This is a genomic window from Myroides sp. LJL116 (assembly GCF_054871685.1).
Genome location: NZ_JBTXLR010000016.1, coordinates 1 through 57,671, shown reverse-complemented (window position 1 = coordinate 57,671; position 57,671 = coordinate 1). Strand labels below are relative to the sequence as shown.

Genomic DNA, 57,671 nt, shown 5'->3' with positions numbered 1-57,671 from the left:
AATTTGTCTTATCGCCGTGTCTTCTGCAATATCTAAATAAGCCGAAACCAAACGTTGTAATTGTTGCATTTCGTTATCAGACAAATAATTTTTAGCCACACTAACATCAAATTTCTGAATTTTACCTTTTGGAGCATCTTGCCAAGTAGTTAATCCCATATTTTCCTTTTGATGATCGGCTCTATTTACAATAACTTCTGGTGCAGTTTGACCGTGTATTGCCCAGTGCAATTTGTTTTGAACTGTAGCAAAAAAGCGTTTCGTAGCTTGAGCAGTTACATCATAATCTATGGCAGTTGCATAAATATCAGTTATTTTTTGATAGAATTTACGTTCACTCAATCGAATTTCCCGTATGCGTTGAAGTTGTTCTTCAAAGTATTTTTTTCCCAGAATCGTACCGTCTTTTTTAAGGCGCTCATCATCCATTGTAAAACCTTTGATCGTAAACTCTTGCACAATTTGCGTTGCCCATTTACGAAATTGTACTGCACGTTCGGAATTCACTTTGTAACCAACGGCAATAATAGCAGAAAGATTGTAGTGTTGTGTGTTATAATTTTTTCCATCTTTAGCAGTTATTCGAAATTTTCGAATAACTGAACTTTCTTCCAACTCATTATCTGAAAATATTTTTTTGATATGATAATTGACAGTATGTGTTTCTATATTGTATAGCGCGCCCATCATTTTTTGCGTCAGCCAAATATTTTCGTCTGCATAAATCGCATCAACACCACCTTGGCCTGTTGCAGCAATAAAAGTTAAGTATTCTGCCGATGAGGAGCGAACTAAAGACTTTTTATTGTTTGTATCTTTCATTTTGTTGATGGTATTAAATTTAGCTGTTTTCTTTGAAAACGATAAGCTCGTATTTACAAAAGGTTAATAGTGAACCAAAATTACTTTTGTAATACCAAAGGTAACATTGTTTTCTCAAATAGCCACAAAACTTGATGGTTCAAAATTAAGGGAAATAGTAAAAGGTAAGTGGACCGATAAGCTTAATTAAGGTTGGATTCAGCATAATCAAAACCGCTTAAATCGAATCGGTTTTTTATTGCTGAATCATTGCTTGTAAATTATCTTTCATTTTTTTTATTTGTGAGGGTGAGGTCAATCACTTCTAGTATTCCCTGTTACTCATAATCAGTAAGTCTGGTACAGTGTGCTGTTCTTTTAGTTTTGGCATATCAAGAATTTTATTATATAAGGTCCATCTATTATCTAATTATTACAAATTCTTCACTTGCTTGTGGAAGATATAGTAGCACAGGGTAATCTGCAGCTCCAGAAGCTTTTCCTTCCCTTATTAATGGACTCCAATTATAAATATCCAGCCCATTGGCATTATTAAACACTGTTGTGTGTGTGTTTATTTTTAATGTAGCAAGTTTTCCATTTGCATAGATCTTTAACTCATAATTGTCTAATGGAATCATTGTATTTCTACAGTTGTTTTGGATATCTGTTTTATTTATCTCCTTAATACTCTGTAGTTTGCTTTGTGTAATGTAATCATACACAATTGTTTCTTCCAGCCTTTTTGCTGTGATTTTATTCCAAGATGCTCCATCACCACTATCTAGTATTTTGTGTAATTTTTCATGAAAAGTAATTACTTTTTTTTCCAATTCTTTTTTGTCCATCTGGGATAAATCTTGCCCATTATTCCATCCTTCTAGTTCGTAGGGAAGATCTGTTATATTTATTTCCCATTCTTGCTCAAAATAGGGTATATCCTGCTTTGGAGTTTCTAAAAGTAATGGGACAGTAGTATATTTCTTTATTTCACCAGTATTTCTGTCTTTGTTATAGTAGCCAAAAGATACTTTAGAGTTACTAATGTTTTCTAATTTAATATTTGTTTGGTCTAATTGCCAAAATGGGAAAAGCTTTAATTTTACTTTATATTTTCCATTTTTTAAAACATAGGGGTTAACTTCTATTGCAGCATTAGATCCTCTAGATTTTGATGAGGCTAAAATGTCATTAATATATAGTTCATAAGGAAGTTTTAATGCTAAATCAATAATGTAGTTGGTAGGATATTCCCCTTTTGTTTCTTGACTATTTTCTATCATAGATTTTCTTTGCGCTGCATTTTTTTCTGTACATGACAGCAGTAAGGAACTAAATAGCAAGAGGTATAGTAGTTGTTTCATTTTCTAATGTTAATTAATGACATAGTAAAATTCCTTTTGTGAATCTTTCTTGTTTGGTGTTATATAGCAGCTTTTTGATTTAAAGTATAAAACATAAAGCATGTCTTGTTCATTGTATACTCTTGTAAGTAACAAGCCTAGTTTTGCTTTAAGGGTACATTGACTTAACAAGGTTATTAAACCAAACTATTTCATATTTTCCTTTTGTGGGAGAATAGAAAATAATATCGTCCACTTGTACCATTTCTTTAGGTCCCTTTTTGTAGGTCCTTCTAAGTATACCTTCTCTAGAATTATAGCCATCTATGCGTCTTAAGGAAAGTAATTTTCCGTTTGTAGATATTTCTAGCCTATAGTCTTCCAAATTTAAAAGTTCTCTTGTTTTGCTATTTATAAAAGCCTCTTTATGTTTCAAATGCTTTAAAGCTTGTTCTTGTGAAAGATAACTGGATTGATATAGATTATACAGCCCTAATGAAAGATCGTTGATATATTTACTGCCTTGTTGATTTTCAAAGCTGTATTTTAAATTTTTATACCTTTGTAGTAGTTCTGCTTTAATAGCAACACTATCTCTTACATCTACAGTATTTCCAATTCTCCAGTCGGTTAATAAATAGGGTACTTTGGCTTTAAAATCACCAGAATAACTAATTTGTTTGACTTGTGAGTAATCCTTAGTAGGCAATTCATATTGAAAAACAACTTCAGGTTCTGTTAGTAGTCCATTTTGCCAATTGGTTTTTTCAATCGATAGGATAAAGGGAACATCCTTTTCCATGAAATTATTTTGTTTATTGTCCACTGTGTATCTAGGATAAATGAAAATTTCAATAGATTGCTTACCTGAATTGGGAATACAATTATTAATTTGGACTATATAATCCGAAGGATAAGCAGCATTTTTATTGGCAATTGGAATGCCATTTATCAAAATAGAAAAAGCATATGGTGATTCTACATGCACTTGATAGATAGGTTCATGATCGTAATTTTGTAGGTCTTGAATTTTTCTTTCTATACTACTATTTGCATCTTGTTGTCCCAAAGTTGGAAAGGCTATGCATAAGAGTAGTAAGAGTAAAATATTATGCATCATTTATTATGTTTTTTCTATACTGCCTAAAATTAGAAACTTTCTTTGAATAGTACGCTACAATAGGAGTTAGTATTTGTAAAAAAGGCTAAATTGCATAACTGTATCCAACTTTTTGGACTCCGTCCATGCGGATAGGAATCTTTTATTTTGAGGGCTAATCACATTTGAGCAAAGTACCTAATATTTATAGGTTGCAGATAGCTTTAGATATATGTTTTTCGGCTATAATTAACCTTCTATACCTAAGGCAGTATACTAAAGTAAAAAAAGAGAAGTTAGTAGATAAGAATAATAAATGATTTAAAATGCTAAGATATATTCTAGTTGTGTTTTCGGTTTTGTTTTGCTCTGTTTTTACTTCGTGTGATAGAAAACTAGAAGTGGTTAAATCTAATGTGACTACTAATTTATATCTGATAAAAAACACGAATGAGAATAATATCGAAGAAGTGAGAAATATGGTACAAACTATTGTAGATTCAACTCCTAAAAGAGATAGAATGGTAATTAGTTTTTATAAATACACCTCTGATTTTGGGCCATTTTTTAGAGGAACTTCTTATTTTATAAACAATAAAGAAGTGGAAGCAGGATTCGAAATTGAAAAATTAAGTGATCATTCACAGCAAAGAATAGCTAGATATATCCATATTACTAATGAAGATGGCGTATATAAAGATTTTTACTTCAGTAATGAATATGAATAGGAAATCATACAAATCATATAGGATAAAGGTTTGATTCCCTATAGAATTTTCAGTGAAAAGCTTTCTAAGTAATCGAAATCGATTTAAGATCTATACAGTGGTAGTGAATCAGGAAAACAGTTAGCTTAATTAAATCAGAAAATAAACAGACTATGAATAAGAATATTAAGGTCTCAATGCCTATTGAAATTCCAGATCTTAGGGATGATGTTGATATAGAGTCTATTGAAAAAGATTTAAATGCCTATTTAAAAACTCTCGTTCAAGATGTTAATATACAAGATTTGAATGATTGGCGACTTTTAATATCGGTAGTTTCTCGCTCAACGGATAAAATTGGAGTTTTTAAACGTGCAAAGCGATTTCCTTCCGATAAAGAGTTTGAGATTTCCATTTCTATTCCAATTCCTAATTGTGATCAGGCAAATTACGGTCTACAGCAAGTTAAGGATTGTTATTATATGCCAATAAACGATAAAAATTTTCATTCTTTAAATCCAAACTTTGAGCAGTATAGTAGTTTGTATGACTATATTCTTACAAGCTCAAGGAAAGCGATAAATTTGGCATTTACTCAAGGATTCACTTGTAATGGGAAAAAGATTATTTTGAAAAAGTAAAAGGATAGAAATGTTATTATCTAGAGTAGGGACGTTTTTAAATGATGAAAGACAAAGATAACAGACAAGCTAAGGAAGCATGAGAATCAGTGTATACTTTTTTATTGCTAACTATAGGCCTCTGCTTGTCTTGATTTGACAGGGATTTATATAGGCTTTGGAAATGGATTAGCAATAAATAGTTTAATAAAATGGAAACAGTAAAAAATATAATTGATTCAAGTAATTATCAAAACTTACTTAACAGTATAAATAAAAGGACAAAGATTAAAATTTATGAACACTATCGAGATACAGTTGCTGCTCGTGACCAAGAAAAGCTGAAAATGGCGCATTTGTCAGGGGATCAGGCAGTAAGCTTACTTGGAAGTGATGAAGATATTTTTACCGAGTTTGTTTTATTAAAACTACAAAAGTTTGAAAATGCTATAATTGATCAGCAGTATCCACTTGGGGAAGAACCCGAACAAGAAAATGATAATGAAACAGTGCTGGGATATTCTAAAGGTTTTTTACTACTATATCTAATAGAATATTTTTTGCTTAAAACGAATCCCTCTGAATTAGGACCTTATCTGAAAGCTATTCGCGTTGGCAATGCTAAGAAATATGAAAGAGAATTAAAAGAAATTTATAGTAAGATTTAAAACCCAAACCATATCTGTAGAACTGATTTATTTTAGTTTTATAGTGGGTACTTTGAAAAGGGGTAATTAAGGTTCTTGAAGGGCTATTTTTACTTCACTATAACTATTTACTGAAAGAATGGAACAACAAAAATTTAAAAGGTCCAGTAAAATACGTAGGAAAGCCGCTTTTTTAATAGATCACTTTATTATAGTATTTCCAATACTTGTAGTTTTATTGATACTTTTTTGGAACGAATTAATCGATGTAAATAATTTAACTGAGGTCTTACGAACGCTAGTTTATGGCTTAATAATTGGCATGGTCCTTTATTTTTTTAAAGATTTATATAAGGGAGTAAGTTTAGGAAAGTGGATTATGGGTATTATGGTTCGTGATGAAAGCAACCCTAATAAAGTACCTTCTTTACCTAGGCTCTTTTTGCGTAATCTATTTCTTATTTTAGGTCCAATAGAGTACTTGATATGGATTAGTAGTCAACAAAATAAGAGGTTAGGAGATAGGGTTACAAATGTGGCAGTGTTAAACAATCCTATTAAAGCTCCACTAACTTCTCGTATTATTACCTTAGTTAGTATTGTAGTAGTATTTTTTGCTTTTTTATTTTTTACAACTAGTATTTCCATGAAGCAAACGGATGCTTACTTATTGGCAATCGATGAAATACAAAGTAATGAGCAATTAAACAAGGAAATAGGAACAATAGTTGGTTATGGTAAAGTTCCTTTAGGATATATTACAGCTGAAAAGGAACAGGGTACAGCTCTATTGGTAATCAAAGCCGTTGGAGAAAAAACAAGTCGAACTATTATTGTGTCATTAGAAAAGCATCCCTCTGGTCAATGGCGATTAATTGAGATGCATAGAGTAGATGGAACTATTCTATATCCTGTAAAGGATTAGTTACCTAGGGGGGATCTATGCATTTTTAATTATTATCATACACTATGTAGATATTTGGTTTATTTTTAACTATCTGAGTTGTACTTACTTGTATTGAATATGAGAAGTTCGTTTGGGTGCTACCTTATTTGTAAGCCAAGTCGCAGTGACTTTCTACTATATGATTTAGAATTATATTTCTATTTTTCTTGTATAGTTGATTGTTCAATAGTAGATTTAAAAATAACAGATTATAAGTAAGAAGATGAATAAGATAAAGTATATAGAAACAGAGCGATTAATTCTAAGGCATTTTACAAAACAAGATGCTCACGCTTTGCTCTTAATTTTAGGGGATAAGGAAGTGAATAGATTTTTGCCTATGTTTCTATTAGAAAGTATCCAGGATGCTAAAGAATACCTACAAGAAAAATATCTTGATCAGTATGATAAGCAACAGGGGTTACACTTAGCTATATGTTTGAAGGGGGATAATATTCCCATTGGATATATCAATATAAGCCCTGAAGATAGTCACGATTTAGGATATGGACTTCGAAAAGATTATTGGGGCAAGGGTATTTGTACCGAAGCATGCTTAGCAGTACTGGATAGGTTAAAACAAACCGATATTGCTTATATTACAGCTACACATGATGTACATAATGCAGCAAGTGCAAAAGTAATGCAGAATATAGGTATGCACTACCAATACACTTATCAAGAATTGTGGCAACCTAAAAACATTCAGGTTATTTTTAGAATGTATCAGCTTAACTTCGATGATCAAAAAGATAGAGTTTATCAGAAATATTGGGAGTTATATCCCAATCATTACATAGAGTCACTTTAATAAGACAATTGAAAAGTTAGTTGTTATCTGGGTCTAGTGTAGGATAGTTGTAACTTTTAATTCCGATTTTGACAGGAATTCAGACAATTGGCCTTTATTGTAAGTCAACACTTTGTTTTAAAAGCATCTTCCGTTTTTAAGACAAGGCAGCTATATAGATGATAATCTAAAGGCATTTTGGGGATGTGGAGAGTATGGAAGTGTATGGATGAACCAGAAAGAAATAGGGATATTCAAATGAAATAATCACATAAAGGCTTTAGTAAGTACAAAATTCATAATCAATTAGTAAGTGTGACTTTCGCAAAGCATAAATGAAATATCAAAATAATATAAATGAAATTTGCCGCTCATATAAAGACTATAGTAGTACTCTTATCTGTGTTATGTTTTTCATGTAATTCCGTGAAGTACTATGAATATTATGTTCAAGGAGACTCAATTATAGATTTTTCTAGTTACTGTACTTTAGAGGTAACTGGTAAAAAAATCATTTATAGGTCTTCAACTTTTAATATTCCAAATTCTAATAAAGAATGGCTTCCTTTTCTGTATATAGAATTGGATAATAAATATGAAACAAATACTTTTAAAATAGGTGATTTTAACAAACTGATATTTTATGAATCTATTGTTAATATTGACGATATTACGGATGTAAAATATAGTAAATGTGAATTTTTTCAAGACTCCATTACTAGTGTTGATGGTAGTGAATGGTTTGGTCCCCTTGATGAAAAGGATAAAAATGAATTCCCTGGATATTATAAGAAAGGAAATTCTTATAGATTAAATGCAGAAGAGAAAGCAGACTGGGAATATCAGTTTGAAAATGGCTTTTTAAATGCAGTAGGACTATGGTTTCCTAAAGAGCTTAAAAGAACTAGAAAAATAGATTATTCTAAATTTAGTATAGATAAAGATTTAATTGATACAGTAGCAGATAGTATTAAAAATAGTAAGGTAGATAGAGTAGATACTTTTACTAAAATTAGATTAAAAAAATAAAATTTATTGAGTTATTGGTTTAGTTCCCGTTAATCCTATTTAAAGGGGCTGATTTTGCTTTAACCATCTTTACAATTGTAAATTATTATTAGATGAATTAAGGAGTAATACCTTATATGTTAAGTGAAAGGGGAATATATTATTGCTATCCCATATATAGATGTACTATAAAATATAGAAGAAATAAGTTGAGAAGTTTCACATCTTATTTTTTGTTCCATTTTTTTAAAGAATTATGAGTAAAAAGTTTCAAGAGGTCACGGATTATTTAGATAATTTACTGAGTCAAAATCCCCATTATGGTGGGCTCGCTTTTATAGTAGTTGGTGTTGTACTTTTATTTGCTTCCATTAAGGGGTACGGGTGGATGTATGAAGGTTCAGCAGCAAACGTATTTCATATCGCCTGGATTCGAAATGAATTCGGTGAATCTGCGGCAAAAGCAATTAATATATTTTTATCGGTTGTTATTATAATCGTTGGATTAGCCTTCTATTTTTTATGGCAATGATTTTTTAATATAATAAGCTGCAGTTAGTTATTCAGACCATTAAGACACGACACTGTATAGCTTTATAAGTATTTAAATTATTTAAAAATGTTAAAATAGTTCGTAAATTAGCCTCTTCACTCACAAATTTAAAAAATGAGAATCCCTCGTATCGCTATTATAATGGCGCTTTTACTACTGGGTACAGTAGTTACTGCTTGTACTTTGTTTGACCGGTCTAATTCCGCTTCAGATAAACTTACTACCTTAGATAAGCTCACTACTTTAGAAAGTTACCAAAAAGCATATCATGCGAATGAATTTGATCTTATTGTAGAGGATTATAGAAAAAATGATCATGGCACATGGAATGGTTTTCCATTAAATGGTGTTTATTTTTATGAAAAGTACTTTTACGGCAAACTGGATGTTTCAAGAAAAAATGCTGCGAAAGAACTAGTTGCCTATTTAGAGGAAAACTTTGGAGATGATCTGTTTATAAAACAGGACTACAGTGAGAGAGAGTATGAAGTAGTTACCCGCGATTTTGATCTTATTTTTAGTGTAGACGTAGAAGAAGAAGAAGAGATCGATGAAGATGCAAAAGGTGAATTAAGGATCAGATTTTACGAAGTGGTAGATAATCCTTTTGCGAATATATCGGATGAATTACCAGTAAATAAAAATGGAATTATATGTGTTTTGGAAGTTGAATCCTTTAATACGGTTGCAACAGTATCGATAGATGGTATCCCAATACTACCTAAAAATAAAGAAGGTAAATATTCTACGTATGAGACAATTCTACTTAATAAATACATTTTAAATCCACAGACGCCTATTGACCTTACTTTCTTACTAACTCCTGGTATTGATGATCAAGGCAATGTTATGGCAAAGATTCCTAAAAATTCTCACGCAAGTTTTTCGATTAAATATCTAGATAGTAATTGGAAAGAGCTAGAAACAATTGATTTATTTGATAATGGAGCTTGGGTGACCGATACCATTGTAGAAAATGGGCAAACACAATATTCTTCCTATTCTGGTACCAATGATTACACAAAAAAAGACATTCAATTTAACTATCAATTAGAAGTGCCAGTATCCTATGAGGTAACTGGATGGACTAATGGGAAAGATTTGCGTGAACAAAAAGATATAGAAAACCAAATCAAGCAGTTCTATAAAGAATATGCTGATTTAATTTTAGACAAAAATATCGACCAAATAACGGCGCTTTTGTATGATTCTACTTTAGAAAAGTACACCTATAATAATAATAGTAGCAATTTTAGGTCCTACCATGAATATGCTAATTTGCAAAATATGCTAGAAAGATCATTTAAAGTGGTAACGGCTAATCAAACCAAACTTCACTTGAGTAATAATGGGCAATTAGCTTACCTAGAAGCTCTAGATAAAACCTCTTATCTAAAGGCTGTTGGCTTAAAGTATGCAGAAAATATTTCTTTTCTGTTTTATATAGATAGTAATACAAACGAACTTAAAATTATCCGATGAGAATATATTTTCCAACCCTGGTATTTCTTTTAATTAGCCTATTTGCACAAGGACAGGTGGCATTAGAGGATTATAACAGCGCTAGTAGCAATGAAGAGTACATTGAAGTGCTGCAGAGTGACTTTGACTCCTTTAAAACCCTTGTTCGAATGTTTGAACGCAATGAGCAAGGATCTACGGGTTCTAAAGTGATGCCTTTGAAACTGAGCTTTAATCCTGAGGAATATCAAGCCTATATAGATGAAATCACGGAGCCAAATATTCGATTTACTGATGGTGTCTATAAAGGCTTTTTCACTATAGATCTACAAGATGATCCTTTTATTGATGGCTCACTAAAAGAGATCAAAGAGCCTATTTATTTGAAAAAGGTGTATTATTACGATGGTAGTGTACAAAACATAGAGGATCAAACCAACATTAATAGTCGCTTTAATTTAGAGTTGGGATTGCGAAAAGCGGTATCTAAAATAGACCTTGAGATAGATTTTTCAGCAATATCTAAAATAGACAGTCTTGTACTTCCTGCCAAATTACATCAAAAAGCAACCTATAATGGTGTAAATATAGAAGTGGTCGAAGTAAGCGATAAAAGCATATTGCTTAAAACATCCAACAAAAAATTGGATATTGATCAGGTGCAAGGGCAATTAAAAAATAAAGAACGACTAAGTAGCTATCAATCACAACGAACTGGTATGCATCCTGATCAATTTGAGGCTTTTTTAAAGCAATACTTAAAAGATGTTGAACAAGTTTTAGCTTTTGCAAAGAAAAATAGCAAACTTGAGTATACCGAGTTTAAAAAGGTCGTAGAAAATAAAATAAGTCAATTAGAGAAGAAATGGGACGATCAAGATAATAAGTCACAAGAAGCACGTTATTTGTATTATGCCTTTGGAGAACCTATTGATCAACTTGTGATGTATTTTAATAGTGAAATCTATGAGAAAAAGGTAACAAAGACCCTAGTAAATTACGATCCTAAAGATAGATTTATTGGCTACGATAAAGGCAAGGTAGTTGTCTATAATAAAGATTTAAAAGCCCTTAAAGAATTAACAAAAGAATACGCATCTATAAATAGCTATTTCTTTTCTAATGATCACCAATATTTTTATTTGGATGTTCATTTTGAAATGCAACCACTTACGTACTATAGTATAGAAGAGTTATTGAATGATTTTGTGCTAATACAAGAGGATGATGAGTCACCACAAGAGTTAGTGGATAGAAACAATACTAAAATAATGAAGGTAGATGACTATGAAGTAAGTGAGCAGTTTAATAATGCCTTAATTCGATCAGGTGACTCCTATTATGTACTTAGTAACAAGAGTGTTAAGCCTAAACACATTTCTAATGTAGATAAAGTTACTGTAGCTAACAAAGGATATTTTATTGTACAGAAAAAAGATAAATATGGCTTTGCAGATGCAGAAGGGAAAATCATTGTTCCTATTATGTATCAAGAAGTCATTGCTTTTTATGATAATGCGGATTTATCTCCTGCAGATGTGCTGTTTGGCGTAAAGCATAACAACAAATGGGGCTTTGTTGATGCCAATAATAAAACAGTTATTCCCTTTATATATAGTGAGATAGTGGGACCTTTTTCTTATGGAATTGCTCCAGTATCTTTAGATGATGTTGTAGGTCTTATTAACTTAAAAAATCAAAAAATATCCGAGTTCATTGACAGTGAATATTATAAATTGACACGTTTTGGAAAAAGAGAGATGAGTTTTAGTGATGGTACCTTTAACTATAAAGGAGAAAGAAAATAATTATCAACTTAGTAAACATTACATTGGTTACTAGGTAGATTTATTACTTTGAGATAATTATTAAATAATTCTACAAAGGATAATCATTGTAAGATGTTATAAGTAAAGAATTGATCCTAGTGGTACTTCCACTAGGGTGAAATTCTACTAGAGCAATGTAACAATGAATTTGTTCTTCATATAAAAAGTAACCATTATAGACATGCCCCAAAAAGTGCCTAACTTTTTGGGGCATGTCTATTTTATCCATCAAGTACAATATGATTTAGATGTAGCTTGTATCAAAGAAAAAATTGAGATTAGGAACGTCATTAAAACTTAAGTCTTCTCTTAAGTCTCTAGCATTTTTATTGGAAGATAAAATAAAATATTTAGGAAAGTTCCCAAATTGGGAAAACATTGATATGTTTGTGTAAACTGTTTTAATTGAGAGTAATAGCAATAAAAATAACACGTAGCTTTTGGGAAAAACACGCTGATAGTGAGCAGCAGTTAAAAGCATGGTTCCAAGAGTCAGAAAGAGCCACTTGGAAAGATGTTAATGAATTAAAAAGCGACTATCCAAGCGCAAGTATATTAAAAGACAATAGAATTTGTTTTAATATAAAAGGCAATCATTTTCGATGGATAGCTAAGATAAATTTTGTTCATGGGGTGATATGGATTCGTTTTATAGGAACCTACTCACAATATGATAGAATTAGTGCTAATACTATTTAAATTATGAAAGTGAAACCTATAAAATCAGAACAAGATTACGAACTAGCTTTAGGTAGGCTAGAGATTATTTTTGAGGCACTTCCTGGGACAGAAGAGAGTGATGAGTTGGAAATTTTAGCCATATTAATTGAAAAGTATGAAAAAGAAAACTTTCCTATTGATTTACCAGATCCTATTGAGTCCATTAAGTTTAGAATGGAGCAAATGGGATATACATAAAGTGATTTAGCAGAGATGATTGGTTTAAAAAGTAGAGCAAGTGAGATCTTAAGTAAAAAACGAAAATTACCTTTAGATATGATTCGCACCCTAAGCCAAAAGTTACATATTTCATCTGAAGTCTTGATTCAAGCATATTAAGTTATTTCCTTTTATAAAGTGATCTTCATTCAATTCTTGATAAATTGAACCGAATAGGGGGAGGTTCTCCCTAAAACATTAGAACCGATAAAGATTTTTAGATTTAGAGATATTCTACTACTTTTTTTAAAAACAATTATACTTATAATGCTTTTTAAGCTACATAAGAGATTCATCTAACTGTTGTATAAGCCTTTTGGCTGGTACTATTACTAATTTACGCTCTCGTTATAAGCCATTTTAGAACTTGCTATTTCTTACTTTTTTCCTTATTCCATCATCAAAAACAAAAAATTGATGCGTATTTTCAAGGATTTTGATTTGGTAGAGCAATTAGTTCAGGAATTCCAAGGATTTTACAGGCTTATGAACAAGATAGTTTACATTTTTCAGAAAACTTTTTAAGAGTTACATTGCCTTCAATGGAATTTTTAACTAGAAGCGAACAAGTTACCGAACAAGTTACCGAACAAGCTACCGAACAAGCTACCGAACAAGCTACCGAACAAGCTACAGTATTAATTTCACTAAGGATTGATAAGAAATATAGTACTGCTGAATTAATGGAACTTGTAGGTATAAAGCATCGTCCTACATTTTTATATAATTATTTACAACCAGCAATAGATGCAAGTTAATAGCTTTGTCTGTTCCTGATAAACCAACAAGTCCTAATCAAAGATATTATTTGAAAAAGAAGGAATAGCAGATGTCTTGTCCTTCTAGCTTAGTTTTCTGAGTATCTTCTCGTGCTATTATGGTATTTATAACAAAGCAAAAGACTATATAAGTTGTTAAAACACTAAAAGAGTTTTGAAGATCACTCCTTAATCTAGTGTTTATATTACAGTTAGGTAGATATTTTAGAGTAATAATGTGTGAGCAAAAATGTAACTTAAATTTTCGGATAGATAGAATAGTCTAATGTGCAATAATAAAATTTCAAAGTTTTGCACAAGGTCTTTTAATAGATATTAGTTTTGAATATTCTAATTTAATAGGCAGATTTAGTTCAGCAGCTTTTTTAAATTGTATTTTTTGCCTAAATTCATCTATAGTTAGGTAATTTAAGTCAGAATGCTCACGTTTTATATTGTACCAAGTTTCAATTTTTTGAAAAATTTCTTCTTCCATTTGTGTATTAATAAGAACTAAATTACCAAAAAATATTCTCCATTTTAAAGGATTTAATGAAGTTTTTAGCTAAGATATTATCCTAATTATTGGTTTTCTACTCCTGCTTCTAACCGAATCATATTACTCTAAATAGTTAGCATATTTATATTTTGCCTATTGTACCCCTTGATCAGAATGAAAGGTTATACTCCTTTTAAAAGACCTATTTTTATTAGCCATTGTAAATGTTGCTAGGGTTGGTTTTTCTGTTGACATACCTTTACTCAAACTCCACTTTATTACTTTTCTATATAGCAGATAGTCATTTTTTATTTATCTGTAACCGTTAGCGTTTTTGTTATTGTCTCTTTATTTTCCCTAAGTATTCTAGATGTTGAAAACTAGCTGATTATGCTTATATTTGATTTATTGAGTAAATTTTACTCAATAAATGTTGGAGCATAAAAATAAAGTATTATATTTGTTGAGTAATAAATACTCAGTGTTTCATTTTAAACGAAATCATTATGATTATATTAAACAACCAACCTATAATAACCCAGGAGTTTCCCAATAAAGAAACCAAAGTAAAAGACTTTGATGCGTTAATTCAGAAGGAGAATTTACTAGAGTTCACTTATACTTGTGACGGGGATCTAATTGAATTACTTTTTGTAAAGAAAAGGCTAGATCAAGATAACGTAAGTTGTAAGTTATGGATTAACTATATGCCATATAGTCGTATGGATCGTAAAATTGAAGGAGATTTATTCACCCTAAAATATATTTGCGAGTTTATAAATAGCTTGAATTTTCAAACCGTTTATGTTGTAGAGCCGCACTCTAGTATTACAATGGAGTTATTAAACAATAGCATTGCTATTTACCCGGCGCTTTCTTGGCTTCCAGAAGTGATGCAAAACCTTGGTTTTACAAAAGACGATCGTATTGTGTTCCCAGATAAAGGGGCAGCTACTCGCTACCAAGATGCAGGCTACCAGAACTATTGTGTTTTTGATAAAACGCGTAATCCTCAAACAGGGCGTATAGAAAATATGGTACTTAAAAAAGGAGATATTCCACAAGGAGCAAAGTGTATTATCGTAGATGACTTATGTTCTGCAGGTGGAACTTTTTTAAAGGCTGCACAGATCTTAAAACAAATGGGAGCAGGTCAAATTTTTCTTCTTGTAACTCATTGTGAGCCTAGGGTATTTAGCTCAAAACTATTAGAGGCAGATAGTGTTATAGAAAAAGTATTTACTAGTACTTCTATGATAAATACAGAACATCCAAAAATAGAGTATATACACATAAATCCGAAAAGCTATGTTTAAACCAGTAAGTAAAAACCCAATTCTTTGGACAGATGGTTACAAACTATGTCACAAAGATCAATACCCGGATAAAACAAGCTGGGTATACGAAACTTGGACACCAAGAATGTCTCGTATAAAAGATATTAAGCACGTTGTTTTTTATGGACTTCAAGGAGCATTAGCAGAAATGACTCACGCCTTTGACAGCTATTTCTTTAAACAGCCACTTGATAAGGTATTAGAAGAATACCAAGAAGCAATCCATGAAGTTTTTGCAGTGTCTAACCCTGAGTTTGCTAGAACACATTCTAGCAATCACATTGCAGCATTACATAAGTTAGGATATTTACCTATTAAAATTAAAGCATTGCCTGAAGGCTCAATGGTACCAATAGGAGTACCCATGTTTACCATAGAAAATACACATCCTGATTTTTTCTGGTTACCAGGATATTTAGAGACCCAACTATCTTCTTACATCTGGTTGCCAATGACCTCAGCTACTATTGCAGATCAGTATAAAAGGCTCTTGACTCAATTCGCAAAACTAACAGGTGATACTAGTAAGGTAATCCACCAGTGTGGGGATTTTTCTATGAGAGGTATGGGATCTCCAGAGGCAGCCTACAGAAGTGCAGGGGGACATTTACTTAGTTTTTCTGGTTCGGCAACTTTAAGTGTTAGGGAATATCTAAAAGCATACTATGGGGCTAATAAAGATGTGATGGGTTATACTCCTTCCACAGAGCACAGTGTAATGTGTTCCTATGGGCAGCAGGAAATAGAGGCCTTCAAACACCTCATTACAAAGGTATATCCTAGTGGTAATATTTCTATTGTATCGGATACCTATGATCTATGGCAGGTAGTAGATAATGTTTTGCCTGCTTTAAAAGAGCTTATTGTAAATCGAGATGGAAAAGTGATTATACGTCCTGATAGTGGTGATCCAATTTTAATTTTATGTGGAGATGTAAAGGCTGAATCAACTACTGTGCAAAAGGGAATAGTAGAGCGTTTATATGAGATTTTTGGAGGAAGCAAAAATGAAAAAGGTTTTATTGAACTAGATCCTCATATTGGTGTTGTTTACGGGGATTCCATTACGGTGGATCGTGCAAATAGTATCTGTCAAGGTTTAATGCAAAAAGGTTTTGCTACCACTAATGTTATTTTGGGAATCGGTTCCTATACTTATCAATATGTAACACGCGACACCTTTGGCTTTGCTTTAAAGGGAACTGCTGAAATAGTAGATGGTAAATTTAAAGCAATTCAAAAACGCCCAGCAACAGATACAGGAAATTTTAAAAAATCACAAAAGGGAATGGTAGCAGTTATTTGGCAAGACAATGAGTATAAACTCCTAGATGACTTAAACCCAGAGCTTGTGGCTCAATTAAAAGACCGTGATTTACTGCGCGATTTTTATATAGATGGGCAGTTTATGTATACCAATACTTTTGAGCAAATAAGAAGTAGATTATCAACCGAATCAAAAAGAATTTATGAGACAGAATCTAACTAAAAACTTTGTGATAGATCAGCAAAATGTTGAGCTATACGCCAATAAAATAGCAACTTGGATTGCCAATACAGTCAAAGAAAATAACCGTAAAGGAGTTGTTCTTGGTATGAGTGGTGGAATTGATTGTAGTTTAGTGGCTTGTTTGTGTCACTATGCAAACATTGATACACATTTAGTTATGATGCCTTATGGACTGGATATGGAACATACAAAAAGCACTGCACATTCGATGGAGTTAATAAACAAGTTCGGTTTTTCCTATGAGACCTATGATATTAAAGCTGCTGTAGATGCTCTTACTATTACATCCCAAGTAACCCTATCTTTGGCATCAGCGTCTAATATCACCCTAAGTAGAGCCAATATTCGACCAAGAGTACGTATGACCTATTTATATGAATTAGCTCAATTGGGAAGTCGCTTTGTTATTGGAACAGGAAATCTCTCCGAGCGTACAGTTGGTTACTTTACAAAGTGGGGGGATGGGGCTTTTGATTTAAACCCACTAGCTATGCTAACTAAAAAAGAAGTGTATATCTTATCGGAGTTTTTAAAGGTGCCAGAGGCTATCTTAAACAAAGAGCCATCTGCTGGATTATGGGAAGGACAAACCGATGAACAGGAGCTAGGGATGAGTTATGCTCAAATTGATTCTTTTATCTTAAGTGGAACTTCAGGGGATTTAGAAATAGATAAGTTAATTGAGCAGAGAATTTCACAGTCTAAACATAAATTGGAGCCTCAACTGATTTTCCTATCCTAATAATTTTAAAGTACAATTTTATGAAAACAACCTACCAAGACATAGTAAATATAGAAAATATAGCTTCTACAAAAAGCATAGAGGATATAACTCAGATTATTTCTCTAGCACAAAGAGAAGAATTATCCCCTGCCAAGACAGATACTAAGAGGGTGTTGCTTCTTGCTATTGACATACAAAATGATTTTATGCAAGACATTGGAAGTTTGGCTGTAGATGGGTCTAGAGGTGATGTAGAGCGATTAACCCGTTGGATATATACCAATATGGCTTCTTTAACCAAGGTGATGTGTAGCTTGGATTGTCATTCCATTATGCAAATATTCCATGCCAATTGGTGGATTAATTCTAATAAAGAGCATCCTTGTCCTTTTACTATTATTACCCATGAACAAGTTCAAAAGGGGGAGTGGTTACCAGTAAATGGAGAATTGCAAGCTAGTTTAGACTATTTAAAGAACTTAGAGTTAAACGGGCAAAAGCAATTGTGTATCTGGCCTTATCACTGCCTAGAGGGAACACAAGGAGCAAAACTAGAGAGTGAGTTTACAAAGATGTTGTATTTTCATTCTGCTGCTAGAAAAACATCTCCTAAGTTAGTGTATAAAGGTCAAAATCCATTTACGGAGATGTATGGTATCATCAAAGCCGAGTATGATGTAAAAGGGGAGGTTAATCAAGAGGTGTTGGATGAGATAGAATTATATGATCAGATATACATAGCTGGAGAGGCTTCAAGTCATTGTGTTTTAGCCTCTATAGAGCAGATTGTTACTTATTTTGGAAAAGATAGTGAGATAAACAAACGCATTACCATCTTAGAGGATTGTATGTCGCCAATTGTAGGGTTTAAAGAGTCTACTCAAGAGGCTTTTGAGCAACTTAGACAGCAGTATGGTATTCAAATTAAAAAATCTACTGAAGTAGTTATATAGAAAATGAATCAAAAAAAACAACAGTTTTGTTACGAGTACGCAAGGCCAGCAGTAAGTGTGGATTGCGTTATTTTTGGTTTTGATCAAAACCAATTGAAAGTACTATTAACTAAGCGTGCCATTGAGCCATATATAGGGAAAATGGCCTTTTGTGGAGGTTTTATCCAAGAAAACGAAACAGCCGAGCAATGTGCACGTAGAAAATTACTAGAAGAGGCAGGTCTTAGTGATATATTTTTAGAGCAATTATATACCTTCTCTGATGTAAAGCGAGATCCGCGTTTTAGAGTGATCAGTATAGCATATTATGCTTTAGTAGAGTCTACTCACTATGATCCAGTTGCTGGAGAAGGGATTGAATCTGTGCAGTGGTTTACTTTAACTGAGGCGAAAGATTTAGCCTTTGATCACAATGGTATTTTAGAGGTAGCCTTGCAACGATTAAGAGCCAAGATAAGGTATGAGCCTATTGGATTTGAGTTATTACCTGAACACTTTACTCTTCCAGAGCTACACAAATTGTATGAGACTATTTTAGAAAGGCCAATCGATCGTGGAAATTTCAGAAAGAAAATATTGAGCTTAGATGTATTAATTGATCATAGTGCAACCCAAGAGAATCGAAAAGCTAGAGAAGCTAAAATATATAGCTTTGATCCACTAAAGTACCAAGCTTTAAAAGTTAAAGGATGCTATTTTGAGATTTAATAAGAAAGTATAAATTATGGTTTATTTCCAAGTAACCAATTGTTATAGTAACCAATATGAGAATAACTCAATATTAGGCTTTATTTCAGGATGAATAGAGAATGTTTTCTAAGATAAATACTATGATTTAATGCCGATTTAATCTAGCGTTTGCTTTTAAAACGTTTGTTTTATTTTGATAAATAATCAATTGATTTACATTGTGTTAGTTTTGGAATAATTAGATTTACATTTAGAAAAAACATGTTTTGAAAGTAGATTTAACATAGATCGATTATTTTCATTTAAGTACACTAGGAGTAATATTACTTTTATGTTTTTCTTATATCAAAAGCTGGTTTTTAATTAATATATTTGTACTTATAAAACAACCAAAGAGACTAAATTAAATTTGCTTTTAGGTCTTTGTCTTCAACAGATAAATTTGATTGCTATGGATAAGAATGTTTCAGTGAAATTTAGTAATAAATCCGGTACAGTAAATGCAAATGTCACTTTGCTAAGTTTTAAAGAAAAGGATACTTTTATTGTTTATACCCCTCAATTAGATTTAAGTGGGTATGGAAGTACCTATGAGGATGCCTTAAAATCTTTTGAGACTTCTCTGGAAATGTTTTTAGATTATACTCTAAATAAAAAAACAGTACACAAGGTATTAATAGATTTAGGTTGGCATTTAATGAAAGGCTCTGAAAAAAAGCCTAAAAAAGTTTCCGCCCCTAGTTTAACTTCTTTGATATCTAAAAATGATTATCTAGCAGACTTATTGGATAAACAAAACCTCACTTCAACAAAGAGAGAAATAGCAATTCCTATTTAATATCTTTAAATGAATACTTATAAATTAAGCAATATTCCATTAAAAATGATGTGTTGGTTTATCAAACACAATGGATGTAAAGAAATTGGCTTTACAGGAGGACATAAAAAGTATGCTAGAAAAGATTTGAGTAGACCTATAATTATTCAAACTCATATTGATCCTGTGCCTGAATTTATAGTTATTCAGATTTTAAGACATTTGAAATTTAGTAAAAAGGACTTTCATAAATATATACAAGATAATTATTAGAATTTATAAAAAAAACAGCAAGAGAATGGAGTAAATAATTAATGGTTATGGCTTCTATTGTAGTTGTATTTTATTTAGAAAATTCTAAGAATAGCTTTTTGCTTTTAGAGTTTAAAACAAATCTTACCATCTTTTCTTTTTAATAGTTTCAATTTAGAGACCTAAGTGAAATTCAAAGCTTCCAATTAGATACCTCCCTTTAAATCCCTTGAGGGATTTTATGGAAGGTAAATTATTGGTTGTTTTTTAGCCTTTACTTTTCGGCTTAATAACCTGCAGAATAGTGAGGGCAGTAAAAGAGGCTAGTAGTATAATAGATACAAATATGCTATCGTTTTTTAAGATGTATTTTACAATAATAGAAATAAAAAACAGGATGGATAGTATTCTTTGAATTCTTTTTTTCATAACAAAAAGGCTAGCAAAAGTTAAGGGTGTAAGGTTTTAGCTTTTAAAAATATATGTACTTAGAAAGATAATGGCTTTACTACAATAAACAAAGAAGGTTCTAAATAAATGAAGGTTTTCTAAATAACTAAGAGAGCTTCTAAGATTACTTGGTAATGGTATACTTGTAGTTTAGGATTTTCGATACTATCTGTTAGAGTACCTATTATATCTTTTTCTATACTGAATTTTGAATAATCTATTTTTCTTGCTCTTTTAAGTTCTTTGGAAAACCATAAGGCAACAGCATTTAAATAAGGATTATCAAATTCCCCAGCTACTTTGTACTTTGTCTTTAAGTGGACGTGGCCATGGATCACATGGATGCATACTGTCTTTAGAGAATTGAACTTTACTATATTTTAGATCATCTATTTTAGGTGAGTTATCGATATTATTTCATCTGTTTTTATTCTATTTATTAACAGCATTTGTAAGGCTAATTATCTTTAAGCCTAGTATGTTTTGGGGTAACGAGGCTATCTACAGGGCTAAGTTCACATAAAGTTTATCTATAATGATAACCATTTTTATCTTGAATATAATTCTTTCTAAACACAGGCTTTGCTGTCTTGGCGTCAATTCCCTCTACGATTATGGACTTGGTAGAGTGGGGGTTGTGATAGAGATCATATAGCTTTGAAAGATCATAAACATGGTACTTATCTTTCCAGTAGTCATTTTTAATTTGCTCAAAAGAAGCGTAATCTTCTACGGGGATTCTATATTGGTAGCGGTAAAAATTGTTTTTATCTTTGGCTACCTTCTCACTTATAACCTTAAAGGTATTTACATCAGCACCTTGGATAACTTGATCATCATTATAAACTTGTTTATGGTCTTTTGCATAATACTGTTGCTTAGGTAGTAAGGTAAAGGTTTCTACATCAGCTGTCTCTATAATATTCCCATCTCGATAGATTACATGATCCTTATCTTTTGCGTAGTCTTGTGATAAGGCTTGAAATGTTTTTGGATCTACATTGGAGATTTTTTCTCCTCTAAAAAATACCGAATAGTCATCTTTGGCGTAATAATCATTGAAAATTTGCAAGGTTTTTGCATCGGCCTCTATTTGCCTTTTAATTTGACCGCTACTTTCGTTCCACTTCATATAATACACAGTATCTCCTTGTTTCTTATAACCTTTTGAACAACCCATAAAAAGGAAAAGCGCCAGGGCGAGAATTAATACGTATATCATCTTATTTTGTAAGTTTATTAGATGTGAAATTCTAAGTAGCATAGGAAAAAAAGGTTTAATGACTTAGGCTAAATAAAGTATAATCAAGGTGAAAAATGGATTTTAGACTCCAAGAAATACGTATTTATTTAGTATATAAATCTAAGAAAAAAATAGATGTCATTGCTCTTTTTTGATGTAAACAAATTCTTTAGTGTTCGTTTACTTTTAAATAAAGGGCTTGTAGGTAGGACAATGGTAAGCTAATGACTTTTTTTTAAATTTTACAAACCTCAGATAATGACTATCTATCTTTTAAAAGATGCAGTAAAAATTAAGCGATGCAGCTAGTGATTATTCTGTATTAGATATATATTGACCTATAGATGTTAGGGTAATCACAGATAGTACAAATACTATAAAATTACATTTTTTAATAACATAGAAAATGTATCTTTAGGTAAAGTAACTTTGTGAGTTAAACATGGACAGAAAACAAATAATAAATACCATTGCTACTACTTTAGAGTCTAGGTTTCAATCACTTGGTTTCAATTGGAAACCTTCTAATAGGTTTGTAAAAAAGCACAATCAAAGTTTATACTTATATGAAATGGATGTTGTAAAGTCAGCAAATGGCTATTCATTACATCTAAAACTATATTTACAAAACAAGGAGATAGCAAGTGGAGTCAATCACATTTTAAAAAAAGTATTAAGTGATCCAAGTATAAAGTATCCAGTTAATTTTACTCCAAAAGTAATACAGGATATAGTTAAAGGTAGGATTTCTAATCATACTATCTACGGATTAACCGATTGGAGATGCTTTAAAGCAGAACAACAGACTTTAGAGGATTTTAATTCTTCCTTTTCTATTTGGTTTTCTACTTTTGAGAAGTTAGGTGATAAAAAGAATTGGGATGTAGAACTTTTAAAGAGTGTAGATTATGCCCAAAAGTGGTTTGAGATAGTGGATAAAGACAATTTCTTGATAGATAATACAGATTATGTATCCCTTTTTTTATTGAAAAAAAAGGAAGATATGGAGCATTTACAAATCAAATATAACTCCATATTACATAGGAAAAAATCACAAAATCAAGATACAACTGAGCTGGAATTGTTTTATAGATATCTACTGGAAGATTAACAAAAAGAAGGAAAGATTAATTCTTGGTTGGGACTAAAAGGTGACAAGAAATCATGGCATCTTTTAATGCTAGGGGTAATGTACATAAAGCACTTGATACTTTGTTATGGTATAATGTGTAAAGCAATTAAAGTTATTTATTATGATAAATATAAAAGAGGCATCTCCAGAGTACCTAGATGGTAAATTAAAGCATATACAAATAGATAAAGTGGATTATTTCACTAGCAATAAACAGTGGTTTGAATCTCTTGGATACAAGGGGAAATTGGTAGTTGGTAAGATAGATAAGTTTAAAATATTACATAGTGGCGTTTTCGATTTAAAGGACGGAGGTATATTTACACAAGAGGATGAGCCGCTACTTATCGTAGGGGTTTATGGTAAAGACCAAAAGCAATGTGTTATTTTTGATCAGCGTATACATGGGTTTACTTCTTTTGAACAGGATATTGAATATTCTAAATTGCCGAACTTAAAAGAGTATAACTATAACAATTACCACGGTGAATATGAAGTTTTTATCTATGGTAATTCTAGTGTTGATTTTGAAGGCGAATTTTCTAAAAACGAAGAAGGCTTAATTCAGATAAAGGATAGTATTTTTGAATTAGAGTATTTAAAAGCTAATGCTTTTGACTTTATAGGTATCTTGCTTGTTAATAAGAAGCAGGAAATACAACTACTTGAACTGGAATTAGTTTAGTGATTTGGCTATTTAGTTTATTACCTGACAGTATTGGACTGAATCTGTTTACAAATACTAAAGAGCAGTATTAAGGAAAAACACATGATACAGTCGAAAATGTTAGAAAAGCAAGAAAAGTATCCGTTCGATATCTTCTCAAGTTTCAAAAGAGTGTAGATAAGTAAAAAGTTAAGAAATAATAGTAAAAAAATGAGTGAGCCCCTAGCTACAGTAATGCATGTATTAGAACCAGAACTTTTAAAGGTTGGCTTTGTGAAAAAAGGAAAAGCAAGGTTTGTAAAAAGCAATAAAGAGGATTTTGGTAGAGAAGAGTATATAGTGCTAAATCAGCGTAAACACACTGGGAATAAAAATGCTTTTTATATTTCCTGTATGTGCGGAATTCTCTACAAAGGGGTTAGGAAGATAGATACTCAAATTGTAAAAGATCATATCAATACCTATCCAATTATAGCAGGTAGTATTAGCCAGTTTTCAAAAGAAAACAAATTCTTTAGTATTGAGATTAACCAAGAATCTAGTTTAGAGCAGATAAGTAAAGAAATATTACAAGAGATTCAGGCTGGAGCAATTAATTTATTTCAAATAGCTCCTACTTTACATAAGCTCTATCAGCAGATACAAGATAGGCATCCTTTTTTTAAGCAATATGATTTTACCGCTATTTATTGTGAAAGGACCATGATTACTCTAGCATCCATCATTTATTGTTTAAATGGAAAGCAAAAGACTCTTGATTGGTTAACTGCTAATTTGAAAGATACAGAATCTAAAGCGAAGTTACTTAAGCAGTTTAGCTCATTAGGATGAGTTTTGTGCAATTAGTTTTATACTTTTTGTATAGGGGGCTTCTTCGATTATATGAATAGTATTGAAATAATAGATAACAGAGTAAGAGTATAAACAATACGTTTTGCGAATATAAAGTCCTTATCGGGTATAAAAATAATGTATTTGTATAAAACTATACCCGAAAGGGTATTTTTAGGGTATTTTACATAAACCTAATCCAACTAGTTTAACTTTGCTCTTATCTGAGCCTATTTATAATTGAAGTGTACTATTTCTTTTTTAGATGGATTATTTGGTGTAGGGAAGCCATAGTCGAAATGGATTGGAAGTTAAATACTGAGGATTGTTTCCAATTATTAATCAATTCACTTATAGTTGCTATTGGAGCTGTTAGGGTATATCTCATGAAGGGAAAAATGCCATGAATAACGCTTATTTTGTCATAGGGCTTGCTCTAATTGTGAATTGTTATATTTCATCTACAAGTTTCAGGTTAAGTACTTTGAATTTTAATGGAATGTAAGTTTTAATAATTAAAAGCACTAGCCATTAATTCTTGCTCGGACCGTGGTATTCCCATTTGTTTAGCAACAACTTGCCAACCTTTTACAACCATTGTTACTTCTTCCATAATCTGATCCATTTCTTTATTTGTTAGGCGAAAATACACTCCCACACTTTTAGCTAAATCCATATCCAAATCATTATTATCTATATCAATATTAATCGCCAAACCATCTTTCTCTATAGATGGATTTAAATCATAAGCAGGTGATAAAGTCCAACCTTCACTTGTGAGTAAAAAACCGTGATTTCGTAAATGATCGTCAGTATTTGAAATGGCTATATTAAAAATTATTCTACGCCATAATTGTGCTAAATTCTCATTAATATTGGTTCCATGAGTCTGAATAAAATCCACTAAATCTAAGTAACTGGCAGGTCGACTTTTTATGGTTTCTTCATTATTCCCTGTCATGGTCATAGCAGAAGCGAAATGAATTCTATCTTTTCCTATCCGATCAAATCTCTTGGTAAAAAAGGTATGATGATGTCCATTTATCTTTTCTATTTTACATTCCGACATTGTAATGCCTGCTTTTAAAGCTAAGTGATATGCTAAATATTCCCATGCAGCCTTATCAATCATATCATTTTTTGAGGGAAACTTTGCAATCCAAGGATGTTGTTGTTCATCTAAAATATTTGCTTTAGGACGAGCTCCACCTAAAGAAGAACCTGGTGCTATTAATAGTTGTAACCATTTGGTCATAGCTGTACTATCGGAATCATTTTCATAATGGATTACTGCTTGTTGTAGTTCTCTGACAGTTGACCATGGAGGAGTAGTTTTTTGGGTATCATTATCTAAAAATGGGCCATTAGGATCTAGTTTAAATCGTAGTGCACCCATACGAGTATGATCATATACACCCAATAGAAAGTCAATATCGTATAACGTTTTTGCTTTTTCTCCATTTAGTTTAGCTAATTGTGCTTCTCGTCTTTTCATAAGCGTCCTCCCCCAAGTATCGGGCATACTATCCCAAAAAACACCAAAGTTTTCTTTTCCAACTGCAAATTGCGGACCCGTGAATAATTGTAAATCAGGATCTAATTGAGAATGATGTCCAGATTGCAACCATAATTTGTCATACGTAAAACAGAATGCTTTACGACCTTTTGCCTGATGTGCAGATAGAATTCCCATTAACAAAGGTGCATTTAAACCTTGCCAATCTGCATATACGAATATATCTGTTTTTTGTACTTTCATTTTACAATAATTCTAAATCTTGTAATTTACGCCCAAGGGTATCATCAGCCGCTAACTTTAAGAAATCTTCTTGCAATCCTAAAACACGCAATACATTAAAGTATGCTCCCATTGCTACACTTGGTTCTCCCTTTTCAATTAAATTTAACGTAGAACGAGAAATATCTGCTCGTTCTGCTATTTGTACAGTTGTTAATTTACGCCTTTTACGAGCTAGTTTAATTTGCTCCCCCACTTGAGTTAATACACCTTTGTATCGTGGTAAAATAATTTGCTTTCTCATATATTGACCGTTATTTCATACAAAAGTACATAAAAAGATTGAATTAACGTACATATTGTTTTTAGAACACAGATAAAGATTTGTTCTAATTTTATTTGTTTTTTTTATATTTCCACTGTGTGGAGTTTGAATTTACTTTTGATTTAAGTTTCTTTTGGAATTGGGGAGGTTGCCCTTTTTTATTAGTGGTAATTTTAAGCTTTGCTTAGATCAAAGTTTCATTTTTCTGTGACACAAGCTAGTTAAAAAGTTTATGTAGAATAAAAAAACAGGTTTATATAAAAGTATACCCGATAGGTTGTTGCTCGATTTGTTTTCGAATATTTATACCTTAAATGGTATAGATATGGATGCAATACGACTATTTGTAAAGCAAAAACGAAAAGAATTTAAACTTAGCCAACAAGATCTTGCTTTAAATGCTGGTGTAGGATTGCGTTTTGTACGTGATTTAGAGCAATGTAAAAAGAGTCTTCGTTTAGATAAAGTAAATGATGTATTAGCTTTATTTCGAAAAGGAGTTGGTGTAGTAGATAAAACTAGAGAATAATGGCAAGAAGAACTAGTATAGATTTTCAAGAGTAATTATACGGGCATCTTTTTGACACAGATAAGGCATGCTAATTTTAGTAGGATAAGGAGCATACACCAAACTTTTATGCAATTAGTCTTGTTTTGCTCTTATTTGAGTATACCTATCATAGTAATGTGTTTTTTCTATTGTGGATGGTTTAATAAGAGTTAGAATAGTTCTAAACCTTGCTTGTATATCACAAACCAAACTTATTTTTTATAAGCCTTTATCTGGTTATACATCTGAATAATTGCTGACATCAATTTCTGAGAGGTTTGAAGCTGGAAAACCGCTATGTCTATGTTCTCCTGCATTTTAATGGAAGCCTTTTGTGTTTTTGGGCTGTCTTCTGTATGCTTATTAAATAGGTCTAATTCCTTTTTTAGAGTAAGAAAGTCCTTTACAATTGTTTTAGGGTTCTTAATTTTCAATTCTTCTAAAGTGGTTAGAAGCTCGAATAGTAGGTGATAGGGGATTTTGTTTTTCTCAGCTAGTTCTAAGAAAAAACTATCTCCTAATAATTTTGTTATTTCAATATCTAAAAAGGACATATTATTGTAGGTGAGTCCTATATTAGAATTTTTAATAGCTAAGATTTGTGTGTCAATATCACAAAGAGCATCATTCAAGCATGGAATAATAGTATTGTCGAAAATACTATAAAAAGAACTTTCTTTTCGAAGTAATTCCTTCTTTTTATTGGACCATGATTTTAGGTTATTGGTAAGTATAGTAAAGATGGATCCTGTGGCTCCAGCTAGTAAACTTATAAAAGTATCAAATTCAAACATATCTTTTCTTTAAAGAAGGTAAACACTCTATAGGACAAGGTAAAAGAACTAAAGCTTTAAAGACCTTATGCCTTTGGTCTAACTCTATTACTAAAGTCTTTTTGTACTCTACCAACGATAGACTAATAAAAATAACACTTGTTTTATATTCTTACAAATTATATAGAAAAAAGAGAGTTTTTTAGCTTTGACTAAAATAGATTTTTAAAAACGTTTCTTCTCTTCAAATAGAGTGAATTGTTTTAATTTGATTCTGTTTCCTTAAAATAGGATTGGTTTTAATTAAGTACTTAGCATTAATCTCTCCAATCTTTTCTGCAATGGAAGTAATATACTTTAATATTTGGGGGTATTTCATATGATGGCTTCATTGATAGTATCATTTGATACTATCATAAATTTATGAGAATAATTTTTAATTCAGATGGTATTGCGCAAAGTATTCTGTTATAGGTGGTTTGCGTTTGGAACTTAACCATTTTAAGCAAGAGTATTTACTCTTGCTCTATTTGCATATGGGAACTCACTGCAATTCTATTCCACATATTAATGATGGTAATGGCCATAATAATTTGGGCGATGGTATTATCCTCGAAATGTTGTTTAGCTTTTTGATAGGTAACTTCCCTAAGACCTTGCTCACTAATTAAGGTGATTTCTTCTGTCATTTCAAGCAATACTTTTTCTTGGTCTGTAAATAAGTTAGTTTCTCTCCAAGCACTTAGAACAAATATCCTCTGTGTTGTTTCTCCATATTTTAAAGCGTCTTTTGTATGCATGTTGATACAATAAGCGCAACCATTTATCTGAGATGCTCGTATTTTGATTAACTCTTTTTGAATTTCACTTAGAGCGGTCTGTTTTAAATAATTTTCTAAGGCATACATGGCTTTGTATGCACTGCTTTCTAGTTGGGCGATGTTTATTCTTTGCTGCATAATTTTATTGTTTTATTAAGTAATAATCTATAGGCAAAGGTCTAAAATCGGAATCCTAAAAAACTTGAACTGGTTCAAGAAAAACGCTTTTTTCTAATTTTACTTAAGTACTCCGAGCTAAGGCCAAGAAAGGAAGCTAATAAATACTGTGGTACTCTTTGTGTAAATTTGGGATAGTTTGTTTGAAAGTGCTCATAGAGCTCTTCCCTAGAAAAACTATAGAGCAATTTGATTCTATTTTGTGTAGCGCTATATGCCTGTTGGAAAACAAGATGAAAATACCTTTCCAATTCAGGAAGTTCTGCTAAAAGGAGTTCTTGGTTTTCAAAGGATAGTACTAAGACTTTTGTGTTTTCTACTGCTTGTATACTATATTGGGAATCGCTTTTTGTAGTAAAAGCAGAAAAGTCTGTTGCCCACCAGTTTTCTAATGCAAAATCTACCGTTTGTAGGTTGCCATTTTCTTTTGTAAAACATATCTGCACTAGTCCTTCACAGATGAAAAACTTCTCTTTGCAACTGCTATTTTCTCTAAGGAGCAATTCTTTTTTTTTATAGGTTCTCTCTTCGAAGAATTCACTGATTCGCGCAAGTTTTTCATCACTAAGATTCAGGTATCTCTGTAAATGAGCAGTAAGATTATCCATGGCGTAGAATTGTTTTGGAATATAAAAATAGCAAAATAAAAGGAGTTTTATCAGAAGCTATCTTCTAGGTAACTTGTTCTGTAATAAAAATACCCTAAGTTAGACAAGAAAGTATTTGAAAAATAATCACTTATAGAGTTCTACATAGCAGCAAGAGGTATTGCTTTAAATAGATAGATTTAGTTGTAGAGTCTAATAGTAAAAAAAGAAAAGAGCTATACCCCGTGCTGTATAGCTCTTTTACTACGTGCAATATTGAAAAAAATCCGACTCTGTTTTATGAGGGTTAGACCTCTAAAGCGGTTTTAATCGAGTTTAGCTTGAACAACATTTTGAAATGTTGGAAAATTCTCGGTTATAGATCCCGCTCCTTTTTTATTAATCTTAAAGGTAAGATCTTTTTCGGTAGTAAACAAAATTATTTGTAAAAAAGGTGTTCTTAAATGCTTAGTAACCACCTCTATAGCTTCCTCTAGGCTATACTCTGTTTCTATATCTTCTATTTCCTTAGGCGCATAGTGTAATTTTAAAAGAACTTTAAAGTCATTTGGAGCGTAAATTGGTCGAACAAAGATATTTTTCAATTCAGGCTTTCCAATTGTTTTTGCCATTGTTAATTTAGCAAAAGTTTCGTTTTCAATACTTTGCTTTAGTTCTTCTAAGAAGACATCGTATTCTTGTAGATAGCTCATAGGCATATGCTATAATTTTAGATAAAAATTAATATAGGTCAAAAGTACTATTTTTAATGTAGAACTTCCTTATAAAAGCATTTCTAAAAGCTGGAAGATCCAAAAAATTACTTCATAAGTACCTAATTGCAATCCATACTATAAAGTTGTCTGCTAGAGGCTATCATGATACTCTGTTATTCGACAATTATCTTTCCTAACATGGTTGGGTGTAGATTACATTTATAATCAAAGCTTTGGTCTACTTCCAACTGCCAAGATTGACGTGGTTTAAATACTCCGGAGTGTGGTAGCTTTGTATTAAAGGGAGTAATATCATGTTCTACAATGTCTTTATTGATCCATGTAACAGTTTGTCCCTTTTTGACTTTTAACTGAGCGGGTTCAAATTTCATTTGTTTAATAATTACAACTGCTTCTTGTGTGGTACTTTGGCTAGTAGAGGTACCACTTGTTGTTGCATTGGCCTGAGGTGAGCGTATTCTTTGCTGAGTAGTGGAGTGTTCTTGGTTTCTAGAGGTGTAATTTGGCTTTTTATTTGGTAAAGGTGCCTTATGTTCACTTTGACAAGAATATGCCCCTACTACTAAAAAAAGTAGTATATATACTATCGTTTTCATTTTAAGAGTAGATTATATCATACTAAAAAATGAGCTTGTAGTAGTTTTTTTTTAGTACGATAGAGTTATTTTATTTGACCTTGTATTTGTTTGGCCATTTCTAAGTGGTGTTGAAAATTGGGAACTACTTGTATAAGAAGCTCTTTTAATTGAGTGTTTTGTGTATTAGGTATTAATGTATTCTCAAGAGTACTTATCACAAAGGTGTGATAATCGATTTCATTTTCGATATAGGCTTTGTCAAAGTTATCCGAAGACTCCAAAACTTGTAGCTCCTTTTTTGCCTTTTCTAATAAAGAAAGTGTAGTTGGATTTTCTTGTGGAGTAAGACTTAATTCACTAGCTAAGTCAACTGCTGCTTGAATTACGGATTGATGGTCGTTCTTCATAGTCTGTGCAAATTTTTCCACTTGGGGATTCTTTGTTTTCTTTAAAGCTAAATCCGCATAATTTATATCTACTTGGTTTGCAGTTATTGCTATGGATGCTATTTGAGCGTCAGAGAGCTGTGGGGTTACCTCCTTGTTTACCGTGGTTTGCTCCACTATAACTTCAGAAGTGGTAGTTTTTTTCTGACACCCTATAATTAACCCCAAGGATAAACCTAGTAGTACTACTAAGTTTAAAATTTTATTAATAGGTTTCATAATATAAGGTTTTTAAGTATCTGTTTATGTGGTAGTTAATTGTAAATTTACGAACAAAAGCGTAGGTTTTCAAGTGATTAACAAGTTTTTAATGCCCTTGTCTGAGTTAAACTTTCCTAGCAGTACCCTGTGTTAAAAGGCTTTTAGTGTTAAATTTTGGAGTTTGTAGTAGCGTTAAGAGTACAATGTATTTAGTTTAAATTCTAAGAATTGAGACTATAGTGTATGAAACAATATCAAGTGAAGTATATACTTAAAAGTAAAGTATATAGTGATAGGGTAAAATAGGATTAGTTGTAGTTGAGTATCTATATGACTAAAAAGGTCTTGGTTTCTCGTTTAATACAATAAGCTTTTTTTAATCTGCGATAAATAGGACATAGAATGGTTTAAGACAAAGAAATTATTGTAGAAGGCATGATATTACACTTCCTATTTTTATCTTTTGGAGGATGAAAACCTATAAATATAGAGGATATCTATGGATATTCTATTTATACTTTTCCAATAGTAAGGTTATCTGCCTTGTGTTAATTAGTTTGGCTAAATGTAGCTACTCTTGATATAAATATCTACAGCTTTGCTAGAGTATCTATTTTTATTTTAAAAAACACATAAAAGTATTGAAATTTATAAACAGCTAGAAACTTGATTGTTATATGTTTTTCAAAAATAATTTTCAAAAATAGTTTTTTCAATATAATTAAATGAAATAAATTTCTTACTTACAAAAGAATTGTGATCTTAATCAATAATTAGTTTAACTTTGTACTAATGGAAGAGAAAAATTTATATATTATTGCAGGTTGTAATGGTGCTGGGAAAACGACAGCCTCATTTACAATTCTTCCTGAAATTTTGAATTGTAAAGAATTCGTCAACGCGGATGAAATTGCAAAAGGATTATCTCCTTTTCAACCCGAGAAAGTAGCATTCGAAGCAGGAAGAATAATGTTGAGTAGAATTGAAGATTTATTCAAAAATGAAGAAAGTTTTGCATTTGAAACTACATTAGCGACGAAGTCTTATCAAAATAAAATCACTAATGCAAAGAGATTTGGGTATCAAACTACGTTACTTTTTTTTTGGTTAAAGAATGTTGAACTAGCCAAAGAACGTGTAAAAGGCAGAGTTCGCGAAGGCGGTCACAATATTCCTGAAGAGGTAATCGAGAGAAGATACATAAATGGAATAATAAACTTATTTGATATTTATTTAAAGATAGTAGATCAAATCTTGATATTTGATAACTCCCAAGGACATCCAATTTTTATAGCTGAAAAAAATTTTGGAGAAGAAATTATTATTCATGATACAGAAAGGTATAATAAATTAAAACAATATTATGACACAAGAAGCTAAGAATATAAGAAAAATTAAAATTTTAGAAGGTCTTGATCTAGCATATAAAAAAATGATTAAGTTTAAAAGAGAAACTAACGGTGAAATTATTATCCTTCAAGATAATAAAATTGTAAAAGTAAAACCATAAATAAAGTAAATGCTAATATCTTCCAACTGAAGATCTTTATAATGTGTTCTTCAAAGACTAGGCTACATAGTAATGTTTTTCTACATAAGGTGTTGGCAATGTGTTTATTAGGTTGTTTTAGCCTATTTTATATTTGTTGGTTTAGGTAAAATGATCTAGGTGGCTTTGTATCTTTAAAGCGCTGGAGAGAAATTTATTTTTAGATGAATTGCAGATTTAGTGTTCCTGAATTTATTAACAGGGATACAAGTAAGCTTATTGAGTTTTATAATTATAGTATAAGTGTCATGTGTTTTTATTGTTCACTGATTAGATGATTTGGAAGGTTGTTAAGCTATCCCTAAATAGTTTTAATACCTTATAGAAGTGTGAATTCTATAGCTACTTTTTTACTGATTTACTAAGTTGGAAATAGCAGAATAGAATAGTTTTTTTGCCTCTAATTGTAACGGCCTTTATTTTGTTTGTCGTCTTATCTTTTATAATATTATGGAATTTTTGTGCAGAACTCAAATAAGTAGTGAGTTCTTTAATCTAGTATTTTTTAAAATACCTAGGATGCTATTGTTTAGGGGATATAAAGCTTTATGCTTTTCTTGATCTTATATCTTACAGATAAATAAGCGAATCAAAGTCTTTAATATTATTATATATAGATTGTTCTAAATTTCGGATCAAAATAAGAGACATTTTTACACTCTGAAGTAATTGAAGTCTAAAGTAAGTATCTAAACACACCACAATATGTAGGTATTTGATTAGAAATAAAACACATTGATTACGAGGGATTTATAGTAGTTAATGATGGAGGAACTTAGGAAATTAGTTTTCTAATTGTTGGCAAACGTTAAATTACTCGCAAAGTATTGGGTCTAAGTAATAAAGTTAACAGTAGAATGCTATTTTTGTCTCTCTTAATACTTGTTGATTTAGTATAAAAGGAAAGTTTAAGTGGTTGAGTTCTTAGTGTGTAAATGATTGCATGTTAAGGATTTACTTAATACGTCTTTTTAAGAGACATTTTATTCTAGGTCATTTAAGGTACATTTGGTAGAAAACGCCAGATGAAGTTTAGCTGTAAAAATAGGTATAGATTTATCTATTGCATTTATTAGTTAAGGGGGTAGTTCTAATTAAGATGACTACCTGATAAGAAGTAGATAATCTACCTCTTTGCTCATTAAATACCATCTATAAAATGCAATTTATTTATTCTAGTTTTGGCTTTGTATTAGCAAACATATTACGTTACCGTTGTAGCGTATCTCTTCAAAATATTACCAGGTCTTTTCCTTTGGCTTCTTACGAGCAAATAACTACTTATCAAAAAGATTTCTATGGTTATTTAGGTAGAATGCTCTTTGAGGGTTTACGAATTACAAGACCTACTCTTCATGTAGAGAGTGACTCTTTAAAATTATTAGAGCAGATTCAGAAAGAAAACAAACATATTGTTCTTATTATGGGACATTATGGTAACTGGGAGATCTTATCGGAGTTGCCTCTAAGTGTTGACATGAAGGTACAAGCTCTTTATAAACCAATAAAGAATAAGTTTTGGAATCGCTTAATGAAATCTATTAGAGAAAGACACGGAGTGGAGCTTATTGCTTCAAATAATGCTCTTCGTACTTTAATCAAACAAAAAGATACTCCTGCTATAACTTTTTTTATCGCCGACCAGTTTCCAGGAGGTAGCAAGGGGCTTGTGGTGGATTTTTTAAGTCAACCAACACAAGTTCTAATGGGAGCCGAACATATTTCAAAGGTATTAGACGCCCATGTTTTATATGCTGAGGTATGTCCAAAAGATAGTCGTAGCTGGGAATTAAGAGTAGAAACTATTTGTAGTTCAGCCAAACAAACCGAATCGGGATTTATTTCCACTTCCTTCTTTTCAAAACTAGAAAAAAGTATACAAAAATTACCACATATCTGGCTTTGGACTCATAAAAGATGGAAAAAAAGATAAGATTTAACTTGGCTTTTCCATCTTTTAAAGCTTTTCTAGTCCAACTTGTTTTATGAGTGTTAGTGGACTAATTGCCTTTTTGAATTCGTTTATTTTCAATAAGCTCAAGGGTGTAGTCTAATGTAGTGTCTTTGTGCGATAGGAAATCCTCTAAAGTAGAGTGAATTTCAATATCTGGCATTATACCTCTATCTTTTATTTGGATGCTTCTTGGAAGTACGTCATGAGTAATATTATCCACGCTAAAGCTTGTAATTATTTTAGAATGTGGAAGTTTATAATCTAAAGAGGTATGTCCATTTTGTCCATAATAACCTCCCATGGATTCTTCTCCAATGGTAATTGTTGTTGGTTCAGAGCTAAGCATAGCTGCAAATAAACTTGCTGCTGAGGCAACAGCTGGCGAGATAAGTAAATATATATCCCCTTGGAATGCATCTTGAGATGGTTCCCAGATTTGCATTTCATTCTGGTCTTCTCCTATATGGTATTGGTTTTCAGTATTATGAGGAAATCTTTTTTGGAAGAGTTTATTGTATTTTCTAATACCAAGTGGTCGTAATATTTTTGGGGTAGATACATCTAAATGGGCGATATAGGGAATCTTATAAAAGCTAATCCAGGCTGAGGTACTTTCTTGAAAGTTTCTTTTACTTAAAAAACTATACGTAAGTAAATCATTTGGATCAGTACCTCCATTATTATGTCGGATATCCACAATAAGGTTCTCTATGCCTTTGTTTTTTAAGTCTTTAAAATTTTGTTCTAAGAATTCTTTATAGTCTAAGTGGCTTTGGGTATGCTCATTGCCTAAAGAAAAACTGTAAATACTTAGTACTGCAGTTTTAGTATCTATATAGTCTAATCTGTATTTTTCACTATCCAGTAAATCTTTGTAGTAGATGCTATCTAAAGCAAGAGAATGTCTGTTGTCAAAGTTGGAGTAATATTGATTATAACTAGTAGACTCTATTGATTTATGGACTAAAATATCATCGTTTGGCAGGGTATAAGTTACTAAAAAGGATTCTTTAGGTCCATATTCGAAGCGGTAGAATTTTGCAAAGTGTGTTCTTAGGCCAATTTGTTTTCCTGTTGTATTATCTCCATCTGTAGTATAGTATTTATAGAGTTCTTTAACTATACTTTCTATTGGCACATTATCAATGGCTATAATACTCGATCCAAGGGGGATACTTGTGTTAGACAAGTTGACTCTCCATGCGTTGTCTATAAAAATTAAAGGTAGCGCAAAGTAGCCGCTTTGTTCTTTTTTTAGATCATTTAGGTGCTTATCACTCAAAGAAGTATCGTTGTGCAAGCTTCCTTCAAAATCCGTAAGCTGACAAATAATGGTATAGAAGTCTAAATAGGTGGTACTTTGGTTAATTTGGCTCTCTGCCCAAGAGTAGATGCTATCGATTTGCCTTGGTGTTCTGTATTTATATAAGCCAGAATTTGCTTGTATTCTAATTTGCTTAAATAGCTCCAAGTCTTTGCGCATTTTCTTTTTTGAAAACTTATCTTCTAAGTGTTGGCTATAACTATTAAATGACATGCTTAAAAAGCCTAGTATAAAAATGTGAAGCAGTAGTCTCATTGTATATTTTTTATAAATATACTTAAAACACAAAAGAAGTAACTTGTATAAAATTGACTATTAATCTTCTAAGTGAACTTGTTTTAAATAAGCTCTAGGGCTAAGACCAATGAAGTTTTTAAAAGATTTAGAGAAATGAGCCATGTCGGTAAAATTATAATCATGAACTAATTCCTCTATAGGAGTGTTTTTAAAAAGCATCTCTTTACAGGCGTAGATTTTCTTCATGTGCATATAATGCATTGGGGTTAAGCCTGTTTGTGTTTTGAAGTCTCTCACAAGACTATATTTATTAATAGCCGCTACACTAGCTAAACTATCTAGGGTCAATCTATCTTGTAGATGATTATCTATATATTCTACTAATGTGTGGTTTTGTTTTAATATACTAGCTGTAATTTCCTGGCATGCTCCTTTGCTTGCAAAGGGTAAGATTGCGTTAATAAATTGCTTTAATACCGTATGCACAAGATTATTTTGCTGAGTTTGTAAATGGTAGATTAGTTGATGAAATAAACTATTTACTAGGGGGGAAGTAATTATTCGCTGTTTAAAATAAATCTCTTTGTAACCACTTAAATAACTCATCAAGTCTTTGGATAGGTAAATAGTATCGAAACTTACTTTATTATCTTTATCTACTAAGGGATTAGCATGTACTTCAAAAGGATTGGTAATAGATATACTTGCACTTTGACAAAATGTAGTATGATCAGTAAACTGGATTTGCTCTAATCCATTGTGTATATATGAAATACAAAATGTCTCATGGAAGTGCATAGGAAAACTTGTATTTTGCCCTTTAATCCTTATAAAGTCAATATCATCTAAATGCATTGTTAGGTTGTAATGGTTTGATTATAAATATACTATATTAATTTTAAAGAATAAGGTTTTTAAGACACCCTCCAAGACACACCCCCCCCCAAGATACCCTCAAGACACCATGCAAGATAAAGATCTATTAAAAGTATTTAGATCAGTACATACTCGTGGCAAATTATAAGAAATGTTAGGCTTAGCAAATAGAGATTATTTGAGAAAAACATATTTACAACCAGCTATTGAAAAGGGATTAGTGGCTTTAACCATCCCAGATAAACCCACTAGTGGTAATCAGAAATATTATCTAACAGAATAGGGATTATCTATGGTCAACGAGAGGATCGAGTAGTGGTTGATTATGTTTCTCTAACGGATTTTTGCTTTCATTGATATTGAATTACTAGTCAAAGCTTGTTTAGAGTTTTGACTAGTAATTTTCTATATAGAGCATTAGTAGTGGGTTGCTTTATAAATATAAAGAGATCTATTTCCAATTTATATGTTCTGCAGCAGTTGTGTTTTTAATAAATATAATACCATCAAAATAATCCGAAAGTAAGATGTTTTTAAAGGTATAGTACTTTTCTTGGATCTCTGGGCTTACAACATTATAACCAACCATGGATAATTTGTTTTTTTGTGTAAAAATATCTCCTGTTTTATCTTGATCTAAGTTTATAAAGAAAGCTTCTGGGTGATTATGGCTAAAAATGCTATTCCATGAATCACTAGTTAAAGCAGGTAATGGGTAACTCTTATAAGTGTTGTCACGAGTGTCTATTTGATCTTCCATCAAACTAACTGTTCCATTTGCAACAAGGCTACCTAAGGCGTAATAATCGGTTTTTAATCGCTCTTTAAGGTACATTCCTATTGGATCAACTACTAAGGGCTTTAAAGCTATATGGCCATCATGTGCCCATAAGATAGCCTTAGAGTTTGGTTCATTTTGTAATATATCCATTACCATATTTGCCATGATGGCATCTCTAGTTACACTTGGATCCTGTCTTGACATAGCTTCAATCATAGAGAAGCCATATTTTAGATGCTCAATAGCAACTCTTTGATTAGCATTGAGTGCTACTGGATTTGCTTTTACTATACTATCTAGAGTTGTAATAGTCTTATATCCTTTTAATCCATTGTTTAAAAAAGCATTAAAATCCATTTGGTACCCTTGGTCATTGGATTTGCTCCACATAAAATCTTGTGTCTGTGTTGTTTCAGATAATGTGTTTAGTAGGTCTGGATAACTATTTTGCAAAGGACTATTTTGTAAGATATAAATGGAATTATCAAAGAAGTTAATATCAACCCCCATTAGCTCTACTTTAGTGGAGGCCTTTTTATTATGTTGCCTTACCCAAGTTAGAAGCTCTTCTACTTCTTTATTTTGCCATAAACTAAGTAGATAACTTCTCATAGCCTCTTGTATGTCCATATCTGAATTAACCGCTTGGTTTAAGCGGTACATATCTCCATAGGAAGTTTCGAAGATAATTTTATCAAATCCCTTATCTACTAATTGTTTAATGAGTTGAAATCGAACTTGATTTAACTCTTTAGTTCCATGGGTTGCTTCTCCTAATGCGACTACTTTTTTATCTTTTATAAGCTCCACAATAGGTTGTAAGGATTTAGGTTTATTTAAATTTATAGCTTCTTGTGCCTTTGCTGTTCCTACAAACAATAAGAGGGTCAAAATGTTTAAAATAAATGGTTTTTTCATTAATTATAAAAAGTTTAGGTTGAAACTTAGGTATATGCTATACTTTTGAATTTTTGTCAAAAAAATTTCACTTTTGTATCAGAAAATTTAAGGGCTGTTTTGATGATATAAAGAGTTGATAACGATCAGTGAATAGCTAGCTTAATACTATTTAATGTGCTTTATTTTATAACTATTTGATAATTAAAGCTATACTTCGTTAGTAGTAAAAGCGATTCTATACGTTCTGTAGATTCCATAACTTTAGTGACATTATCTGATGTACTACAAGTTGTTGTGAAAATACTAGAAATCATAGAAGTAAATAAAATAATGTACTTAAATTGTCTTACTTATGTAAAATGTTTTTTGCCAAAATTAACATAATTAAATAATGATAAAAGTATTTAGTGTTTTATTTTTTCTTAATACGAGGTAGTTGAATTATTAAACTAGTTTTTTTATTATATATTTTATTTGTGTAAGTGGTATGCAAAATATTTTAGAAGTAAAGTATGTTTATTTGGGTATTTATTCGGTGATAATTTGCAGAACTACTACCTTAGTGCTAATTAATTGTAACAATGAGAAGAACAATTTTATTTTTAGGTTTAATCTTTTTCTTTCTAACTTCATGTAATGAAAATAAGACAAAGAATATATCTCATGGCAAGGACATACAAGTTGGTAGAGAGGTTGAACTAATAGATACAGTCGGTGAACTTGAGAAGCAAGATAACCTAGAGCAGGTAGAAGATCTAAATGATTACGACGTAACTTCAGATTATGAAGCAGACTTTGAATTATTTACCCTTACAGATTTAAGAGATTTTTTGGATAAGCCATTTGGGTTTGTTTCCCTTTCGGATATTTATTCTTTAAGTTCCCATAGTGACTCTTTAGCCGTACCTATTTTAAACATAGCTGAGATAGCAAATAGAGATAGCTTGCAACATATCTTATTAGAGGGTAAATACAGAGATGCATTTTTCAGTGGAACAAAGATTTCACCAAAGGACAGTTTGTTTATCTATGATTACAGCAACAACGTGCATCTAGCTTTTGCGTTGAATCAGCTAGAGGTTGTAGCCATTTTAGATACAAATCCCATGCTAGATGTAGATCAGTCTTTATTTAGTCAGTATGATTATAGTATAGGATTTCAAATAGATTCGGAGTCTTTGCAGCAAATAGGACAAGACTATAGGACTAGTTTTGTTAGTTTTGGCTCACAGAGTCCATTTGAAAAAGGGAAGATGCAAGCTATTGAGTGGAAAAAAATGGAACTAAAAGATTTTCCAAGTCAAAAAAGTCGTTTAAAAGAATTACATGATTTAGATGTGCTTAATAGTGGATTAATATGTGAAGCCTATGGTTTTGCTACAAAGGATTATCAAATCTACCTAATGGATTACTTTATGCCAGAGGATATCTTCCATATTGAATATAGACTTATGTTGATTGTAGATACTAAAACAGGTAAACTAATCAGGGAAGAGCTCTTAAGTGATACATGGTCTAAGTATTTTGCAACAATAAATGTTCCCCCAGACCAGGATTATGAGCTAGACCCCATTGTACAATACACCGGTAAATTATTAAAAAATAGACCAGAGGTTTTATTTGGACTTTCTTGGCCTTCCTTTGGATGTGATAAGATTGATTATATACCTCTGATTAATACCTATATTGCCATAAAATGTGATTATAGGCAACCTGCACTTTATTAAGGTTTTTATTAGAATCCAGTTAAGTGTATATATAAGTCTTGGTAGTAGCTTACTACTAGTGAAGCTCTAGATCAAGGGGCCTTATATATCAGAATGTGTAAAGTTGTTTGTTCAGTAACTTGGCTTGTAGTATTTTATGTAGAATAATTTACGGTGAAAACACAATAAAATGTAGTACAATCTCTCGTTCCAAGGAAATAGTGTTTATTTAATTGGGTATCAAAGTGAATATAAAAGTAAGTAGGACTATTTTTTTTCTATTATTTAAGTATTTTAGCGCAAATTTAACAAGAGGTCTAAAGTGTGCTATATAGGATTGTTATTGGGTGTTTATTCGGTGATAATTTGTAGTACTACTACCTAAGGGCTAATTAATTGCTATAATGAGAAGAACAATTTTATTTTTAGGTTTAATCCTTTTCTTTCTAACTTCATGTAAAGAAGATAAGGCAAAGAATGTATCTCTTGATCAAGAGACGCAAGTTGAAAGTGAAGTAGAACTTGTAGGTACTTTAGATGGACTGCAGCAGGAGCAAGAAATAGATCATTCCGATGTAATTGGAGAGTATACAGCCGATTTTGAATTATTTACTCTTACTGATTTAGAAGGATATTTAAATAGGAAAGTTGGATTTGTTTCCTTTTCGGATATTTATCCTTTAAGTGAACATCCAGATTCTTTAGCTGTGCCTATTTTAAAAAAGACTAATACAGATAGTCTACAACATATCGTATTAGATGCAAAATATAGAGAAAGATTTTTTAATACAACAAAGATCTCACCAAAGGATAGTTTATTTATCTATGATTATCATAATGACACCCACCTTTCTTTTCCAATAGAAAAACTTGATGTGGTTGCTATCCTTAGTCCGTATTCTGAGATAGGGGAAGATCAGAATGATCAATACGATTATATGATAGGATTTCAAATAGATAACGAGTCTTTAAATCTCTTAGGGGAAGACTATGCTACTACTTTTGTTAGTTTTGGTTCTCAGAGTCCTTTTGAAAGAGGTAAGATGAAAGCTATTATTTGGCAAGAGATTGATCAGAAAGATTTTCCAAGTCAAATAGGCCATTTACAAGAACTAGAACAACTAGATCTACTTGATAGTAGAATGGTATCTCAGGCTTATAGTTTTACTACAAAGGATATTAAGTTCTACCTTATGGATTATTTTCTACCACAGAGTTCTTACGATATACAGCATAGACACTTGGTACTTATAGATTCTAAAACAGGCAAACTTATTAGAAAGGAATTAATGGATGTATCTGAATCCAAAAGCATCGCACCTGTTACAACCAATGCAAGTGAGCAAAAAGAGGATTGGGGATCACAACTTCAATATACTGGAGTATTATTAAAAAATAAACCAGAGGTGTTATTCGGTTTTTATTGGGTTTCCTTCGGATGTGAAGCAGTAGATTATATACCTTCAATTTATAACTATATTGCGGTAAACTGTGATAATAGACATTAATTTAGGTTTCTGTGAACAAGTAAGGAAATAGGTTTACAGTCAAAGTGTTTAATTGATCTGAAATTAAAGCAATAGAGTGTTTTATCTATCCAAACTTTTAATAGAAAAAATAAGGGAATTTTATCTTTTAAGTTGTGTTATATTGCTTTTTATAGTAATAAGATTTATCTTGTAGTATTACAATAAAATATAAGAAAAAAACTATGGAAAAACAAAATTTCACATCAGCAGAGTCTTTAAATAATGGCGCTAATAGTACAGCAAAGAAAGAATATAATTGTCTAGATAATTACAAATCAATAGAAGGTGTCAGTTTTACTGGAGATGGAGTAGGAGTGCTTTACGAAGGTTCACAGGAAGAATACATAGTACTAAAGAAATAATAGCTACTTCATTGGTATTCCATGCAGGCACTAAAGATTTATAGAGATTATTATTAAAGAGTAAATTGTCTTAGTGACTGTTTTTAATAAAGTAAAAAAATATCCCCCTTATAGTTAGGTATATAAAACCTATCCATAAGGGGGATAATAGTATAAGGTAGAATTCTGTGTTTTTACAAAAAATCATTCCTCTTATAAGTTTATGCTTTTTTAGGAGGTAAGTCAAATGCCTCTGCATTATGAACAAATTGTCCTTTATGAGCACCATCACAAAATGGCATGTTTTTAGACAATCCACAACGACAGATAGAAACTACTGTTCTTCCTTGTAATCCATAAGCATTTCCATGTTTATCTACGATTTCAAAATCTCCTTCGATTTTTACCGATCCATTATCATTAATGGTAAGTTTTGTTTTTGACATATCTATAATTGTATTGAGTTTGAAGCAAAACTAAGGATAAAAAGGGCAGTTTATACATTCGATTAGCTATTTAGAAGCGTTCCTTTTAATGTGCTATTGTAGGTTATTTTGTAGAGTAAGGTTTGGTTTTTTTAGGTAATGGGATAGATAATGAAAATGCTTTATCTCTGTTAATATAGTAAGGTAGTATTTACTAAATGCTTTATGCAGGCTAGCCAAGCTATAGGGATAACCTTAGAGATAAATGATGTGCAAAGAGCAGAGTTTAATCAAAAGCTTACTGATCTTAGTAATCCAATCCAAAGAAGATTATAACATTTATAGCTAGAAGATTACTTAGCTTTTAGCTATAAATGTGTTTTTTGTAAAAAGTAAATACCTAATACTTCTTTAGAGGATTATCTACTTTGAATATTGTATCTAATTCTTAGGTTATCTTAAGTCTAATGATTCTACGGAAATATCTTTTATAAATAAGTTTGTCTGTTTATCGGTGTTTGGGGTAGCAATAAAATGAGCATAACTAATTCCGTGTAAAGAGCTATCATTTAATGGGATAGTTTGTTTTGTCTTTTTGCCATCTACCATTACAAAGGCCCTTGGTTTTTTCTGGTTTAAATCCCAGTGGATACTAACTGTATGCCATTTATCATCGGAAATACCTAAGTCTTTTGGATTTAATTGTATTTCAAAAATATTTTGTGCTTTTGCTACTTTATCAGAAGGGTTAAACCATCTGTCGTTTAAGATTAGGGAAATATTCTCATCCCCTCCCGTTATACGTATGTTAGTGGTTAATACCCCTTTTTTTGTAGCACCAAAATTCCAAAGTGCTCCTCTTGTATCTTCCACTAAATTAGGGTCTTGTTGGTAAGATAAGTGTAAAGTAGAATTGTTTTTATTTTCAGGGTCTAGGCAAAGCTCAACCCCTTGTATGCGGTCATAGCTACAATGTCCTTTAATTCCCTGTATATAATTAAAACTAGTCCAGTCCTGTAAATCATTTTCAAAGTTGTTGTGAAACTTAGTTTCTTCTAGCCACTTAACATCAAATAAAACCATAGCTCTGTGAAGGGAATGTTGCCCTAGAGACACTAGAATTTTGCCAGGCTCTACTTCCAGGAATTGAGCTTGATGCGAGCCTCTATCCACCCCACCGCCAAGGGTTGCGTAGTTAGACTCGTTTCGCATAGGATTGCGGTAAAGTTCTCTAAAACCGATCCAAGTTTTTCCATCGTCTTTAGAAATGGCCGCGTGAGTTACATCTCTATTGGTAAATACATCATCCCAAACACCATTGGTATTTCCAACCTCTGGCATTGGAGTAGTATTACACCAAAGCATAAGTAAACTACCATCGGATAACCTTCCTATGGTTGGCATTGTGATGGTTCCATAAAAAGGGCTTGGACTAGCCTGTGACCAGGTTAAACCACCATCTTTGGAAAAGGATTGATAATGATAATCTAAGGAAGTTCTCATAATCATCCAAAGGGTTCCATCTTTTAACTCTACTACGGTGGGCTCTACAGCGCCATGGTTCCAGCGAATACCTTGGTGAAATCCTCCTCCTTGGTGATCAGGTACTGTAACAATACTCGAGGTTTGCCAAGTTTGTCCATAGTCGTTAGAGACATAAGTATAGCATCCTTTTGGAGATACATCTCCATGTGCAGCTACAATAATGGTTTTCCCTTGATTGGTAAAAACAGGTGGTTTTAGCATAATGGAGCCTCTATCAGCTACTTTACTAATTCGTAAATTCTCCTGATCATCAGGGGACCTCACAATACTATATACCCCTTGCTTACCCATATTTGTAAGGCGAATATACTCTTTAGTAGTTGGGTTTTGAACATCTGCATTAGTCCTATCTTTTGCATAAGGGACTTTATCCCAAGTAAGGCCTTTATCTTTACTAGAAAGATAAAAGGTTCCTGGTAAACTTTGCTCTCCGTAATTATAGTGTCTAATCTCCCCATTTTCTAATTGAGATAAACCAATATAAGCATCAGAGGGAGGCGTAGCCACCTTAATGGGCGCGAAAATTGTATCTAATGGGCTTTGAGAAAATGCTATACTTGAAAATAGTAGTATAAAAGAGAAGCTAAAAAAGTGATTCATACTGTATGGATTGAGTAGGATTATTTACATTAAAATAGAAGGTGTATTACTCCCTTTGGTTAGGTTATATTTTGCTAAAATAACAAAATATAGTTATTATGTATAAGTGTTGTATTGCTGAATTTTGTTATAATAGTTTGTTTGATTAAGGGTTGTTTGTTTTTTTTAGTGTTTTAGTTGGTAAATGGTATTTGTTAACTTAATTAGTAAAACGCTTTAATGGAGAGTGTTGATTAAAATAGACTTATCTTGATGGAGTTAACCTTGCAATAATGTTCATTTCTTTTTTACTCTAAGGACTTAAGGCAACACAAATCAAGGAGATCCGGTAGAGTACTTATAAAATAAATTATTTTAAATTTGAAGGGAAATAGAATTGATAATTAACAAAGCCAAAAAACAGATGAATAATAAATTATGGGTAGTTTTAATGATTTGTATAACCTTAATTGGTTGTAGTGAAAAACCACAAGATCTGGATGATCTAGTATATAGTAAAGAGGGGTTCTATAAAAAAGGTTCATCTACACTTTTTAGTGGTTTTGCCCAAAGTTATTTCGATAGTGGAGCAATTTATGAACAGGTCTATTTAAAAGATGGACAATACGATAGCATTTATAAAGCCTTTTATGAATCAGGGAATCTAAAAACCTTAGAGTATTATAGTGATGGTTTAAAACAAGGTATTTCTAAACAATATGATACCAATGGAGATTTTTTGGCTGAATTAAATTTTGAACAGGGACTAAAACATGGAAAAAATTATTTTTTCACCTCTGGAGGTCGTTTAACTTCTACAGAAACTTTTGCTAAGGATAGAAGAGTTCACGTAGTACAATACTTTCCAATTACTGGAATTAAGTCTCTAGAGGCAGACTTTGATGGGGATGTGCAAGAAGGCTTAAGTATTTTTTATTTTGAAGATGGTGAAATTAAAAGTACTGAGAATTATAAGCAAGGAGTAAAGCATGGGGATTTTGCTTACTATTATGAAAATGGAAATCCTAAAACAAAAGAGTTTTATAAAGATGGACTTCAAGAAGGTTTATTTTCCTTTTTTGATGAGCAAGGAGAATTAAAAAGTAAGGTAGAATATGAAAATGGACAAGAAGTAGGTAGAGAATTTTATCAAGATGGCATCTTGCATGGTGATTCAGACAAGTTTTTTTTGGATGGGAGCCTAAAAGAGCGAAAAATATATGTAGATGGGCAGATGATTCAAAGGTATTCTTACTATAGTAATAGGGTCTTGAAAGACATCGAAAACTATTTAAACGGGCAGTTAGATGGTTTAGTTGAAAGGTATTATGAAAATGGCCAACTGCAAGAAAAGAGTTATTACCTCAATGGGTTTAGAGAAGGGGAGTATATACAATATACCCCTGAAGGAAATATTATAAAACATCATATTAATAAAGGAGGAGTGCTAATAAAGGAGGAGTACTAATAAAGGTAGTAAAAAGCGGGTTGGCCACTTATACTTTAGCTTAAGGTAATTTCAATAAATAGGGGGAGGATTATGTTGTTAATGGACATTTTTCTATATGGATGAGCTTCTATTATCTATTACTAATTAAAACGAATTAGCCTATATGATCCATTACTGTAGTAAATAGATTATATAGAGTGTGTATCACTACTACACATGTGATAGGATATCTCGATGCCTTTTTAAAATATAGATAGGATAAAGAAAATACAAGGCCAAAGAAAAAGGTGATTATTTGGTAATAAATAGAATATTTATGTCCCAATGCAAAAAGTAGACAAGAGGCTGCTAAATAGGTGATAATAAAGCCATAGGATTCCACATTTTTCAGTACCTTCTTTACTATACCATATATTAATACTTGGAATAATAAAGTTTCTACTAAAGGGGCTAATAAGACACTTACAAATATTTCTTGGCCTAAAGAGGTGAATTCTGGAGCGTTTATTTGCTCTTTAGTAAGCTCAAAATAATCCATTATCTTATCTGCAATAAAGCTAATTAATATTACTAAGCCTGTGAAAAATACTATAGCCAAAGCGACTTTGTCTTTAGTATATGTTTTGTTTAAATCTTCACCGTTTACAGGGATAGTTTGTTTCATTAGCTTTTATTTAGTGTAATAAAAAAGAAATTAAGTTCTAATATAGGGTATTTTATTGTGATAATTAAAACTTTAAAAGCGGTACAACTCAATTAGCAAGGTATTTAAATAAAAAACTTATGTATTAGTCTATAGTCTTTTGCTACAACAAGGGTAAACTTATGTTATATTTGAGTTTTCTTTTAAAAGTATTCCTATGACTATCAAACAACATCTTAAGACTTTAAACAAAAAAGACCAACAGACTATAAGTAGCCTAAAGGTACGTGAACTAGAATGTGTAGATAAAGGACATTGGATGGGATTTGTGGATGATAAAGAGCATAGTTTTGATGTTAGTATTTTTCTAAAGGCCAGTACTATTACCGATATGACATGTGACTGTGATGCTTCTAAATCTTCTTGCTTACACAAAAGTGCTATGGTTTTGGCTATTGACAATACGTTAAGCGGACAAAACAAGAAAACTCCTGTATCCAATAAAAAAAGTCCATCGCTTAGGTTAACCCCTGCACAAAAACTTTTACAAGAAAAGGATAAAGATTTAGTGTACGCATGGCTAGTAGAATTATTTGACAAGAATAAAGAAGTAGAACAGCATTTTATATTGCATTTTCAAGATAAACAGGCTATTTCCTATACAACTTCTTCGGTAGAGCAGATTATTGACAAGACCTTTACAAGTGTAATAGGCAAACGAAAAACTGCTGACGCTACTTTGATTAAAAGTCTAGTGGATATGTTAGAATTGGCTCTTGAGCCAGTGCGTAATTACATAGCATTAAAGGTTTATACTAAAGAAGCCTTTGAATTATTTCACACAATTGGAGAACAAGTTAAACGATTTAAATATAGCGTGAGCTTCACAAGTAAACGCACCGAAAAACTGGTAGAGAACATCGCTTTGTTTTATGCCCATTCTCTTTTGAACCTTAAAGATACTTCTCTAGTTGAAAATGCTCTTTTGGTTATATTAGAAGAAGTATTCCAAGGATACGAACAGGATAGAGGAATAATTAACCTTATATTATTAAATAAACTATTAGAATCTCCTTCCAAGGACTACAAGGACTTCTTGAATAAAGAAATAGTTCTTGGTTTACAAAAATTCGGTTCGCAGAAACATTACTTTGAACCAAAACAGGTTATGATGCTTTTAAACTATTTTATTAAAGAAGAACTATTTAAAGAACATTATACTTTGTTTGAGCCAATTACCTATGAAAATAAGTACAATCTAACGTTGATTGAAAATCTATTGGCATTGGACAAAGAACTGGCAAAGAAATATGCTTTGCTTTGTATAAAGAGTAATGTCAAGAGAGAGTATAATGTAGCATACGAAATCATTTTGAAAAAGATTTATGAAGATAGTAATGATTTAGAGGGACAAGCACACTTGGCATTGGAAAGTTTTAGCGCTGAAAGTCATATAGATGATTATAAATTAATACAAGAATTTTTTGGTGGTACCCCAGAGTTTAAAAAATTTCGAAGTCTGACATTTTCTCGCTTGAGAAATAGCTTTTTATATACACCTAATGCCTGTTTGTTGTATTTTCAGATCTTGGAATTGGATTTTGATTATAAAAGAATGATGGAGTTAATTGACCACAAGGTGGATACGGAAGTTGTCTTTCTTTTCGCAGAAGATTTAATGCGTTTTGACAAAGAATTATTTTTAGAAAAAGTAATAACAGCTGGGGAGTTTGGTACTTTTGATATTACCCCAAGTGAGTCCTTAGCTCAGTTTATAGTTGATAATTATGACAATAAATATTTAAGAAGCGAATTGTTGTTTAGAACTAAGTCATATAATAGTCTAAATAAGCATATTGAAAATAAGTTAGTATTAAAGGGAAGTAAGTAGGTGTGTATTGCTTTTAATTATTTACAGAGAATAGCCACTTGTGCATATACTATTTTTTACATGCATTAGAAATAGTAGTTTTAAGAATAAAGTCGCACTATGTATAGCATAATTGAAACAAAATCTTAGATATTGTAGATATTTAGCTATAAGTCTTTAGAGGCTCAGCAAAACTTGGTTATATTTGCCTTACACTTTTACTTACAATTACTTTATGGAAGACTTAACTCTTGTTATCATTGATGATGAGCCTAATAATAGGGCACTGATACAAAAATACATTGAATTTTTATATCCTTTAAACACACATGTTTTTCATTTATGTGACTCTGTACAATCTGCTATACAAATACTAGACAAACATAGGGCTGATATTGTTTTTTTAGACATCGAAATGCCAGGTGAAAATGGATTCGAACTTTTTAAACAAATAGATACAAGTGATTTTGAGGTTGTATTTGTAACAGCTTATGCCGAACATATGTCCTACTCTGTAAATGAGTTAGGTTGTTTTGGTTATATCACAAAGCCTATTGAAAGAGATAATCTAAAGAGTATTTTCAATCGTTATCAGGATAAATACGAAAAAGAGAATTGCTTTCGTTTGATTTCTCACACCAACAATAAACGTGAACTTATTCATTTAGATGAAATAATTTATTGTAAAGGGGAGGGAAGTTATTGTGCTATTGTTACAGCTAAAGAAAAGTACATTCAAAGTAAGACCTTAAAAGATATTAAGAACAGACTTCCTGAGGACAGGTTCTTACGTGTACATAAAAGCTTTATTGTCAATTTAAATCACGTTAGAAATTATAGTAAAGAGCAAAAGCAAATTGAATTAAAAGTTCCATGTTTTGAAAGCTTGGATGCTTTACCAGTTTCTAAGACCTATAAGGATACGTTAGAAAAGCTAATCCTATGAAGTTAAAAAACCTGGTTGTATATTTATTACTCTTATTTTGCAGTCCTTTTTTACATGCTCAGTTTATTTTAAGTAAGCAATATACGTTAAATGAAGGATTGATATCCAATGATATTAATAAGGTTTTTATAGCCTCTAATAGCGATTTATACCTTGGTTCAAGCGCTGGACTAATCAAAAAGCAAATGGCTTTGTTTTTACAAGAGCCAATTAGCAAGGCCTTGAAGTTTAATAATATCTTTGATATCACAGAAGACAAAGATGGTGGTATATGGAGTGCGAGTTATGGACAGGGAGTTTTATACTTAAAAGCAAAAGAGTATAAACTTTTTGATCATAAAACGGATCTAATAAGTGATAGAGCTAGGGCTCTTTTTTATTATAATGACCAGATTTATGTAGGAACTCAAAATGGAGTTTCTATTATTAATACTGTGGATCATAGTGTTATAAGTCCTTATTTTGAGCAAGATAAAGATTACTATTTTGAAGTTAGTGGTTTTTTTCAAACTAAAGGACAAGTATATGCCACTACTATAAATGATGGAGTTTACTTAGTAAAGCCCGATACACTTGAGAAGGTTTTAGATACCAAAAAGATTCTTTCTTGTTATTCGGATAATAAGGCTATTTATTTGGGTACCCAAGATGGCCTATTAGAATTGTCTACAGAGAACTTACAATTGATACATAAATATGATTTAGATAATGTAAGAGATTATGTAGAAATTAATTGCCAGACCTATTTTCTAGCCTCTGGAGCTTACCAAAGTCAAGGAGGAATATTTAGTCTATGGGATAATGAGATCCATAGTTTAAGCTCGCAGTTTTCTTTACCTACTACTGGGTTAAGTAGTATGACATTTGATCCTAAGCATCATTTTCTATATATAAGCAGTAAAAATGCGGGTTTTTTTCAAGTTGATTTAGATGCCCCAGTGCGTCATGAGCCTCTAAAAGGGATAGTTTATACTATTGCTACTGCCAATAAAAAGGCTTTTGTGTTTGCCAAAGATGGCTTAAGTGTCTTTAAAAACAACCAAGTTTTAGATAAAATTGATTTAAAGCAATTCAAAGACTTTCAAGTAAAGAATTCCCATAAATACAGCCAAAGGGCTACTATTAAAGAGCATTTCTTCCCAATTGATTATTCTACCACTTATCAAGAGGTAGTGTTTTATAGTTCGAAAGTTTATAATAATAGTCTTTGGGTGAGTTCCAATATTGGTCTATTTGAAATAGATATGGCAAAAAGTGCTATTATTGATTACTATCCTGTACATACCTATGTGTTTGATTTTTATAAAGATAGTTTGGTAATGGCAGTGCCTTACGGAGGAATTAGGGTATTTACTGATATTAAGAATTTTGAATATATTTATTTCCATCATTGGGATAATGTGCGCTTAAATAAAGAGATATCCAATATCCCTACAGAGGTAGTATCTATGGCTGTAGGAGATAATGGGGTTTATTTTGGAACAGCTTTAAAAGGTGTTTTTCACTATAAAGATGGTTATTTCACCTCTTGGTATGAAAAGGGAATTTTACAAGAGAAGAAAATAAAGAAAATTAGTATAACCCCTAGTGAGCAGCTAATAGTTGCCACTGATTTTAACGATATTTATTCCATTAATACTACTTGGGATATAGAGGTGTTAGAACAGCAAATACCCAAGCCTATTGTTCCTTTTACTAAAGTAATAGGTCATGATATAAGGTTTTTAGAGCAAAAAAAGGATCTTTTATTTGTGGGTACTAACTTAGGAGTTAATGCTTTTGTTGGGGATAGACATTTCTTCTTGGACCAAGAACAGGGAATCTTCGATAGTAACCTTACTTGTGGTGTACAAGGAGATAGTATTCTGTATTTGGGGAGTTATGAGGGGTTTTTTGAGGTAAATACTCTTTTCTTTGGCTCGATGAATTCCTTTGACTTTGACATATCGCTAAGTGAGGTACTTATCAATGATAAAGCTATTGAACTACACGATTCAGATACTCAGCAGAAAACGGCTAGTTTGGTGCTAAATTCAACGCAAAACAATGTGGTGATTAACTTTGTAACTAGGCGATTCGAGTATCCCGATAAGATTAGCTTTCAATATCGCCTTATGCCAAGCGAACCTTGGAAACCTATTAAACAAAGCAATACTATTAGCCTGTTTTATTTAAACACAGGGCAGTACCATGTAGAATTACAGGTAAGTGACTTGGCAAGCGGGCAGGTTAAAGTCGTAGAGCTATTAGAGCTTACTATATCTCCTCCTTTTTATAAAACCTACTGGTTTATTACCTGTTGTTTTATCTTGCTTTTATGTGTTTTAGCCGTTATTTATAGCATTAGGATTTCTATATTAACTAAAAAACAAGAAAAACAACTTTATTATATATCCCAAAAGAATAAGGTACAAGAAAAACAGCTGCTACTAGAGAAACAATTAGCAGATGTAAAGCTTCAAGCTTTACAAAGTCAGATGAATTCTCACTTTTTGTTTAATGTCTTGAGTTCTATACAATTCTTTATCATTAGCAATGATGTGGATAAGGCCCTGTATTATATTGAGCGTTTTGCTAGCTTAATTCGTACAACTTTAACCTATTCGGATTACAAACAAGTTAACTTAAAACAAGAAATTGAGTACATAGAGAAATATATAGAAATTGAAAATATAAGGGTAAATAATAAAGTGAATTTTAAAGTAGAGATGGATGCGGATGCTGAGCCTACTAATATTTTTATTACCCCTATGTTATTACAGCCTTTTGTGGAAAACTCTATCATACATGGATTTAATAATACAGTAACTAATCCTACTATTACCTTAAAAGTAGTTCAATTAGCTCATTCTTGGCGCCTTATATTAACTGATAATGGGGTAGGATTCAAACAAGGGAATTCTACTAAAAGGGTTTCAAAGGGAATTAGTATTATTCAGCGCCGATTGGAGTTAACCAATAACAAAGACTCCTTGCGTATTGTTTCTAGCGACAAGGGGACTACCATAGAGATTGATTTGTAAAAGAGAATATTTCTAGGGGTTTATGTTTATAAAGGGGATAACAGTTTTTTAAAAAACACTAAAAATCCATATTAATAAATTCTTTGGTTTTTTCAACAATCTGCTCCATGTCTTGCGGGTTATCACTATAGAAGATAATACCTTGTAGATTACCATTATTAAAGTATAGTTGACTAGCAAGGTCTTGTTTGGGTGTATAGGTATAAAGCATGCCATTTAGGTTGTCTTTAAACATGGAATACTTGAATTTTAGACTACCATTTGGATAGTAGCCCTTTGTATTGGTTATATCTTTCATAACTTTTTTCTCATAGGCAAATTTACCATCAGGGTAATACCCTTTTGTAAGATTATAAGTCTTGTTTCGATCAAAAGAGTAATTGGTTTTTAATACTCCATTTTCAAAGTAAGCAGAAGTACTTTTAGAAAATTCACCGTCTTTAAATCTTCCTTTAACAGCATATTTTCCATTAGGGTGGTAATACCTAAAAGGGCCATTTAATTTATTGTTTTTATAGACAAATTGATTTTTTTTTAATCCGTTGTGGTCAAAATTAATTTGCTTTCCATGTCTTTTACTATTTTTTAAGACTGCAGTTGAGCTTAATTGTTGGTTTTCGTTATAATAGCGTGCTTTACCATGGTGTAGATTATCTTTAAATCTTGTGGTATACTTAATTTGCCCAGAAGGATAAAAATAGGTTGCTTTTCCAGTAATACGACCTTTTTTAAGTTTTAAAACAGATTCTCTATCTTTTTTGTTAGGGTAAAGTGTATATGCCTTGGAGCTATATGGTTTATTTGTATTAGGATAGTAATAGCGATTTTCTATTTTTTGCAAGGAGTCTAGATTTACGAGCTTATTTTGAGATAATAATTCAGAGGGAATACTAAGTAATAGAGTGAAAAAAAAGTATTGGAATAGTTTCATTACAAAATGATTAAGATTTAAAAAATTAAGTTACTGCTTTTCTTTGAATAATATATTGTTTTACTTAGAAGGTTTGTTGCGTATTTTAGAGTTTTCAAAAATGTTTTTTATCTTTTAAAGACCCCGATTTACTTGAAGATACGTTTTTATTTGTTTTATGGTTTTAAAATAGATTACCTTTAGGCCTTGTTAAAAGGGGTGCTGTTATTTAATTAACGGCTGAGATGATACCCAGGGGTTTTTCCCCACACTTTTTAGATAATGCTAAAAAAGGAAATTACGTAAATCATCTCATCATTTACTTATTTTAAAAGCTATATGATGATTCAAATTATCCAACAAATCTCTCTAGGGGAAGCCTTAGCAGTACTATTTTCCATTGTTCAAGTGACTTTAGCCACAAAAAACAACAGCAACACCTATTTATTTGGTATTGCAGGTATTTCATTAAGCCTTTATGTTATGTTTAGCTCCAAACTCTACGCCGAGTTTGTATTAAATCTTTATTACTTAATTATGAGTATTTATGGATGGATATTTTGGCGTTATGGTAGCCACAAAAAACAAAGTGAAATTTCCACTATCACAGGCAAAGAGCATTATATAGTTTGGGGTATTGTGGTAGGGACTTTCGTACTGTTTTATAATTTCTTGAGGTATTTTACTGATTCCGATGTTCCTATTTGGGATTCCTTAGTAAGCGCCTTTGCTTGGGCTGGTATGTGGCTTATGGCTAAGAGAAAAATTGAAAATTGGATTTTCTTAAATATCAGTAATATCATCTGTATTCCATTAATGATTCATAAAGACCTGTATTTATATGCCATATTAAATGTGTTTTTATTTATAATGGCAGTGATTGGTTACTTTAAATGGCGCCGAATTTTACAAAGTACAAACAGTTTTGTAAAAGCTTAAGCTTTGATTAAAAACCAAGTAGCTTTATACTTTTACCTAAGTGGTGTTTTTGTTAGAAGTAGAGTAGGTTTTAAAAAAGTAGAAATGCAAAATAAAACTTAAATAAATTAATAATGAGGTAGTTATGCGTTTATTTAAAATTTAATTACTACTTTTGCATCCCGAAATAAAAATAGATAAATGAAAAGAGTTGTTGAATACAGAAGACTTTTAGGAGTAGATAAAACTGCTACCTTACAAGAGTTAAAGACTATTTACAGAAATACAATGAAGGATTCGCATCCAGATAAATTTGCTAATGACGAGCAAGGATTGCAAGAAGCCGAGGTTAAAAGTAAAGCTGTAATTGAGGCTTACCACTTTTTAGTAAGTATCAATCCAGAGACTCATCAAAATAATCAAGAAGTATACCAGGCTACTGTAGTAGAATCTGCTATTTTTGATTTTTACTTTGAAAAGCAAGTATTGAAGATTCAACACTTAAATGGTGTTACTTATGAATACTTAGGAGTTCCTAGAAACACTTACATCAAAATGGTAAATGCAGATTCCCCTACACGTTTTGCAAAAAGACATATTTATGGGAATTTTGTATTTAGAAAAAGTGCAGAAGATCAAATGGTATAAGTACCAATTTAAAAAATACTTTAAAAAGGGTTGTTTAGTTGCTAAACAACCCTTTTTATATTTAAGTATAAACTAAAGTGGAAAGATTTATTTGTCTTATTGTCCTTGTTGTTAAGGCAGTACTCTAAGGGGCAGGAGCTATATAAAGTAGATTTATAAGTGAAACAAGGAGCTATATATTCTTTTTGAAAGGTGTTTTTCTCGTATATTTTTGTTAAATTTAGTAGAAAATTAATTTAGATATGAAAATAGCGATTCGTTTTACTGTGTTCTTTATAGTCACAATTGCCCTTATTTTTTTAACCTTCATTAAAACAAGTATAGGTATAGCCTTGATTGTTCTTGGACTATTAGGTATAGGGATTTATGATATTCTTCAAACCAAACGTACTATTCTTCGAAACTTCCCTATAATAGGGCATATGCGTTTTTTATTAGAAAGTATTTCACCAGAGTTGCACCAGTATTTTATTGAGGGAAACACTAAAGGAAAACCAATTAGTAGGAACGTGAGAACTTACGTATATGCTAGGGCTAAATTAGAAAATGAAAACCATCCCTTTGGTACAGAGTTAAATGTCAATGAGGAGAATTATATATGGATGCGCCACAGTATTTACGCTGGTAAACGCCTTAGTGAAGCTCCTCGTAATATAGTGGGAAATCACCAATGTAGCGCTCCTTATAGTGCTAGTTTGTTTAATATCTCAGCTATGAGTTTTGGAGCATTAAGTAAAAATGCTATTTCGGCTTTGAATCTAGGTGCTAAACAAGGAGGCTTTATGCACGATACTGGAGAAGGAGGGATTTCTCCTTACCATTTATTAGGTGGTGATTTAGTCTACCAAGTAGGAACGGGTTATTTTGGATGTAGAACACCAGAGGGAAAATTCTCTGCAGAAAATTTTGCTAAGACCGTTAATATACCCCAAGTAAAGATGATTTCTTTAAAGCTTTCTCAAGGAGCTAAACCTGGGCATGGAGGAATCTTACCTGCATCTAAAAACAACGATGAGATTGCTAAAATTAGAGGAGTAAAGCCTCATACTACTATTTTCTCTCCTCCAAGTCATACGGCTTTTTCTAATCCAATAGAAATGATGGAGTTTATCGCGGAGTTACGCCGTTTATCAGGTGGTAAACCAGTAGGCTTTAAACTAGCTATAGGAAGTAAAAAAGAGTTCATAGACATTTGTGAGGCAATTATTCAAACTGGTATTATTCCTGATTTTATCACCGTAGATGGGGGAGAAGGAGGAACAGGAGCTGCTCCTTTAGATTTCACCGATCACGTAGGTATGCCATGGGAGGAAGCTTTGTGCTTTGTAGTAGATACCTTAAGAGGGTATGATTTAAAGAAGCACATTAAAGTAATTACAGCCACTAGAATCTTTACAGCCTTTGATATCTTCAAAGCTCTTTGTATTGGTGCTGATATCACCAATTCAGCAAGAGGAATGATGTTGGCTATTGGATGTATACAAGCTCTTAAATGCCATACCAATGAGTGTCCAACAGGTGTGGCAACCAATAATGCCCGCTTGGTAAATGGTTTAGTCATTACAGAGAAAGATAAAAGGGTATATAATTACCACCAGCGTACTATCTCAGATTTTATGGATCTACTCTCAGCTGCAGGATGCCAGAGTATTCAGGATGTGTCTAGGGATTTTATCTATAAAAAACTACATGATAAAACCTATAGTTTCCAAGAGATTTACCCAGATGTAGAAATAGGAAGTTTATTAAAGACTTCCACAACTAACTAAAACAAAGACCCTTTAATTGGACTGACCCCAAAAAGTTGGACGAAGTTATGCAATCTTTTTAATATAATGAGCTCGGTATTCTACCGGGCTCATTCCATTTAAATTAATACGTATTCGCTCGTTATTATAATATTTTATATACTGTTTTATTTCCTGTGTCAACTCCAGTATGGAGTTGTATTTCTTTAGATAAAATAGTTCTGATTTCA

At 31.7% G+C, this 57,671-nt stretch carries 59 protein-coding genes and 1 pseudogene (1 of these 60 running past the window's edge); 37 read left to right on the top strand and 23 right to left on the bottom strand.

What is annotated here, in order from left to right; all coding sequences use genetic code 11:
- The 3 genes from ACYSNM_RS11435 to ACYSNM_RS11425 form a co-directional block, all read right to left on the bottom strand.
- Window positions 1-822, bottom strand: partial view of a virulence RhuM family protein gene (locus ACYSNM_RS11435; protein ID WP_461757035.1) — the 5' portion only. 216 nt of this gene lie to the left of the window's left edge; 822 of the gene's 1,038 nt are visible here — the first part of the coding sequence; it begins with the start codon at window positions 820-822; the stop codon falls past the left edge of the window.
- 401 nt (window positions 823-1,223) lie between these two features.
- Window positions 1,224-2,084: a hypothetical protein gene (locus ACYSNM_RS11430; protein ID WP_461757034.1), complete on the bottom strand. Its 861-nt coding sequence runs from the start codon at window positions 2,082-2,084 to the stop codon at window positions 1,224-1,226.
- Between the two features lie 229 nt (window positions 2,085-2,313).
- Window positions 2,314-3,264 carry a hypothetical protein gene (locus ACYSNM_RS11425; RefSeq protein ID WP_461757033.1) on the bottom strand — a complete coding sequence of 317 codons (951 nt, stop codon included), beginning with the start codon at window positions 3,262-3,264 and terminating at the stop codon, window positions 2,314-2,316.
- Window positions 3,265-3,569: 305 nt separating this feature from the next.
- Here ACYSNM_RS11425 and ACYSNM_RS11420 point away from each other — a divergent pair, with 305 nt between their 5' ends.
- The 12 genes and pseudogenes from ACYSNM_RS11420 (at window position 3,570) to ACYSNM_RS11365 (ending at window position 13,501) form a co-directional block, all read left to right on the top strand.
- Window positions 3,570-3,971 carry a hypothetical protein gene (locus tag ACYSNM_RS11420; RefSeq protein WP_461757032.1) on the top strand — a complete coding sequence of 134 codons (402 nt, stop codon included), beginning with the start codon at window positions 3,570-3,572 and terminating at the stop codon, window positions 3,969-3,971.
- Window positions 3,972-4,123: 152 nt separating this feature from the next.
- Window positions 4,124-4,591 carry an Imm9 family immunity protein gene (imm9, locus tag ACYSNM_RS11415; protein WP_461757031.1) on the top strand — a complete coding sequence of 156 codons (468 nt, stop codon included), beginning with the start codon at window positions 4,124-4,126 and terminating at the stop codon, window positions 4,589-4,591.
- Between the two features lie 191 nt (window positions 4,592-4,782).
- Window positions 4,783-5,238 carry a hypothetical protein gene (locus tag ACYSNM_RS11410; RefSeq protein ID WP_461757030.1) on the top strand — a complete coding sequence of 152 codons (456 nt, stop codon included), beginning with the start codon at window positions 4,783-4,785 and terminating at the stop codon, window positions 5,236-5,238.
- Window positions 5,239-5,356: 118 nt separating this feature from the next.
- Complete coding sequence (locus ACYSNM_RS11405) at window positions 5,357-6,142, top strand: RDD family protein (RefSeq protein ID WP_461757029.1); 786 nt, start codon at window positions 5,357-5,359, stop codon at window positions 6,140-6,142.
- A gap of 244 nt (window positions 6,143-6,386) precedes the next feature.
- Window positions 6,387-6,974, top strand: a complete 588-nt coding sequence (locus tag ACYSNM_RS11400; protein ID WP_461757028.1) for a GNAT family N-acetyltransferase — start codon at window positions 6,387-6,389, stop codon at window positions 6,972-6,974.
- A 336-nt stretch (window positions 6,975-7,310) separates the two neighbouring features.
- Complete coding sequence (locus ACYSNM_RS11395; RefSeq protein ID WP_461757027.1) at window positions 7,311-7,982, top strand: hypothetical protein; 672 nt, start codon at window positions 7,311-7,313, stop codon at window positions 7,980-7,982.
- Window positions 7,983-8,217: 235 nt separating this feature from the next.
- On the top strand, window positions 8,218-8,493 hold the full coding sequence (locus ACYSNM_RS11390; protein ID WP_461757026.1) for a hypothetical protein: 276 nt from the start codon (window positions 8,218-8,220) through the stop codon (window positions 8,491-8,493).
- Between the two features lie 135 nt (window positions 8,494-8,628).
- A complete protein-coding gene (locus tag ACYSNM_RS11385) occupies window positions 8,629-9,996 on the top strand; it encodes a hypothetical protein (RefSeq protein WP_461757025.1) in 1,368 nt (455 codons plus the stop codon).
- Window positions 9,993-11,783 (top strand): WG repeat-containing protein, encoded by a 1,791-nt coding sequence (locus ACYSNM_RS11380; protein ID WP_461757024.1) that lies wholly within the window; start codon window positions 9,993-9,995, stop codon window positions 11,781-11,783. Before ACYSNM_RS11385 ends, ACYSNM_RS11380 begins: the two co-directional genes overlap by 4 nt.
- A 426-nt stretch (window positions 11,784-12,209) precedes the next feature.
- On the top strand, window positions 12,210-12,503 hold the full coding sequence (locus ACYSNM_RS11375) for a type II toxin-antitoxin system HigB family toxin (RefSeq protein WP_461757023.1): 294 nt from the start codon (window positions 12,210-12,212) through the stop codon (window positions 12,501-12,503).
- Window positions 12,504-12,506: 3 nt separating this feature from the next.
- A pseudogene (locus ACYSNM_RS11370) lies at window positions 12,507-12,863 on the top strand (helix-turn-helix domain-containing protein).
- Between the two features lie 422 nt (window positions 12,864-13,285).
- Window positions 13,286-13,501, top strand: coding sequence for a Fic family protein (locus ACYSNM_RS11365; protein WP_461757022.1), 216 nt, complete (start codon window positions 13,286-13,288; stop codon window positions 13,499-13,501).
- Between the two features lie 304 nt (window positions 13,502-13,805).
- On the opposite strand, the gene ACYSNM_RS11360 is transcribed toward ACYSNM_RS11365, so the two are convergent.
- Complete coding sequence (locus ACYSNM_RS11360) at window positions 13,806-13,997, bottom strand: hypothetical protein (protein WP_461757021.1); 192 nt, start codon at window positions 13,995-13,997, stop codon at window positions 13,806-13,808.
- A 509-nt stretch (window positions 13,998-14,506) separates the two neighbouring features.
- Between ACYSNM_RS11360 and ACYSNM_RS11355 the strand changes: the two genes are divergently transcribed.
- The 7 genes from ACYSNM_RS11355 to ACYSNM_RS11325 all read left to right on the top strand — a co-directional run bounded on the left by ACYSNM_RS11355 (window position 14,507) and on the right by ACYSNM_RS11325 (window position 20,304).
- Window positions 14,507-15,316, top strand: coding sequence for a phosphoribosyltransferase family protein (locus tag ACYSNM_RS11355; protein WP_461757020.1), 810 nt, complete (start codon window positions 14,507-14,509; stop codon window positions 15,314-15,316).
- A complete protein-coding gene (locus tag ACYSNM_RS11350) occupies window positions 15,309-16,826 on the top strand; it encodes a nicotinate phosphoribosyltransferase (protein WP_461757019.1) in 1,518 nt (505 codons plus the stop codon). The genes ACYSNM_RS11355 and ACYSNM_RS11350 overlap by 8 nt, the downstream gene beginning before the upstream one ends.
- Window positions 16,807-17,589, top strand: a complete 783-nt coding sequence (gene nadE / locus ACYSNM_RS11345) for an NAD(+) synthase (protein ID WP_461757018.1) — start codon at window positions 16,807-16,809, stop codon at window positions 17,587-17,589. Before ACYSNM_RS11350 ends, nadE begins: the two co-directional genes overlap by 20 nt.
- A gap of 20 nt (window positions 17,590-17,609) precedes the next feature.
- Entirely contained in the window at window positions 17,610-18,524 is a 915-nt protein-coding gene (locus tag ACYSNM_RS11340) for a cysteine hydrolase family protein (RefSeq protein ID WP_461757017.1), read from the top strand.
- Window positions 18,525-18,527: 3 nt separating this feature from the next.
- Window positions 18,528-19,232 carry an NUDIX hydrolase gene (locus ACYSNM_RS11335; RefSeq protein ID WP_461757016.1) on the top strand — a complete coding sequence of 235 codons (705 nt, stop codon included), beginning with the start codon at window positions 18,528-18,530 and terminating at the stop codon, window positions 19,230-19,232.
- A gap of 433 nt (window positions 19,233-19,665) precedes the next feature.
- Window positions 19,666-20,052 (top strand): hypothetical protein, encoded by a 387-nt coding sequence (locus ACYSNM_RS11330; protein ID WP_461757015.1) that lies wholly within the window; start codon window positions 19,666-19,668, stop codon window positions 20,050-20,052.
- 9 nt (window positions 20,053-20,061) lie between these two features.
- The gene (locus tag ACYSNM_RS11325; protein ID WP_461757014.1) at window positions 20,062-20,304 is read left to right on the top strand and encodes a type II toxin-antitoxin system HicA family toxin; all 243 of its coding nucleotides are present in this window, start codon (window positions 20,062-20,064) and stop codon (window positions 20,302-20,304) included.
- Between the two features lie 527 nt (window positions 20,305-20,831).
- Here ACYSNM_RS11325 and ACYSNM_RS11320 read toward each other — a convergent pair.
- Window positions 20,832-21,071, bottom strand: coding sequence for a hypothetical protein (locus ACYSNM_RS11320; protein ID WP_461757013.1), 240 nt, complete (start codon window positions 21,069-21,071; stop codon window positions 20,832-20,834).
- A 188-nt stretch (window positions 21,072-21,259) separates the two neighbouring features.
- Window positions 21,260-21,955 carry a DKNYY domain-containing protein gene (locus tag ACYSNM_RS11315; protein WP_461757012.1) on the bottom strand — a complete coding sequence of 232 codons (696 nt, stop codon included), beginning with the start codon at window positions 21,953-21,955 and terminating at the stop codon, window positions 21,260-21,262.
- 463 nt (window positions 21,956-22,418) lie between these two features.
- On the opposite strand from ACYSNM_RS11315, the gene ACYSNM_RS11310 reads away from it, so the two are divergent.
- The 3 genes from ACYSNM_RS11310 to ACYSNM_RS11300 all read left to right on the top strand — a co-directional run bounded on the left by ACYSNM_RS11310 (window position 22,419) and on the right by ACYSNM_RS11300 (window position 24,606).
- Complete coding sequence (locus ACYSNM_RS11310) at window positions 22,419-23,087, top strand: hypothetical protein (RefSeq protein WP_461757011.1); 669 nt, start codon at window positions 22,419-22,421, stop codon at window positions 23,085-23,087.
- A 142-nt stretch (window positions 23,088-23,229) separates the two neighbouring features.
- A complete protein-coding gene (locus ACYSNM_RS11305; protein ID WP_461757010.1) occupies window positions 23,230-23,793 on the top strand; it encodes a hypothetical protein in 564 nt (187 codons plus the stop codon).
- A 192-nt stretch (window positions 23,794-23,985) separates the two neighbouring features.
- Window positions 23,986-24,606 carry a hypothetical protein gene (locus ACYSNM_RS11300; protein ID WP_461757009.1) on the top strand — a complete coding sequence of 207 codons (621 nt, stop codon included), beginning with the start codon at window positions 23,986-23,988 and terminating at the stop codon, window positions 24,604-24,606.
- A gap of 508 nt (window positions 24,607-25,114) precedes the next feature.
- Here ACYSNM_RS11300 and ACYSNM_RS11295 read toward each other — a convergent pair.
- Entirely contained in the window at window positions 25,115-26,365 is a 1,251-nt protein-coding gene (locus ACYSNM_RS11295; protein WP_461757008.1) for a type II toxin-antitoxin system HipA family toxin, read from the bottom strand.
- Between the two features lies 1 nt (window position 26,366).
- Window positions 26,367-26,648, bottom strand: a complete 282-nt coding sequence (locus ACYSNM_RS11290) for a helix-turn-helix domain-containing protein (protein WP_461757007.1) — start codon at window positions 26,646-26,648, stop codon at window positions 26,367-26,369.
- 346 nt (window positions 26,649-26,994) lie between these two features.
- Here ACYSNM_RS11290 and ACYSNM_RS11285 point away from each other — a divergent pair, with 346 nt between their 5' ends.
- Window positions 26,995-27,198, top strand: coding sequence for a helix-turn-helix domain-containing protein (locus tag ACYSNM_RS11285; RefSeq protein WP_461757006.1), 204 nt, complete (start codon window positions 26,995-26,997; stop codon window positions 27,196-27,198).
- A 233-nt stretch (window positions 27,199-27,431) separates the two neighbouring features.
- Here the strand turns inward: ACYSNM_RS11285 and ACYSNM_RS11280 are convergent, their stop codons facing one another.
- The 7 genes from ACYSNM_RS11280 to ACYSNM_RS11250 all read right to left on the bottom strand — a co-directional run bounded on the left by ACYSNM_RS11280 (window position 27,432) and on the right by ACYSNM_RS11250 (window position 31,557).
- Window positions 27,432-28,013 carry a hypothetical protein gene (locus tag ACYSNM_RS11280; RefSeq protein WP_461757005.1) on the bottom strand — a complete coding sequence of 194 codons (582 nt, stop codon included), beginning with the start codon at window positions 28,011-28,013 and terminating at the stop codon, window positions 27,432-27,434.
- 223 nt (window positions 28,014-28,236) lie between these two features.
- Complete coding sequence (locus ACYSNM_RS11275; protein WP_461757004.1) at window positions 28,237-28,371, bottom strand: hypothetical protein; 135 nt, start codon at window positions 28,369-28,371, stop codon at window positions 28,237-28,239.
- A gap of 136 nt (window positions 28,372-28,507) precedes the next feature.
- The gene (locus tag ACYSNM_RS11270; RefSeq protein ID WP_461757003.1) at window positions 28,508-28,951 is read right to left on the bottom strand and encodes a carboxymuconolactone decarboxylase family protein; all 444 of its coding nucleotides are present in this window, start codon (window positions 28,949-28,951) and stop codon (window positions 28,508-28,510) included.
- Between the two features lie 74 nt (window positions 28,952-29,025).
- Window positions 29,026-29,598 (bottom strand): Crp/Fnr family transcriptional regulator, encoded by a 573-nt coding sequence (locus ACYSNM_RS11265; RefSeq protein WP_461757002.1) that lies wholly within the window; start codon window positions 29,596-29,598, stop codon window positions 29,026-29,028.
- Window positions 29,599-29,903: 305 nt separating this feature from the next.
- Window positions 29,904-30,290, bottom strand: a complete 387-nt coding sequence (locus ACYSNM_RS11260) for a hypothetical protein (RefSeq protein ID WP_461757001.1) — start codon at window positions 30,288-30,290, stop codon at window positions 29,904-29,906.
- Between the two features lie 176 nt (window positions 30,291-30,466).
- Window positions 30,467-30,910, bottom strand: coding sequence for a plastocyanin/azurin family copper-binding protein (locus ACYSNM_RS11255; RefSeq protein ID WP_461757000.1), 444 nt, complete (start codon window positions 30,908-30,910; stop codon window positions 30,467-30,469).
- A 65-nt stretch (window positions 30,911-30,975) separates the two neighbouring features.
- Window positions 30,976-31,557, bottom strand: a complete 582-nt coding sequence (locus tag ACYSNM_RS11250; RefSeq protein ID WP_461756999.1) for a DUF4142 domain-containing protein — start codon at window positions 31,555-31,557, stop codon at window positions 30,976-30,978.
- A gap of 774 nt (window positions 31,558-32,331) precedes the next feature.
- On the opposite strand from ACYSNM_RS11250, the gene ACYSNM_RS11245 reads away from it, so the two are divergent.
- The 3 genes from ACYSNM_RS11245 (at window position 32,332) to ACYSNM_RS11235 (ending at window position 35,021) form a co-directional block, all read left to right on the top strand.
- A complete protein-coding gene (locus tag ACYSNM_RS11245) occupies window positions 32,332-32,919 on the top strand; it encodes a zeta toxin family protein (protein ID WP_461756998.1) in 588 nt (195 codons plus the stop codon).
- Window positions 32,903-33,049, top strand: a complete 147-nt coding sequence (locus ACYSNM_RS11240; protein ID WP_461754223.1) for a hypothetical protein — start codon at window positions 32,903-32,905, stop codon at window positions 33,047-33,049. Before ACYSNM_RS11245 ends, ACYSNM_RS11240 begins: the two co-directional genes overlap by 17 nt.
- A 1,198-nt stretch (window positions 33,050-34,247) precedes the next feature.
- Window positions 34,248-35,021 carry a lysophospholipid acyltransferase family protein gene (locus ACYSNM_RS11235; protein WP_461756997.1) on the top strand — a complete coding sequence of 258 codons (774 nt, stop codon included), beginning with the start codon at window positions 34,248-34,250 and terminating at the stop codon, window positions 35,019-35,021.
- Window positions 35,022-35,088: 67 nt separating this feature from the next.
- Here ACYSNM_RS11235 and ACYSNM_RS11230 read toward each other — a convergent pair whose 3' ends face one another.
- Together ACYSNM_RS11230 and ACYSNM_RS11225 are read right to left on the bottom strand one after the other, a co-directional pair.
- A complete protein-coding gene (locus tag ACYSNM_RS11230) occupies window positions 35,089-36,579 on the bottom strand; it encodes a S41 family peptidase (RefSeq protein WP_461756996.1) in 1,491 nt (496 codons plus the stop codon).
- Window positions 36,580-36,681: 102 nt separating this feature from the next.
- A complete protein-coding gene (locus ACYSNM_RS11225; protein WP_461756995.1) occupies window positions 36,682-37,458 on the bottom strand; it encodes an AraC family transcriptional regulator in 777 nt (258 codons plus the stop codon).
- Between the two features lie 172 nt (window positions 37,459-37,630).
- Between ACYSNM_RS11225 and ACYSNM_RS11220 the strand changes: the two genes are divergently transcribed.
- Entirely contained in the window at window positions 37,631-37,762 is a 132-nt protein-coding gene (locus tag ACYSNM_RS11220; RefSeq protein WP_461756994.1) for a Fic family protein, read from the top strand.
- A 168-nt stretch (window positions 37,763-37,930) separates the two neighbouring features.
- Here ACYSNM_RS11220 and ACYSNM_RS11215 read toward each other — a convergent pair whose 3' ends face one another.
- Window positions 37,931-39,178 carry an erythromycin esterase family protein gene (locus tag ACYSNM_RS11215; RefSeq protein WP_461756993.1) on the bottom strand — a complete coding sequence of 416 codons (1,248 nt, stop codon included), beginning with the start codon at window positions 39,176-39,178 and terminating at the stop codon, window positions 37,931-37,933.
- A gap of 563 nt (window positions 39,179-39,741) precedes the next feature.
- On the opposite strand from ACYSNM_RS11215, the gene ACYSNM_RS11210 reads away from it, so the two are divergent.
- From ACYSNM_RS11210 to ACYSNM_RS11200, 3 genes are all read left to right on the top strand, one after another.
- The gene (locus ACYSNM_RS11210) at window positions 39,742-40,887 is read left to right on the top strand and encodes a hypothetical protein (protein WP_461756992.1); all 1,146 of its coding nucleotides are present in this window, start codon (window positions 39,742-39,744) and stop codon (window positions 40,885-40,887) included.
- Window positions 40,888-41,270: 383 nt separating this feature from the next.
- Window positions 41,271-42,374 carry a hypothetical protein gene (locus tag ACYSNM_RS11205; RefSeq protein ID WP_461756991.1) on the top strand — a complete coding sequence of 368 codons (1,104 nt, stop codon included), beginning with the start codon at window positions 41,271-41,273 and terminating at the stop codon, window positions 42,372-42,374.
- Window positions 42,375-42,577: 203 nt separating this feature from the next.
- Window positions 42,578-42,757 (top strand): hypothetical protein, encoded by a 180-nt coding sequence (locus tag ACYSNM_RS11200; RefSeq protein WP_461756990.1) that lies wholly within the window; start codon window positions 42,578-42,580, stop codon window positions 42,755-42,757.
- A gap of 200 nt (window positions 42,758-42,957) precedes the next feature.
- Here ACYSNM_RS11200 and ACYSNM_RS11195 read toward each other — a convergent pair whose 3' ends face one another.
- A complete protein-coding gene (locus ACYSNM_RS11195) occupies window positions 42,958-43,182 on the bottom strand; it encodes a CDGSH iron-sulfur domain-containing protein (RefSeq protein ID WP_461754218.1) in 225 nt (74 codons plus the stop codon).
- A gap of 432 nt (window positions 43,183-43,614) precedes the next feature.
- Window positions 43,615-45,306: a sialidase family protein gene (locus tag ACYSNM_RS11190; RefSeq protein ID WP_461756989.1), complete on the bottom strand. Its 1,692-nt coding sequence runs from the start codon at window positions 45,304-45,306 to the stop codon at window positions 43,615-43,617.
- 403 nt (window positions 45,307-45,709) lie between these two features.
- On the opposite strand from ACYSNM_RS11190, the gene ACYSNM_RS11185 reads away from it, so the two are divergent.
- On the top strand, window positions 45,710-46,753 hold the full coding sequence (locus tag ACYSNM_RS11185; RefSeq protein WP_461756988.1) for a toxin-antitoxin system YwqK family antitoxin: 1,044 nt from the start codon (window positions 45,710-45,712) through the stop codon (window positions 46,751-46,753).
- Between the two features lie 136 nt (window positions 46,754-46,889).
- On the opposite strand, the gene ACYSNM_RS11180 is transcribed toward ACYSNM_RS11185, so the two are convergent.
- Window positions 46,890-47,399 (bottom strand): lysostaphin resistance A-like protein, encoded by a 510-nt coding sequence (locus ACYSNM_RS11180; RefSeq protein WP_461756987.1) that lies wholly within the window; start codon window positions 47,397-47,399, stop codon window positions 46,890-46,892.
- A 196-nt stretch (window positions 47,400-47,595) separates the two neighbouring features.
- Here ACYSNM_RS11180 and ACYSNM_RS11175 point away from each other — a divergent pair, with 196 nt between their 5' ends.
- The 3 genes from ACYSNM_RS11175 (at window position 47,596) to ACYSNM_RS11165 (ending at window position 53,217) form a co-directional block, all read left to right on the top strand.
- Window positions 47,596-49,269, top strand: coding sequence for a hypothetical protein (locus ACYSNM_RS11175; RefSeq protein WP_461756986.1), 1,674 nt, complete (start codon window positions 47,596-47,598; stop codon window positions 49,267-49,269).
- 214 nt (window positions 49,270-49,483) lie between these two features.
- Entirely contained in the window at window positions 49,484-50,194 is a 711-nt protein-coding gene (locus tag ACYSNM_RS11170; protein WP_461756985.1) for a LytR/AlgR family response regulator transcription factor, read from the top strand.
- Window positions 50,191-53,217 carry a sensor histidine kinase gene (locus ACYSNM_RS11165; RefSeq protein WP_461756984.1) on the top strand — a complete coding sequence of 1,009 codons (3,027 nt, stop codon included), beginning with the start codon at window positions 50,191-50,193 and terminating at the stop codon, window positions 53,215-53,217. The genes ACYSNM_RS11170 and ACYSNM_RS11165 overlap by 4 nt, the downstream gene beginning before the upstream one ends.
- Before the next feature lie 58 nt (window positions 53,218-53,275).
- On the opposite strand, the gene ACYSNM_RS11160 is transcribed toward ACYSNM_RS11165, so the two are convergent.
- Entirely contained in the window at window positions 53,276-54,148 is an 873-nt protein-coding gene (locus ACYSNM_RS11160; RefSeq protein WP_461756983.1) for a toxin-antitoxin system YwqK family antitoxin, read from the bottom strand.
- A gap of 318 nt (window positions 54,149-54,466) precedes the next feature.
- On the opposite strand from ACYSNM_RS11160, the gene pnuC reads away from it, so the two are divergent.
- The 3 genes from pnuC to ACYSNM_RS11145 all read left to right on the top strand — a co-directional run bounded on the left by pnuC (window position 54,467) and on the right by ACYSNM_RS11145 (window position 57,462).
- Window positions 54,467-55,066 (top strand): nicotinamide riboside transporter PnuC, encoded by a 600-nt coding sequence (gene pnuC, locus ACYSNM_RS11155; protein ID WP_461754247.1) that lies wholly within the window; start codon window positions 54,467-54,469, stop codon window positions 55,064-55,066.
- A gap of 180 nt (window positions 55,067-55,246) precedes the next feature.
- Entirely contained in the window at window positions 55,247-55,693 is a 447-nt protein-coding gene (locus ACYSNM_RS11150; RefSeq protein ID WP_461756982.1) for a KTSC domain-containing protein, read from the top strand.
- Between the two features lie 242 nt (window positions 55,694-55,935).
- Window positions 55,936-57,462 (top strand): FMN-binding glutamate synthase family protein, encoded by a 1,527-nt coding sequence (locus ACYSNM_RS11145; RefSeq protein ID WP_461756981.1) that lies wholly within the window; start codon window positions 55,936-55,938, stop codon window positions 57,460-57,462.
- Window positions 57,463-57,507: 45 nt separating this feature from the next.
- Here ACYSNM_RS11145 and ACYSNM_RS11140 read toward each other — a convergent pair.
- Window positions 57,508-57,671: IS3 family transposase (locus ACYSNM_RS11140; protein WP_461756392.1), on the bottom strand; the 164-nt coding region annotated here is incomplete at its 5' end.

Coding starts and splice junctions, on each gene's coding strand:
- ACYSNM_RS11395 (WP_461757027.1), top strand. CDS start 7,311: ATGAAATTTGCCGCTCATATAAAGACTATAGTAGTACTCTTATCTGTG.
- ACYSNM_RS11250 (WP_461756999.1), bottom strand. CDS start 31,557: ATGAAACCTATTAATAAAATTTTAAACTTAGTAGTACTACTAGGTTTA.
- ACYSNM_RS11170 (WP_461756985.1), top strand. CDS start 49,484: ATGGAAGACTTAACTCTTGTTATCATTGATGATGAGCCTAATAATAGG.
- ACYSNM_RS11215 (WP_461756993.1), bottom strand. CDS start 39,178: ATGAAAAAACCATTTATTTTAAACATTTTGACCCTCTTATTGTTTGTA.
- ACYSNM_RS11150 (WP_461756982.1), top strand. CDS start 55,247: ATGAAAAGAGTTGTTGAATACAGAAGACTTTTAGGAGTAGATAAAACT.
- ACYSNM_RS11335 (WP_461757016.1), top strand. CDS start 18,528: ATGAATCAAAAAAAACAACAGTTTTGTTACGAGTACGCAAGGCCAGCA.
- ACYSNM_RS11385 (WP_461757025.1), top strand. CDS start 8,629: ATGAGAATCCCTCGTATCGCTATTATAATGGCGCTTTTACTACTGGGT.
- ACYSNM_RS11205 (WP_461756991.1), top strand. CDS start 41,271: ATGAGAAGAACAATTTTATTTTTAGGTTTAATCCTTTTCTTTCTAACT.
- ACYSNM_RS11165 (WP_461756984.1), top strand. CDS start 50,191: ATGAAGTTAAAAAACCTGGTTGTATATTTATTACTCTTATTTTGCAGT.
- ACYSNM_RS11390 (WP_461757026.1), top strand. CDS start 8,218: ATGAGTAAAAAGTTTCAAGAGGTCACGGATTATTTAGATAATTTACTG.
- imm9 (WP_461757031.1), top strand. CDS start 4,124: ATGAATAAGAATATTAAGGTCTCAATGCCTATTGAAATTCCAGATCTT.
- ACYSNM_RS11355 (WP_461757020.1), top strand. CDS start 14,507: ATGATTATATTAAACAACCAACCTATAATAACCCAGGAGTTTCCCAAT.
- ACYSNM_RS11290 (WP_461757007.1), bottom strand. CDS start 26,648: ATGAGAAAGCAAATTATTTTACCACGATACAAAGGTGTATTAACTCAA.
- ACYSNM_RS11430 (WP_461757034.1), bottom strand. CDS start 2,084: ATGATAGAAAATAGTCAAGAAACAAAAGGGGAATATCCTACCAACTAC.
- ACYSNM_RS11275 (WP_461757004.1), bottom strand. CDS start 28,371: ATGAAATACCCCCAAATATTAAAGTATATTACTTCCATTGCAGAAAAG.
- ACYSNM_RS11265 (WP_461757002.1), bottom strand. CDS start 29,598: ATGGATAATCTTACTGCTCATTTACAGAGATACCTGAATCTTAGTGAT.
- ACYSNM_RS11245 (WP_461756998.1), top strand. CDS start 32,332: ATGGAAGAGAAAAATTTATATATTATTGCAGGTTGTAATGGTGCTGGG.
- pnuC (WP_461754247.1), top strand. CDS start 54,467: ATGATGATTCAAATTATCCAACAAATCTCTCTAGGGGAAGCCTTAGCA.
- ACYSNM_RS11235 (WP_461756997.1), top strand. CDS start 34,248: ATGCAATTTATTTATTCTAGTTTTGGCTTTGTATTAGCAAACATATTA.
- ACYSNM_RS11365 (WP_461757022.1), top strand. CDS start 13,286: ATGGAATTTTTAACTAGAAGCGAACAAGTTACCGAACAAGTTACCGAA.
- ACYSNM_RS11210 (WP_461756992.1), top strand. CDS start 39,742: ATGAGAAGAACAATTTTATTTTTAGGTTTAATCTTTTTCTTTCTAACT.
- ACYSNM_RS11305 (WP_461757010.1), top strand. CDS start 23,230: ATGATAAATATAAAAGAGGCATCTCCAGAGTACCTAGATGGTAAATTA.
- ACYSNM_RS11340 (WP_461757017.1), top strand. CDS start 17,610: ATGAAAACAACCTACCAAGACATAGTAAATATAGAAAATATAGCTTCT.
- ACYSNM_RS11310 (WP_461757011.1), top strand. CDS start 22,419: ATGGACAGAAAACAAATAATAAATACCATTGCTACTACTTTAGAGTCT.
- ACYSNM_RS11330 (WP_461757015.1), top strand. CDS start 19,666: ATGGATAAGAATGTTTCAGTGAAATTTAGTAATAAATCCGGTACAGTA.
- ACYSNM_RS11350 (WP_461757019.1), top strand. CDS start 15,309: ATGTTTAAACCAGTAAGTAAAAACCCAATTCTTTGGACAGATGGTTAC.
- ACYSNM_RS11225 (WP_461756995.1), bottom strand. CDS start 37,458: ATGCATTTAGATGATATTGACTTTATAAGGATTAAAGGGCAAAATACA.
- ACYSNM_RS11220 (WP_461756994.1), top strand. CDS start 37,631: ATGTTAGGCTTAGCAAATAGAGATTATTTGAGAAAAACATATTTACAA.
- ACYSNM_RS11270 (WP_461757003.1), bottom strand. CDS start 28,951: ATGCAGCAAAGAATAAACATCGCCCAACTAGAAAGCAGTGCATACAAA.
- ACYSNM_RS11180 (WP_461756987.1), bottom strand. CDS start 47,399: ATGAAACAAACTATCCCTGTAAACGGTGAAGATTTAAACAAAACATAT.
- ACYSNM_RS11145 (WP_461756981.1), top strand. CDS start 55,936: ATGAAAATAGCGATTCGTTTTACTGTGTTCTTTATAGTCACAATTGCC.
- ACYSNM_RS11410 (WP_461757030.1), top strand. CDS start 4,783: ATGGAAACAGTAAAAAATATAATTGATTCAAGTAATTATCAAAACTTA.
- ACYSNM_RS11230 (WP_461756996.1), bottom strand. CDS start 36,579: ATGTCATTTAATAGTTATAGCCAACACTTAGAAGATAAGTTTTCAAAA.
- ACYSNM_RS11300 (WP_461757009.1), top strand. CDS start 23,986: ATGAGTGAGCCCCTAGCTACAGTAATGCATGTATTAGAACCAGAACTT.
- ACYSNM_RS11325 (WP_461757014.1), top strand. CDS start 20,062: ATGAATACTTATAAATTAAGCAATATTCCATTAAAAATGATGTGTTGG.
- ACYSNM_RS11185 (WP_461756988.1), top strand. CDS start 45,710: ATGAATAATAAATTATGGGTAGTTTTAATGATTTGTATAACCTTAATT.
- ACYSNM_RS11405 (WP_461757029.1), top strand. CDS start 5,357: ATGGAACAACAAAAATTTAAAAGGTCCAGTAAAATACGTAGGAAAGCC.
- ACYSNM_RS11315 (WP_461757012.1), bottom strand. CDS start 21,955: ATGATATACGTATTAATTCTCGCCCTGGCGCTTTTCCTTTTTATGGGT.
- ACYSNM_RS11240 (WP_461754223.1), top strand. CDS start 32,903: ATGACACAAGAAGCTAAGAATATAAGAAAAATTAAAATTTTAGAAGGT.
- ACYSNM_RS11260 (WP_461757001.1), bottom strand. CDS start 30,290: ATGAGCTATCTACAAGAATACGATGTCTTCTTAGAAGAACTAAAGCAA.
- ACYSNM_RS11200 (WP_461756990.1), top strand. CDS start 42,578: ATGGAAAAACAAAATTTCACATCAGCAGAGTCTTTAAATAATGGCGCT.
- ACYSNM_RS11175 (WP_461756986.1), top strand. CDS start 47,596: ATGACTATCAAACAACATCTTAAGACTTTAAACAAAAAAGACCAACAG.
- ACYSNM_RS11425 (WP_461757033.1), bottom strand. CDS start 3,264: ATGATGCATAATATTTTACTCTTACTACTCTTATGCATAGCCTTTCCA.
- ACYSNM_RS11280 (WP_461757005.1), bottom strand. CDS start 28,013: ATGTTTGAATTTGATACTTTTATAAGTTTACTAGCTGGAGCCACAGGA.
- ACYSNM_RS11380 (WP_461757024.1), top strand. CDS start 9,993: ATGAGAATATATTTTCCAACCCTGGTATTTCTTTTAATTAGCCTATTT.
- ACYSNM_RS11160 (WP_461756983.1), bottom strand. CDS start 54,148: ATGAAACTATTCCAATACTTTTTTTTCACTCTATTACTTAGTATTCCC.
- ACYSNM_RS11285 (WP_461757006.1), top strand. CDS start 26,995: ATGGATGCAATACGACTATTTGTAAAGCAAAAACGAAAAGAATTTAAA.
- ACYSNM_RS11400 (WP_461757028.1), top strand. CDS start 6,387: ATGAATAAGATAAAGTATATAGAAACAGAGCGATTAATTCTAAGGCAT.
- nadE (WP_461757018.1), top strand. CDS start 16,807: ATGAGACAGAATCTAACTAAAAACTTTGTGATAGATCAGCAAAATGTT.
- ACYSNM_RS11420 (WP_461757032.1), top strand. CDS start 3,570: ATGCTAAGATATATTCTAGTTGTGTTTTCGGTTTTGTTTTGCTCTGTT.
- ACYSNM_RS11360 (WP_461757021.1), bottom strand. CDS start 13,997: ATGGAAGAAGAAATTTTTCAAAAAATTGAAACTTGGTACAATATAAAA.
- ACYSNM_RS11255 (WP_461757000.1), bottom strand. CDS start 30,910: ATGAAAACGATAGTATATATACTACTTTTTTTAGTAGTAGGGGCATAT.
- ACYSNM_RS11295 (WP_461757008.1), bottom strand. CDS start 26,365: ATGAAAGTACAAAAAACAGATATATTCGTATATGCAGATTGGCAAGGT.
- ACYSNM_RS11190 (WP_461756989.1), bottom strand. CDS start 45,306: ATGAATCACTTTTTTAGCTTCTCTTTTATACTACTATTTTCAAGTATA.
- ACYSNM_RS11195 (WP_461754218.1), bottom strand. CDS start 43,182: ATGTCAAAAACAAAACTTACCATTAATGATAATGGATCGGTAAAAATC.